The organism is Enterobacter sp. Bisph1 (assembly GCF_000814905.1).
GTDB lineage: Bacteria > Pseudomonadota > Gammaproteobacteria > Enterobacterales > Enterobacteriaceae > Kosakonia.
In genome coordinates this window covers 173,015-229,358 of record NZ_JXAG01000035.1, presented here as the reverse complement: position 1 = coordinate 229,358, position 56,344 = coordinate 173,015, and the positions used below count along the sequence as shown (strand labels likewise).

General features: G+C 53.7%; 58 protein-coding genes, 1 pseudogene and 1 riboswitch (2 of these 60 cut by a window edge). Of the genes and pseudogenes, 34 read left to right on the top strand and 25 right to left on the bottom strand.

All coding sequences use genetic code 11. The annotated features are described in order from the left end of the window. From nudB to ruvC, 3 genes are all read left to right on the top strand, one after another. On the top strand, positions 1–161 hold the 3' end of the coding sequence (nudB, locus tag RW65_RS10335) for a dihydroneopterin triphosphate diphosphatase (RefSeq protein ID WP_039056642.1). Its footprint begins 283 nt before the window's first position; only the last 161 of its 444 coding nucleotides appear in the window; its start codon lies off the left edge, out of view; the stop codon is at positions 159–161. A 138-nt stretch (positions 162–299) separates the two neighbouring features. Then, the gene (locus RW65_RS10330; protein WP_039056641.1) at positions 300–1,040 is read left to right on the top strand and encodes a YebC/PmpR family DNA-binding transcriptional regulator; all 741 of its coding nucleotides are present in this window, start codon (positions 300–302) and stop codon (positions 1,038–1,040) included. A 37-nt stretch (positions 1,041–1,077) separates the two neighbouring features. Then, positions 1,078–1,599, top strand: coding sequence for a crossover junction endodeoxyribonuclease RuvC (ruvC, locus tag RW65_RS10325; RefSeq protein WP_039056640.1), 522 nt, complete (start codon positions 1,078–1,080; stop codon positions 1,597–1,599). Positions 1,600–1,609: 10 nt separating this feature from the next. Here ruvC and RW65_RS10320 read toward each other — a convergent pair whose 3' ends face one another. Then, the gene (locus RW65_RS10320; protein ID WP_039056639.1) at positions 1,610–2,443 is read right to left on the bottom strand and encodes a helix-turn-helix transcriptional regulator; all 834 of its coding nucleotides are present in this window, start codon (positions 2,441–2,443) and stop codon (positions 1,610–1,612) included. Between the two features lie 95 nt (positions 2,444–2,538). Here RW65_RS10320 and RW65_RS10315 point away from each other — a divergent pair, with 95 nt between their 5' ends. The 3 genes from RW65_RS10315 (at position 2,539) to ruvB (ending at position 5,149) form a co-directional block, all read left to right on the top strand. Beyond that, the gene (locus RW65_RS10315) at positions 2,539–3,408 is read left to right on the top strand and encodes an SDR family oxidoreductase (protein WP_039056638.1); all 870 of its coding nucleotides are present in this window, start codon (positions 2,539–2,541) and stop codon (positions 3,406–3,408) included. Between the two features lie 110 nt (positions 3,409–3,518). Continuing rightward, on the top strand, positions 3,519–4,130 hold the full coding sequence (gene ruvA, locus RW65_RS10310) for a Holliday junction branch migration protein RuvA (protein ID WP_039056725.1): 612 nt from the start codon (positions 3,519–3,521) through the stop codon (positions 4,128–4,130). Between the two features lie 8 nt (positions 4,131–4,138). After that, positions 4,139–5,149 carry a Holliday junction branch migration DNA helicase RuvB gene (gene ruvB, locus RW65_RS10305; RefSeq protein WP_039056636.1) on the top strand — a complete coding sequence of 337 codons (1,011 nt, stop codon included), beginning with the start codon at positions 4,139–4,141 and terminating at the stop codon, positions 5,147–5,149. Positions 5,150–5,187: 38 nt separating this feature from the next. Here the strand turns inward: ruvB and znuB are convergent, their stop codons facing one another. After that, a complete protein-coding gene (gene znuB / locus RW65_RS10300) occupies positions 5,188–5,973 on the bottom strand; it encodes a zinc ABC transporter permease subunit ZnuB (protein WP_039056635.1) in 786 nt (261 codons plus the stop codon). Then, a complete protein-coding gene (gene znuC, locus RW65_RS10295) occupies positions 5,970–6,725 on the bottom strand; it encodes a zinc ABC transporter ATP-binding protein ZnuC (protein WP_039056634.1) in 756 nt (251 codons plus the stop codon). The genes znuB and znuC overlap by 4 nt, the downstream gene beginning before the upstream one ends. Before the next feature lie 78 nt (positions 6,726–6,803). Here znuC and znuA point away from each other — a divergent pair, with 78 nt between their 5' ends. The 3 genes from znuA to lpxM all read left to right on the top strand — a co-directional run bounded on the left by znuA (position 6,804) and on the right by lpxM (position 10,192). Continuing rightward, positions 6,804–7,748 (top strand): zinc ABC transporter substrate-binding protein ZnuA, encoded by a 945-nt coding sequence (znuA, locus tag RW65_RS10290; protein WP_039056632.1) that lies wholly within the window; start codon positions 6,804–6,806, stop codon positions 7,746–7,748. Between the two features lie 15 nt (positions 7,749–7,763). Further along, positions 7,764–9,092, top strand: coding sequence for a murein DD-endopeptidase MepM (gene mepM / locus RW65_RS10285; protein WP_039056631.1), 1,329 nt, complete (start codon positions 7,764–7,766; stop codon positions 9,090–9,092). A gap of 128 nt (positions 9,093–9,220) precedes the next feature. Then, positions 9,221–10,192, top strand: coding sequence for a lauroyl-Kdo(2)-lipid IV(A) myristoyltransferase (gene lpxM, locus RW65_RS10280; protein WP_039056630.1), 972 nt, complete (start codon positions 9,221–9,223; stop codon positions 10,190–10,192). 52 nt (positions 10,193–10,244) lie between these two features. Here the strand turns inward: lpxM and pyk are convergent, their stop codons facing one another. Both pyk and RW65_RS10270 read right to left on the bottom strand, forming a co-directional pair. Then, entirely contained in the window at positions 10,245–11,687 is a 1,443-nt protein-coding gene (gene pyk / locus RW65_RS10275; protein WP_039056629.1) for a pyruvate kinase, read from the bottom strand. 124 nt (positions 11,688–11,811) lie between these two features. After that, positions 11,812–12,681, bottom strand: coding sequence for a MurR/RpiR family transcriptional regulator (locus RW65_RS10270; protein WP_039056628.1), 870 nt, complete (start codon positions 12,679–12,681; stop codon positions 11,812–11,814). 344 nt (positions 12,682–13,025) lie between these two features. On the opposite strand from RW65_RS10270, the gene zwf reads away from it, so the two are divergent. The 3 genes from zwf (at position 13,026) to kdgA (ending at position 17,224) form a co-directional block, all read left to right on the top strand. Further along, entirely contained in the window at positions 13,026–14,501 is a 1,476-nt protein-coding gene (zwf, locus tag RW65_RS10265; protein WP_039056627.1) for a glucose-6-phosphate dehydrogenase, read from the top strand. 234 nt (positions 14,502–14,735) lie between these two features. Next, positions 14,736–16,547, top strand: a complete 1,812-nt coding sequence (edd, locus tag RW65_RS10260) for a phosphogluconate dehydratase (protein ID WP_039056626.1) — start codon at positions 14,736–14,738, stop codon at positions 16,545–16,547. A gap of 38 nt (positions 16,548–16,585) precedes the next feature. Continuing rightward, complete coding sequence (gene kdgA, locus RW65_RS10255; protein ID WP_039056625.1) at positions 16,586–17,224, top strand: bifunctional 4-hydroxy-2-oxoglutarate aldolase/2-dehydro-3-deoxy-phosphogluconate aldolase; 639 nt, start codon at positions 16,586–16,588, stop codon at positions 17,222–17,224. Positions 17,225–17,290: 66 nt separating this feature from the next. Here kdgA and purT read toward each other — a convergent pair whose 3' ends face one another. Further along, the gene (gene purT / locus RW65_RS10250) at positions 17,291–18,469 is read right to left on the bottom strand and encodes a formate-dependent phosphoribosylglycinamide formyltransferase (protein WP_039056624.1); all 1,179 of its coding nucleotides are present in this window, start codon (positions 18,467–18,469) and stop codon (positions 17,291–17,293) included. A gap of 130 nt (positions 18,470–18,599) precedes the next feature. Between purT and RW65_RS10245 the strand changes: the two genes are divergently transcribed. The 4 genes from RW65_RS10245 (at position 18,600) to ptrB (ending at position 22,258) form a co-directional block, all read left to right on the top strand. After that, entirely contained in the window at positions 18,600–18,938 is a 339-nt protein-coding gene (locus RW65_RS10245) for a YebG family protein (RefSeq protein ID WP_039056623.1), read from the top strand. A gap of 58 nt (positions 18,939–18,996) precedes the next feature. Further along, positions 18,997–19,347, top strand: coding sequence for a protein YebF (yebF, locus tag RW65_RS10240; protein ID WP_039056622.1), 351 nt, complete (start codon positions 18,997–18,999; stop codon positions 19,345–19,347). A 96-nt stretch (positions 19,348–19,443) separates the two neighbouring features. Beyond that, positions 19,444–20,103 (top strand): tellurite resistance TerB family protein, encoded by a 660-nt coding sequence (locus RW65_RS10235; protein ID WP_039056621.1) that lies wholly within the window; start codon positions 19,444–19,446, stop codon positions 20,101–20,103. Positions 20,104–20,182: 79 nt separating this feature from the next. After that, a complete protein-coding gene (gene ptrB, locus RW65_RS10230) occupies positions 20,183–22,258 on the top strand; it encodes an oligopeptidase B (RefSeq protein WP_039056620.1) in 2,076 nt (691 codons plus the stop codon). Here ptrB and exoX read toward each other — a convergent pair. Then, positions 22,240–22,902, bottom strand: coding sequence for an exodeoxyribonuclease X (gene exoX, locus RW65_RS10225; protein ID WP_039056618.1), 663 nt, complete (start codon positions 22,900–22,902; stop codon positions 22,240–22,242). The genes ptrB and exoX overlap by 19 nt on opposite strands. Before the next feature lie 11 nt (positions 22,903–22,913). Beyond that, a complete protein-coding gene (locus RW65_RS10220; RefSeq protein WP_039056617.1) occupies positions 22,914–23,144 on the bottom strand; it encodes a DNA polymerase III subunit theta in 231 nt (76 codons plus the stop codon). 135 nt (positions 23,145–23,279) lie between these two features. Between RW65_RS10220 and yobA the strand changes: the two genes are divergently transcribed. From yobA to RW65_RS10205, 3 genes are read left to right on the top strand one after another with little or no spacing between them, the layout of a single operon-like run. Then, entirely contained in the window at positions 23,280–23,654 is a 375-nt protein-coding gene (gene yobA / locus RW65_RS10215; protein ID WP_039056616.1) for a CopC domain-containing protein YobA, read from the top strand. 3 nt (positions 23,655–23,657) lie between these two features. Then, positions 23,658–24,527, top strand: a complete 870-nt coding sequence (gene copD / locus RW65_RS10210) for a copper homeostasis membrane protein CopD (RefSeq protein WP_039056615.1) — start codon at positions 23,658–23,660, stop codon at positions 24,525–24,527. Positions 24,528–24,545: 18 nt separating this feature from the next. Next, positions 24,546–24,884 carry a YebY family protein gene (locus RW65_RS10205; protein WP_039056724.1) on the top strand — a complete coding sequence of 113 codons (339 nt, stop codon included), beginning with the start codon at positions 24,546–24,548 and terminating at the stop codon, positions 24,882–24,884. A 534-nt stretch (positions 24,885–25,418) separates the two neighbouring features. Here the strand turns inward: RW65_RS10205 and RW65_RS10200 are convergent. After that, the gene (locus RW65_RS10200; protein ID WP_039056614.1) at positions 25,419–26,366 is read right to left on the bottom strand and encodes a VirK/YbjX family protein; all 948 of its coding nucleotides are present in this window, start codon (positions 26,364–26,366) and stop codon (positions 25,419–25,421) included. Between the two features lie 171 nt (positions 26,367–26,537). On the opposite strand from RW65_RS10200, the gene pphA reads away from it, so the two are divergent. Continuing rightward, positions 26,538–27,182 carry a protein-serine/threonine phosphatase gene (gene pphA, locus RW65_RS10195; protein WP_039056613.1) on the top strand — a complete coding sequence of 215 codons (645 nt, stop codon included), beginning with the start codon at positions 26,538–26,540 and terminating at the stop codon, positions 27,180–27,182. Here pphA and RW65_RS10190 read toward each other — a convergent pair whose 3' ends face one another. The 5 genes from RW65_RS10190 to yebS all read right to left on the bottom strand — a co-directional run bounded on the left by RW65_RS10190 (position 27,183) and on the right by yebS (position 33,240). Further along, positions 27,183–27,374, bottom strand: coding sequence for a YdfD/YebW family protein (locus RW65_RS10190; RefSeq protein WP_039056612.1), 192 nt, complete (start codon positions 27,372–27,374; stop codon positions 27,183–27,185). 105 nt (positions 27,375–27,479) lie between these two features. Further along, positions 27,480–27,719 (bottom strand): YebV family protein, encoded by a 240-nt coding sequence (locus RW65_RS10185; RefSeq protein WP_039056611.1) that lies wholly within the window; start codon positions 27,717–27,719, stop codon positions 27,480–27,482. Positions 27,720–27,836: 117 nt separating this feature from the next. Then, positions 27,837–29,276 carry a 16S rRNA (cytosine(1407)-C(5))-methyltransferase RsmF gene (rsmF, locus tag RW65_RS10180; protein WP_197058884.1) on the bottom strand — a complete coding sequence of 480 codons (1,440 nt, stop codon included), beginning with the start codon at positions 29,274–29,276 and terminating at the stop codon, positions 27,837–27,839. 78 nt (positions 29,277–29,354) lie between these two features. Next, positions 29,355–31,988: a PqiB family protein gene (locus tag RW65_RS10175; protein ID WP_039056609.1), complete on the bottom strand. Its 2,634-nt coding sequence runs from the start codon at positions 31,986–31,988 to the stop codon at positions 29,355–29,357. Then, entirely contained in the window at positions 31,957–33,240 is a 1,284-nt protein-coding gene (gene yebS, locus RW65_RS10170) for a membrane integrity lipid transport subunit YebS (RefSeq protein WP_039056722.1), read from the bottom strand. The genes RW65_RS10175 and yebS overlap by 32 nt, the downstream gene beginning before the upstream one ends. A gap of 132 nt (positions 33,241–33,372) precedes the next feature. On the opposite strand from yebS, the gene msrC reads away from it, so the two are divergent. From msrC to kdgR, 5 genes are all read left to right on the top strand, one after another. Then, complete coding sequence (msrC, locus tag RW65_RS10165; RefSeq protein ID WP_039056608.1) at positions 33,373–33,870, top strand: free L-methionine (R)-S-oxide reductase MsrC; 498 nt, start codon at positions 33,373–33,375, stop codon at positions 33,868–33,870. A 96-nt stretch (positions 33,871–33,966) separates the two neighbouring features. Then, positions 33,967–34,656 (top strand): RNA chaperone ProQ, encoded by a 690-nt coding sequence (gene proQ, locus RW65_RS10160; protein WP_039056607.1) that lies wholly within the window; start codon positions 33,967–33,969, stop codon positions 34,654–34,656. 19 nt (positions 34,657–34,675) lie between these two features. After that, complete coding sequence (gene prc, locus RW65_RS10155; RefSeq protein ID WP_039056606.1) at positions 34,676–36,724, top strand: carboxy terminal-processing peptidase; 2,049 nt, start codon at positions 34,676–34,678, stop codon at positions 36,722–36,724. 190 nt (positions 36,725–36,914) lie between these two features. Further along, on the top strand, positions 36,915–37,796 hold the full coding sequence (gene htpX, locus RW65_RS10150; protein ID WP_039056605.1) for a protease HtpX: 882 nt from the start codon (positions 36,915–36,917) through the stop codon (positions 37,794–37,796). A 381-nt stretch (positions 37,797–38,177) separates the two neighbouring features. Next, positions 38,178–38,969: a DNA-binding transcriptional regulator KdgR gene (gene kdgR, locus RW65_RS10145; protein ID WP_039056604.1), complete on the top strand. Its 792-nt coding sequence runs from the start codon at positions 38,178–38,180 to the stop codon at positions 38,967–38,969. A 48-nt stretch (positions 38,970–39,017) separates the two neighbouring features. On the opposite strand, the gene RW65_RS10140 is transcribed toward kdgR, so the two are convergent. Next, complete coding sequence (locus RW65_RS10140; protein WP_039056603.1) at positions 39,018–39,257, bottom strand: YobH family protein; 240 nt, start codon at positions 39,255–39,257, stop codon at positions 39,018–39,020. 159 nt (positions 39,258–39,416) lie between these two features. Between RW65_RS10140 and mgrB the strand changes: the two genes are divergently transcribed. The 6 genes and pseudogenes from mgrB to rlmA all read left to right on the top strand — a co-directional run bounded on the left by mgrB (position 39,417) and on the right by rlmA (position 42,762). Beyond that, positions 39,417–39,560: a PhoP/PhoQ regulatory lipoprotein MgrB gene (gene mgrB, locus RW65_RS21860; protein WP_072037740.1), complete on the top strand. Its 144-nt coding sequence runs from the start codon at positions 39,417–39,419 to the stop codon at positions 39,558–39,560. 74 nt (positions 39,561–39,634) lie between these two features. Further along, positions 39,635–39,922 carry a YebO family protein gene (locus tag RW65_RS10135; protein ID WP_039056602.1) on the top strand — a complete coding sequence of 96 codons (288 nt, stop codon included), beginning with the start codon at positions 39,635–39,637 and terminating at the stop codon, positions 39,920–39,922. 18 nt (positions 39,923–39,940) lie between these two features. After that, positions 39,941–40,930 (top strand): MBL fold metallo-hydrolase, encoded by a 990-nt coding sequence (locus RW65_RS10130; RefSeq protein WP_039056601.1) that lies wholly within the window; start codon positions 39,941–39,943, stop codon positions 40,928–40,930. A gap of 512 nt (positions 40,931–41,442) precedes the next feature. Next, a pseudogene (locus RW65_RS22650) lies at positions 41,443–41,584 on the top strand (DUF2627 domain-containing protein). Positions 41,585–41,596: 12 nt separating this feature from the next. After that, positions 41,597–41,806, top strand: a complete 210-nt coding sequence (gene cspE, locus RW65_RS10125) for a transcription antiterminator/RNA stability regulator CspE (protein WP_001062678.1) — start codon at positions 41,597–41,599, stop codon at positions 41,804–41,806. A gap of 140 nt (positions 41,807–41,946) precedes the next feature. Further along, a complete protein-coding gene (rlmA, locus tag RW65_RS10120; RefSeq protein WP_039056600.1) occupies positions 41,947–42,762 on the top strand; it encodes a 23S rRNA (guanine(745)-N(1))-methyltransferase in 816 nt (271 codons plus the stop codon). On the opposite strand, the gene mntP is transcribed toward rlmA, so the two are convergent. The 5 genes from mntP to manX form a co-directional block, all read right to left on the bottom strand. Further along, entirely contained in the window at positions 42,759–43,325 is a 567-nt protein-coding gene (mntP, locus tag RW65_RS10115) for a manganese efflux pump MntP (protein WP_039056599.1), read from the bottom strand. The two genes, rlmA and mntP, sit on opposite strands and share 4 nt — an antisense overlap. Before the next feature lie 6 nt (positions 43,326–43,331). After that, positions 43,332–43,505: riboswitch (yybP-ykoY riboswitch) on the bottom strand. Between the two features lie 194 nt (positions 43,506–43,699). Next, on the bottom strand, positions 43,700–44,158 hold the full coding sequence (locus tag RW65_RS10110) for a DUF986 family protein (protein ID WP_039056597.1): 459 nt from the start codon (positions 44,156–44,158) through the stop codon (positions 43,700–43,702). A gap of 55 nt (positions 44,159–44,213) precedes the next feature. After that, positions 44,214–45,065, bottom strand: coding sequence for a PTS mannose transporter subunit IID (locus RW65_RS10105; protein ID WP_039056596.1), 852 nt, complete (start codon positions 45,063–45,065; stop codon positions 44,214–44,216). A 12-nt stretch (positions 45,066–45,077) separates the two neighbouring features. Beyond that, on the bottom strand, positions 45,078–45,875 hold the full coding sequence (locus RW65_RS10100) for a PTS mannose/fructose/sorbose transporter subunit IIC (protein WP_039056595.1): 798 nt from the start codon (positions 45,873–45,875) through the stop codon (positions 45,078–45,080). A 63-nt stretch (positions 45,876–45,938) separates the two neighbouring features. After that, the gene (gene manX, locus RW65_RS10095; RefSeq protein WP_039056594.1) at positions 45,939–46,901 is read right to left on the bottom strand and encodes a PTS mannose transporter subunit IIAB; all 963 of its coding nucleotides are present in this window, start codon (positions 46,899–46,901) and stop codon (positions 45,939–45,941) included. Between the two features lie 464 nt (positions 46,902–47,365). Between manX and yoaE the strand changes: the two genes are divergently transcribed. Beyond that, positions 47,366–48,925 carry a CNNM family cation transport protein YoaE gene (gene yoaE / locus RW65_RS10090; protein ID WP_039056593.1) on the top strand — a complete coding sequence of 520 codons (1,560 nt, stop codon included), beginning with the start codon at positions 47,366–47,368 and terminating at the stop codon, positions 48,923–48,925. Positions 48,926–48,931: 6 nt separating this feature from the next. Here yoaE and pdeD read toward each other — a convergent pair whose 3' ends face one another. The 4 genes from pdeD to pabB form a co-directional block, all read right to left on the bottom strand. Continuing rightward, a complete protein-coding gene (pdeD, locus tag RW65_RS10085; protein ID WP_039056592.1) occupies positions 48,932–50,527 on the bottom strand; it encodes a cyclic di-3',5'-guanosine monophosphate phosphodiesterase PdeD in 1,596 nt (531 codons plus the stop codon). Positions 50,528–50,682: 155 nt separating this feature from the next. Continuing rightward, positions 50,683–52,047 (bottom strand): L-serine ammonia-lyase, encoded by a 1,365-nt coding sequence (gene sdaA, locus RW65_RS10080; RefSeq protein WP_039056591.1) that lies wholly within the window; start codon positions 52,045–52,047, stop codon positions 50,683–50,685. 174 nt (positions 52,048–52,221) lie between these two features. Then, positions 52,222–52,800 carry a CoA pyrophosphatase gene (locus tag RW65_RS10075; RefSeq protein WP_039056590.1) on the bottom strand — a complete coding sequence of 193 codons (579 nt, stop codon included), beginning with the start codon at positions 52,798–52,800 and terminating at the stop codon, positions 52,222–52,224. Between the two features lie 3 nt (positions 52,801–52,803). Then, on the bottom strand, positions 52,804–54,156 hold the full coding sequence (gene pabB / locus RW65_RS10070; protein ID WP_039056589.1) for an aminodeoxychorismate synthase component 1: 1,353 nt from the start codon (positions 54,154–54,156) through the stop codon (positions 52,804–52,806). 81 nt (positions 54,157–54,237) lie between these two features. Here pabB and RW65_RS10065 point away from each other — a divergent pair, with 81 nt between their 5' ends. Then, positions 54,238–54,423 (top strand): YoaH family protein, encoded by a 186-nt coding sequence (locus RW65_RS10065; RefSeq protein ID WP_039056587.1) that lies wholly within the window; start codon positions 54,238–54,240, stop codon positions 54,421–54,423. Here the strand turns inward: RW65_RS10065 and RW65_RS10060 are convergent, their stop codons facing one another. Next, positions 54,424–54,768 (bottom strand): RidA family protein, encoded by a 345-nt coding sequence (locus tag RW65_RS10060; RefSeq protein ID WP_039056586.1) that lies wholly within the window; start codon positions 54,766–54,768, stop codon positions 54,424–54,426. Between the two features lie 108 nt (positions 54,769–54,876). Between RW65_RS10060 and yoaA the strand changes: the two genes are divergently transcribed. Further along, a protein-coding gene (yoaA, locus tag RW65_RS10055; RefSeq protein WP_039056585.1) for a DNA repair helicase YoaA crosses the window boundary here: on the top strand, positions 54,877–56,344 show its 5' portion. The gene runs 443 nt beyond the window's last position; 1,468 of the gene's 1,911 nt are visible here — the first part of the coding sequence; it begins with the start codon at positions 54,877–54,879; the stop codon falls past the right edge of the window.

Below are 56,344 nucleotides of genomic sequence, written 5' to 3'. Positions count from 1 at the left end.
ACACCGAATCGTGGTTTTGTCTTGCGCTGCCCCATGAGCGCCAGATCGTTTTCTCTGAACATCTGGCCTACCGCTGGCTTGATGCCCCTGCAGCGGCGGCATTAACCAAGTCGTGGAGCAACCGGCAGGCGATTGAAGAATTTGTTATTAACGCCGACTGATTTTCCGCAAAATTTCAGTGCCCAGGCGGTGGCAATCCCGGACATCATCCGCGCTTATATTCTAAGCGGCGGGTGTGCAAGGGAGCCCCGAACGGATGCTGGAAGGCTGCAGAAAAAGGCTTTATTGGAGAGTTTTTTATGGCAGGTCATAGTAAATGGGCCAACACCAAACACCGCAAAGCGGCACAGGATGCCAAACGCGGTAAGATCTTTACCAAAATTATTCGCGAACTGGTGACGGCAGCCCGTCTCGGCGGCGGCGACATCGCGTCCAACCCGCGTCTGCGCGCAGCGGTGGATAAAGCGCTGTCCAACAACATGACCCGCGACACCTTAAACCGTGCTATCGCGCGTGGTGTCGGCGGCGATGATGACGCGAACATGGAAACCATCATTTATGAAGGTTACGGCCCTGGCGGCACGGCGGTAATGGTGGAGTGTCTGAGTGACAACCGCAACCGTACCGTAGCGGAAGTACGTCATGCATTCAGCAAATGCGGCGGTAACCTCGGCACCGACGGTTCTGTAGCCTATCTGTTCAGCAAAAAAGGCGTCATCTCCTTTGAAGCGGGTGATGAAGACACCATTATGGAAGCCGCGCTGGAAGCGGGTGCGGAAGATGTGGTGACCTTCGATGACGGCGCAATCGACGTTTATACTGCGTGGGAAGAGATGGGCACGGTGCGTGACGCGCTCGAAGCCGCCGGTCTGAAAGCCGACAATGCCGAAGTCTCCATGATCCCGTCCACCAAAGCGGACATGGATGCAGAAACGGCACCTAAATTGCTGCGTCTGATCGATATGCTGGAAGATTGCGACGACGTGCAAGAGGTTTATCACAACGGCGAGATCTCTGATGAGGTTGCGGCGACGCTGTAATGTCGTTGCCTGAGCCGTTTTTAACCGGAGACGCATAATGGCGATTATTCTCGGTATCGATCCGGGTTCGCGCGTGACCGGTTACGGCGTGATCCGCCAGACGGGACGGCTGCTGACCTATCTGGGCAGCGGCTGTATCCGTACCAAAGTGGAGGATTTACCGTCGCGTCTGAAGCTGATTTACGCAGGCGTGACGGAGATCATCACCCAGTTTCAGCCGGATTTTTTCGCCATTGAGCAGGTCTTTATGGCGAAAAATGCCGATTCAGCGTTGAAGCTGGGGCAGGCGCGCGGCGTGGCGATTGTCGCTGCCGTCAATCAGGACTTACCGGTGTTTGAATATGCTGCACGGCAGGTCAAACAGACGGTGGTCGGGATTGGTAGCGCGGAAAAAGCGCAGGTGCAGCATATGGTGCGAACCTTGCTGAAACTGCCGGCGAATCCGCAGGCGGATGCCGCCGATGCGCTGGCTATCGCCATTACCCATTGCCATGTCAGTCAGAATGCCCTGCAGGTGAGCAGCTCGCGGCTCAACCTGGCGCGCGGGCGATTACGCTAAAAAGCGCCGGTTAACCGGCGCTTTTTTCTAATAACGAGCCGATTTTACCCGCATCTTCTTGCGTCGAAGGGTTATAAACCACCATCGTCAGATCCGGCTGGCCCTCCACGCAAAAACTTGAATACTCCAGCGACAGTCGACCCACTGCGCCATGCAGCAGAATTTTGGTGCCTTCTCCCATTACCTCAACATCGTTATTGCCCCACAGCTCGGCAAACTCAGGCGAAGCCGCGCTGAGTTCCTCCACCAGCGGGCGAATCTCAGCGCTTGCGCCCGCACGGGTAGCATCGGCGCGAAAGGCGGCGACCAGAAAACGGGCCAGCGCATGCCAGTCGGCCTGCGCGGCGCGCGCCTGCGGATGGAGAAAAATACGCCGCAAAATATTCCGCTCGCGGGCGGGCTGATTGGGGTAATCAGACAGCACGACCGTTGCGGCTTTGTTCCATGCCAGCACATCCCAGGTGGCGTTACGGATCATCGCCGGGCTCAACGGCATACAGTCCAGCACCTTTTGCAGCCGTTCCGTCACCGTACCTTTTGCCAGCGGCTGCACACCAGGCGCACGGCCTAAGGCCAGGTGAAAGAGATGTTCGCGTTCGTGCCCCGTCAGGCGTAGCGCCTGACAAATTCTCTCCAGCACCGGTGCCGAAGGTGTACCGCCGCGACCTTGTTCAAGCCAGGTGTACCAGGTTGCGCTAATGCAGGCCAGATGCGCGACCTCTTCACGACGCAGCCCCGGCGTGCGGCGCCGCGCGGTATGAAAACCCAGCGCGCCGGGATCAAGCTGCGCCCGGCGTGATTTCAGGTAACTGCCCAGATCGTTTGACTGCGTTGCGCTCTGCATCCTGTTAGTCCTTATACCCCGATAACGTCACTACTTTTCACCTCAACGGATATTTATCAGGATAACAGCGCGAGTCAACTTCAGGAGGCACACGCATGCAGGTTTTTCTGACGGGCGCGACCGGATGGGTCGGCGCAAAGGTAGCGGCGGATCTTATCGCCGCCGGGCATAAAGTCACGGGCCTGGCACGCGATGCGCATAAAGCGCAGGCGCTGATCGCCGCCGGGGGAGAGGTAGTTAGCGGAACGCTGGACGACCATCACCTGTTATTCGACGCGGCCTCACGGGCAGACGCGGTGATCCATACCGCTTTCAACCACGATTTTTCCCGCTTCGCAGACAGTTGTCTGCAAGATAGCCGCGCGATAGAAGTGATGGGCGAAGCGCTGGCGGGTAGCCAGCGTCCGCTGCTGGTCACTTCAGGCCTCGCACGAATTGCCGAGGGGCGCCTGGCGACGGAGCGGGATAAACCCGCCAGCAGGGCCGATTTCCTGCGCCGTTCGGAACAGACGGCACAGGCGCTGGTAGCCAGGGGTGTACGCGCCGCCAGCGTGCGTCTGCCACCGACGGTGCATGGTGTAGGCGACCACGGTTTTATCCCGTTTTTAATCGCTCTGGCGAAAGAGACCGGCGTTTCGGCCTGGCCGGGAGAGGGAAACAACCGTTGGGCAGCGGTGCACCGCCTCGATGCGGCGAAGGTTTACCGGCTGGCGCTGGAAAGTGGTGTCACACAAGCGGTCTATCATGCGGTAGCGGAAGAGGGGATCGCCATGCGCGAAATTGCCATTGCTATCGGTAACAAGCTGGGTTTGCCCGCCGAAAGCCGTGATGTGGACCATTTTGGCTGGTTCGCCACCTTTGCAGCGGCAGACATGGCGGCGTCAAGCAAGCAAACGCAGGAGATTTTAGGCTGGCAACCTGTCGAGCGGGATTTACTGACGGATCTGGCGGATGCGGCCTGGTAGTAGAATTCCTGAACCGCCCTCGAGTTTTGCTGTATATTCGGCTGGATATCTATCCAGCCTTTTTTTATCATACGGCATTACCGTTTAAGCCCTTAGCGCAGGAGCGTCACGTGATAGGCAGACTCAGAGGCATTATTGTAGAAAAACAACCCCCGTTGGTGCTGCTGGAAGTGGGGGGCGTGGGATATGAAGTGCATATGCCGATGACCTGCTTTTATGAACTCCCGGAAGCGGGTAAAGAAGCGGTTGTGTTTACGCAGTTTGTCGTTCGCGAAGACGCGCAGCTGTTATACGGTTTTAATAACAAGCAGGAGCGCACGCTGTTTCGTGAGCTAATCAAAACCAATGGCGTTGGGCCAAAACTGGCGCTGGCGATTTTGTCTGGCATGTCGGCAGCGCAATTTGTTAACGCCGTTGAGCGTGAAGATCCCGCTGCGCTGATCAAACTGCCGGGTATCGGTAAAAAAACCGCCGAGCGTTTAATTGTCGAGATGAAAGACCGCTTTAAAGGTTTGCATGGCGATCTGTTTACGCCGGCGGCGGATTTGGTGCTGACGTCTCCGGCAAGTCCGGCGGCGGATGATGCAGAACAAGAAGCTGTTGCCGCGCTGGTGGCGCTGGGCTATAAACCTCAGGAAGCCAGCCGGATGATAAGTAAACTCGCGCGTCCGGATGCCAGTAGTGAAACCCTGATCCGTGAAGCGCTACGCGCGGCGTTGTGAGGTAGAGGATGATAGAAGCAGACCGTCTGGTGGCGCCCGCCAGTGTCAATATGGAAGAGGCTGCAGACCGCGCTATCCGGCCAAAAATGCTCGCAGAGTATATTGGTCAGCCGCAGGTTCGCTCGCAAATGGAGATCTTTATCCAGGCGGCAAAGTTACGCGGTGACGCGCTGGACCATCTGCTGATTTTTGGCCCGCCGGGCTTAGGTAAAACGACGCTGGCGAACATTGTCGCCAATGAGATGGGCGTGAACTTGCGCACCACCTCCGGGCCGGTGCTGGAAAAGGCGGGCGATCTTGCCGCGATGCTTACCAATCTCGAGCCCCACGATGTGCTGTTTATCGATGAAATTCACCGCCTCTCGCCGGTGGTTGAAGAGGTGCTGTATCCGGCGATGGAAGATTATCAGTTGGATATTATGATTGGCGAAGGGCCCGCTGCGCGCTCGATTAAAATCGACCTGCCGCCGTTTACGCTGATCGGTGCCACCACCCGCGCCGGTTCGCTGACATCGCCCCTGCGCGATCGTTTCGGTATTGTGCAGCGTCTTGAGTTTTATCAGGTCGCTGATTTGCAGCATATCGTCGGGCGCAGCGCGCGCCATATGGGGTTGGTGCTGAGTGAAGAAGGCGCGCTGGAAGTGGCGCGTCGCGCGCGGGGTACGCCGCGTATCGCCAATCGTCTGCTGCGCCGCGTACGTGATTTTGCCGAAGTGAAGCACGATGGCGATATTACGGCCGATATCGCCGCCCAGGCGCTGGACATGCTGAATGTCGATGCCGAAGGTTTTGACTATATGGACCGCAAATTACTGCTGGCGGTGATAGATAAGTTCTTCGGCGGTCCGGTTGGCCTGGACAACCTGGCGGCCGCGATTGGCGAAGAGCGTGAAACTATTGAGGACGTGCTGGAGCCTTATCTGATTCAGCAAGGGTTTTTGCAACGTACGCCGCGCGGAAGAATGGCGACGGTGAGAGCGTGGAGCCACTTTGGTATTACGCCACCGGAAATGCCTTGAATTAACGGGCCGGAAGCATCTGCTTCCGGCCTTTCGCATTAGCTGGCGGGTTTTTTCAACATACTGAAGATAAACAGCAGCGCCGCGCACAGCACCACGGATGGACCTGCAGGCGTGTCATAAAACGCTGAAAACGTCAGCCCGCCGGTGACGGCAATCATCCCAATCCCTACCGCAATAGCCGCCATCTGCTCAGGCGTGCGCGCAAAGCGTCGCGCTGTTGCCGCAGGAATAATCAGCAGTGAAGTAATGATTAAGGCTCCGACAAATTTCATCGCCACGCCAATGGTCAGCGCCGTCACCAGCATCAGCAGTAATTTCACGCGTTGCAGTTTTACGCCGTCGACAAAGGCCAATTCCGGGCTGACGGTCATCGACAACAGATTGCGCCATTGCCAGAACAAGATCCCCATTACGACGATAACGCCCAGGGCAATCGCCACTAAATCGTCTGGCGTCACGGCCAGTAAATCGCCAAATAAATACGCCATTAAATCGACACGAATATTCGACATCAGGCTGACCACGACCAGGCCAAGTGAGAGTGCGCTGTGCGCCATAATACCCAGCAAGGTGTCTATCGCCAGGTGCGGACGTTTTTCCAGCCAAACCAGGCCTGTGGCCAGCAGTAGCGTAACGGCGATCACCGCATAAAACGGATTGACGTCGAGCAGTAAACCAAAGGCGACGCCCAACAGGGAAGCGTGCGCAAGGGTATCGCCGAAATAGGACATGCGCCGCCAGACAACAAACGAACCTAACGGACCCGCCGCGCAGGCGAGCATCACCCCGGCTAACCAGCCGGGAAATAACAATTCAATCATGAGTTTCCATTACCCTGGCGCAGCACGATACGACCCTGTAAGTCGTGGCGGTGGTTGTGATTATGGCGATAAATCCCCAGCTGCTCCGCCCCGCGTTGGCCGAACATTGAGATAAATTCGGGATGCATAGAGACCACTTCCGGCGTGCCGGAGCAGCAAATATGATGGTTAAGGCACAGCACCTCATCGGTTTTGGCCATCACCAGATGCAGATCGTGGGAAACCATCAGTACTGCGCAGTCCAGCTCTTTACGCAACTGATCTATCAAATTATAGAGTGCGACCTGACCGTTAACATCAACGCCTTGAGTAGGTTCGTCCAGCACCAGCAACTGTGGCTTATTGAGCAGCGCGCGCGCCAGCAATACGCGCTGGGTTTCGCCACCGGAAAGCTTTTGCAACGGCGCATCTACCAGATGCGCGGCCTGAACACGTTTCAACGCGGGAATAATATCAGCTTTACGGGTGCCTGGACGCAAGCGCATAAAGCGTCCTACCGTTAGCGGCAGCGTAGCGTCGAGATGAAGTTTTTGCGGGACGTAACCGATACGCAGCCCGTGGTCACGCTTGATAACACCGGTGTCGGGTGCTACTAACCCAAGTACCACACGCACCAGCGTCGATTTCCCGGCACCATTAGGGCCTAACAGCGTTAAAATTTTACCGGTGCGTAAATTTAACGAAATGTCAGACAAGACGCGCCTTTGACCAAACGTGACGGTAATATTTTCGAGCGATACAAGATTAGTCATAACATTTAGAGGGTTGCACAAGTTGTAGAATGTTATAATATCACACCAAACTCACTCCTGACGAACAATAGTTGCATTATGTTACATAAAAATACGCTTCTTTGCGCAGCGTTATCCGCTGAGCTTTTAAGTAGCGCAGCACAAACTGCTAACGCTGCTGTCGTGACATCATTAAAGCCGCTGGGGTTTATCGCCTCCGCAATTGCCGACGGGGTAACATCTACTGAAGTGTTACTTCCTGACGGTGCTTCCGAGCATGATTATTCACTGCGTCCCTCCGATGTAAAACGTTTACAGAACGCGGACTTAGTATTTTGGGTCGGACCCGAAATGGAATCCTTTATGTCACGATCTGCCGGACAACTCCCGCCGCAAAAATTGGTGACGATGGCTGAAATCGATGGCGTGAAGGCGTTGCTCATGAAAGGGGCAGATGAGGACGAGGAAGAGCACGATGGCGGGCATCATCATGACGAAAAAGGTGACGCCGATCACCATCACGGTGAGTACAACATGCATCTGTGGCTGTCGCCAGAAATTGCACTGTTGTCAGCTGTTGCAATCCATAAAAAATTAGTGGAAGTTATGCCGCAAAGTCGAGCCAAGCTTGACGCCAATCTGCAGGCTTTTGAAGCATCCTTAGCTCAGGCCGATAAGCAGGTGGGTAATGAGCTGGCACCGCTGAAAGGGAAAGGGTATTTCGTTTTTCATGACGCCTATGGCTACTTTGAAAAACACTACGGGCTGACTCCATTGGGTCACTTTACCGTTAACCCCGAAATTCAGCCTGGTGCGCAGCGTTTACATCAAATCAGAACACAGTTGGTTGAGCAAAAAGCAGTCTGCGTTTTTGCTGAGCCACAGTTCAGGCCAGCGGTCGTAGAAGCCGTCGCCAGAGGGACATCCGTTCGAATGGGAACGTTGGATCCACTCGGTATCGGTATCAAGCCAGGCAAAGAGAGCTATTCGCAGTTCCTTGCCCAGCTTTCTCATCAGTATGCGAGCTGCCTGAAAGGAGAATAACGAGGAAGTGAACACGTGCAACAGATAGCCCGCTCTGTCGCCCTGGCATTCAGTAATTTGCCCCGACCCCATCGCGTTATGCTGGGGTCGCTTACGGTGTTGACACTCACCGTCGCCGTCTGGCGACCCTATGTTTACCATCCTGAATCTACCCCGCCCATCGTAAAATCGATTGAACTGCCGAGGAATGAGATTCGTTCTTTGCTGCCGGAAGCCAGTGAGCCTATCGATCAGACCACCTCCGATGACGACGTAGACGCAATCCCGCAGGATGAACTGGACGATAAAACCGCCAATGAAGCTGGCGTTCATGAATATGTGGTCTCCACCGGCGATACCCTAAGCAGTATTCTTAATCAGTACGGCATCGATATGGGCGATATCAGTCAGCTCGCCGCAGCCGATAAAGAGCTGCGTAACCTGAAAATCGGCCAACAAATTTCCTGGACGCTGACCGACGATGGCGATTTACAGCGCCTGACCTGGGAGATGTCCCGTCGTGAAACCCGCACCTACGACCGCATTGATGGCGGTTTCAAAATGACCAGCGAGTTGCAAAAGGGCGATTGGGTCAACGCGGTGATGAAAGGCACCGTCGGCGGTAGCTTTGTCAGTAGCGCCCGTGATGCCGGCCTCTCTAGTGGTGAAGTCAGCGCGGTGATTAAAGCCATGCAGTGGCAAATGGATTTTCGCAAGCTGAAAAAAGGCGATCAGTTCTCCGTATTAATGTCGCGCGAAATGCTCGATGGCAAGCAAGAACAGAGCCAGCTGCTCGGCGTGCGCTTGCGTTCCGACGGGAAAGATTATTATGCGTTTCGTGCCGAAGACGGCAAATTCTACGATCGTAACGGTACTGGCCTGGCCAAAGGCTTCTTGCGTTTCCCGACGTCTAAACAGTTCCGTATCTCATCAAACTTCGATCCGCGCCGTCTGAACCCGGTAACCGGTCGTATTGCGCCGCATAAAGGGGTGGATTTTGCCTTACCGCAGGGTACGCCAGTGCTGGCGGTAGGCGATGGCGAAGTGGTGGTAGCGAAACGCAGCGGCGCTGCCGGTAACTATGTGGCAATCCGTCATGGACGCACCTATACCACCCGCTATATGCATCTGCGTAAGCTGCTGGTGAAACCGGGGCAGAAAGTCAAACGTGGCGATCGTATTGCGCTTTCCGGCAACACCGGACGCTCTACGGGCCCACATCTGCACTATGAAGTATGGATCAACCAGCAGGCGGTCAACCCGTTAACAGCGAAACTGCCGCGTACAGAAGGGCTGGCCGGTTCGGATCGTAAAGATTATCTGGCGCAGGTGAAAGAGTATTTACCGCAGCTGAGCGTCGACTGATTCGTTTAACAAATGCGCGTCCGAAGCCGATGCCTTAACCGCATCGGCTTTTTCTTTTGTGCGATGGATGGCGTCTCGCTACACTGTCTCATAATTTTACCCAATGATTTCTGGCCTGCGGAAGATGCATGGAAACGACAAAAAATACCGCTGAGTATATCCCCGAGTTTGAAAGTGAATTTCGTCATCCGCGCAACTGGGGCGCGTGGCTTGGGGTGCTGGCTTTTGCTGGCGTTGCATTAATCCCGCCGTCGGTACGCGATCCTGTGCTTGGCAAACTGGGGCGGATGGCCGGCAAGTTAGGCAAAGGCGCGCGACGGCGTGCGCAGATTAACCTCCTTTACTGCTTCCCGGAAAAAAGCGAAGCGGAAAGGGAGGCGATTATTGATGAGATGTTTGCCACTGCGCCGCAGGCGATGGTGATGATGGCGGAACTGGCCATCCGCGGGCCGCAAAAGATCCAGTCGCGCGTGGAGTGGCAGGGCGGTGAGATTATCGATGAGATGCGTCGCAACGATGAGAAGGTCATTTTTCTGGTTCCCCACGGCTGGGGCATCGATATTCCAGCGATGCTGATGGCCTCGCAGGGGCAAAAAATAGCTGCCATGTTTCATAACCAGGGCAATAAGGTTTTCGATTATGTGTGGAATACCGTGCGCCGTCGTTTTGGCGGGCGTCTGCATGCGCGCAATAACGGTATTAAACCCTTTATCCAGTCGATACGACAGGGCTACTGGGGCTACTATCTGCCGGACCAGGATCACGGCGCGGAGCACAGCGAATTTGTTGATTTCTTTGCCACTTATAAAGCGACCCTGCCGGCTATTGGCCGCCTGATGAAAGTGTGCCGCGCGCGCGTGGTGCCCCTGTTCCCTCTGTATGATGCCAAAACGCATCGCTTGATTATTCAGGTTCGACCGCCAATGGATGACCTGCTGACCGCCGATGATATAACGATTGCCAGGCGTATGAACGAAGAGGTGGAAATCTTCGTTGGCCCGCGTCCTGAACAATACACCTGGATCCTTAAGCTGTTAAAAACGCGCAAACCAGGTGAAACCGAGCCTTACCAGCGTCAAGAGCTGTTCCCTAAAAAATGACAACAAAAAGGCCTCGTAAGAGGCCTTAAACTTTTGTGCCCTTCAGCAGCGCTTATTCGACGGTGAGAATACGCGTGGTGTTGGTGGTGCCGATGGTGCTCATCACATCGCCCTGGGTCACGATAACCAGGTCGCCTGACAGCAGGTAACCTTTATCGCGCAGCAGGTTCACGGCATCATTCGCTGCCGCCACGCCGTCGGTGGCGCTGTCAAAGTGCACCGGGGTAACGCCGCGGTACAGCGCCGTCAGATTAAGGGTTCTTTCATGACGCGAGAGAGCGAAAATCGGTAAACCCGAACTAATGCGCGACGTCATCAGCGCCGTGCGGCCAGATTCAGTCATGGTGATGATAGCGGTTACACCTTTAAGGTGGTTTGCGGCATACATCGCCGACATCGCAATCGCTTCTTCTACGTTGTCGAACTGAATATCCAGGCGGTGCTTGGAAACGTTGATGCTGGGGATTTTTTCCGCGCCGAGGCAGACGCGCGCCATTGCGGCAACGGTTTCAGACGGATACTGACCGGCGGCGGTTTCAGCCGATAGCATCACCGCATCGGTGCCGTCCAGCACGGCGTTCGCCACATCCATCACTTCCGCGCGGGTCGGCATCGGGTTGGTAATCATCGATTCCATCATCTGCGTGGCGGTGATCACCGCACGGTTCAACTGACGCGCACGACGAATAAGCGCTTTCTGAATCCCCACCAGTTCCGGGTCGCCAATTTCAACGCCGAGATCGCCGCGAGCCACCATCACCACATCGGAGGCGAGGATAACATCATCCATCGCATCCTGACTGCAGACCGCTTCTGCGCGCTCGACTTTGGCGACAATTTTGGCGTCACAGCCAGCATCGCGCGCCAGACGGCGAGCGTAGTTAAGATCTTCACCACAGCGCGGGAAAGAGACCGCCAGATAGTCAACGCCGATCAGCGCAGCCGTCACGATATCCGCTTTGTCTTTGTCCGTCAGCGCTTCGGCAGAGAGACCGCCGCCCAGCTTGTTAATGCCTTTGTTATTCGACAGCGGGCCGCCTACGGTGACTTCGGTAAACACTTTCATGCCCTGAACTTCCAGCACCTTCAGCTGGACGCGACCGTCGTCAAGCAGCAGGATATCGCCCGGCACCACGTCAGCGGGCAATCCTTTATAGTCGATACCCACTTGCTCTTTGTCGCCTTCGCCTTTGCCAAGGTTGGCGTCAAGCAGGAATTTATCACCGATATTGAGGAAGACTTTGCCTTCCTTAAACGTTGAGACACGGATTTTTGGCCCTTGTAAATCGCCAAGGATAGCCACGTGACGTCCCAGTTTTGCCGCAATTTCACGTACTTTATCTGCACGTAGTTTATGATCTTCAGCTGTACCGTGAGAGAAGTTCATACGCACCACGTTAGCGCCTGCTGCGATCACCTTTTCAAGGTTATTATCGCGATCGGTAGCCGGGCCTAAGGTGGTTACGATTTTGGTTCTGCGAAGCCTTCTGGACATGTAATACTCCGTTGACTAAAAACATGGTGTTGCGTGAACATAAATCCGGTCAGTTAGCGCCCCGCTGTGAAGGGCGATGCGTGAGATCGGACAGCGTAAGAGGTTACCGCTTTTTTATTAACGATTAGTGGTTATCGCTTTTAATAAACAGCTCTTTATCAAAGCGCGATTCTTTCAGTGCTTCTTTGACTCGCTTCAAGTTATCTCTGAATTTCGCCCCACGACGCAAGGTAAAACCTGTTGCCAGCACATCAATCACCGTCAGTTGCGCAAGCCGGGAGACCATCGGCATATAAATATCGGTATCTTCCGGCACATCGAGGGTAATCGCCAGCGTCGCTTCCCGTGCCAGCGGCGTGCCTGCGGAAGTCAGCGCGATGACCATGGCATCGTTTTCACGGGCCAGCTGCGCCAGTTCAACTAAATTCTTGGTTCTTCCTGTATGGGAGATCAACACTACCACATCATCGTCGCTACAATTCATACAGCTCATCCGTTGCAGCACAATATCGTCTGAGTAAACCACCGGGACGTTAAAGCGGAAAAATTTATTCATCGCATCGTGGGCAACCGCAGCGGACGATCCAAGGCCAAAGAAGGCGATTCTCTTCGCCTGGGTCAGCAGATCCACCGCGCGGTTTACGGCGGCCATATCCAGCGATTGACGCACGTGGTCGAGGCTTGCCATAGCGGATTCGAAGATTTTGCCAGTGTAAGCTTCAACACTGTCATCTTCATCGACATTTCGATTAACATAGGGCGTGCCGTTGGCGAGGCTTTGCGCCAGATGCAGTTTGAAATCAGGGAAGCCGCGGGTATCAAGGCTGCGGCAGAAACGGTTTACGGTCGGTTCGCTCACGTCAGCGTCTTGCGCAAGCGCGGCGATGCTTGAGTGAATGGCCTGATCCGGCGCGGCGAGGATCACTTCCGCCACTTTTCGCTCAGATTTGCTAAGGTGTTCCAGCCGTGACTGGATTTTTTCCAGCATATTCATGGGTAATAAGGCACTCATGGTAAAACGATTACACTTTGAGATGAAATCGCGATGCGGTTTAGCCCGATATTACCCTTGCGGCGCACCGAATAGTAAGTAGTGCCAGGAAATGTTGTTGTTTTTTTTCAATACATGATCAGAGTCGGATTTTATTAGCGCCCCGTGCGGCGCATATCCCGCGCGATTCAGGCGGAAAAGGCCTTTATTCATCACAACAAAATAACGCACATCCTGACAAGGCGTAACAGTTTCGGGAATGACGTAAAAGCAGTACAGTGCACTGTAATAAAATTACAACTGAGGCCTGGCTGAAAACTCCAGGATAGCCAACTGAGGAGAAAGACATGGCGGTAATACAAACAGCCCAGGCGTGTGACCTGGTCATTTTCGGTGCCAAGGGCGATCTTGCCCGCCGGAAATTGCTGCCTTCCCTGTACCAACTGGAAAAAGCGGGTCAGATTCACCCGGATACCCGTATCCTGGGCGTCGGCCGCGCTGACTGGGACAAGGAAGCCTATACCAAGGTTGTGCGTGAAGCGCTTGAAACCTTTATGAAGGAAAAGATCGACGAGAGCCTGTGGGACAAATTGTGTAGCCGTCTGGATTTTTGCAATCTTGATGTGAATGACACCGCTGCGTTCAAACGTCTCGGCGAGATGCTGGATCAGAAAAACCGCACCACCATCAACTATTTTGCCATGCCGCCGAGCACCTTTGGCGCAATCTGTAAAGGGCTGGGCGAAGCGAAGCTGAATGCGAAACCTGCGCGCGTGGTGATGGAAAAGCCCCTTGGCACTTCCCTTGCGACATCGCGAGAGATTAATGACCAGGTAGGCGAGTTTTTCGAAGAGTGCCAGGTATACCGTATCGACCATTATCTTGGTAAAGAGACGGTGCTCAACCTGTTGGCGCTGCGTTTTGCCAACGCTCTGTTTGTCAATAACTGGGACAATCGCACTATCGACCACGTGGAGATTACCGTGGCGGAAGAAGTGGGCATTGAAGGGCGCTGGGGCTATTTCGACCAGGCCGGCCAGATGCGCGACATGATCCAGAACCACTTATTGCAAATTTTGTGCATGATTGCCATGTCGCCGCCGTCGGATCTGAGCGCCGACAGCATTCGCGACGAGAAGGTAAAAGTCCTCAAGTCCCTGCGCCGTATCGATCGCACCAACGTGCGCGAAAAAACCGTCCGTGGTCAATACACGGCAGGTTTTGCACAGGGTAAAAAAGTGCCGGGCTATCTGGAAGAAGAGGGCGCGAATAAAAGCAGTAATACCGAAACCTTCGTCGCTATTCGTGTCGATATTGATAACTGGCGTTGGGCGGGCGTGCCATTCTACTTGCGCACCGGTAAACGTTTACCGACGAAGTGCTCCGAAGTGGTGGTCTACTTTAAGACCCCGGAACTGAACCTGTTCAAAGAGTCCTGGCAGGATCTGCCGCAGAATAAACTGACCATTCGCCTGCAGCCGGACGAAGGGGTCGATATTCAGGTGTTGAATAAAGTGCCGGGTCTGGATCACAAGCACAACCTGCAAATCACTAAGCTTGATCTGAGCTACTCCGAAACCTTTAACCAGACCCATCTGGCGGACGCTTATGAGCGCCTTCTGCTGGAAACTATGCGCGGTATCCAGGCGCTGTTTGTGCGTCGTGACGAAGTGGAAGAGGCATGGAAATGGGTCGACTCCATTACCGAAGCCTGGGCGGCAGATAATGACTCGCCGAAGCCTTATCAGGCGGGTACCTGGGGACCGGTTGCCTCGGTGGCGATGATCACCCGCGACGGCCGTTCCTGGAACGAGTTTGAGTAATTAATCCCTGTTATAGGCTGTGTTATTTTACCGGTAACATGATCTAGCACAGCTCTGCGAACATTTTTTCATCTTTCAGGCCCCGACTGGATTCACCAGCGGGGCTTTTTTTATTACACTAGCTGAAGCGATTTTGCCCTTGGGGTGCGGTGCTCAGGTGTTTTTTCCTTGCTAAGGAAAGCTTCTTACACCCTTAATGCCGCTACCCCGGACAGATAAATTTCAGGAGCCTCTATGAACCCTACAATGTTACGCGTAACAAATCGCATTATTGAACGTTCGCGCGAAACCCGCTCAGCATATCTGGCGCGTATTGAACAAGCGAAAAGCGACACCGTGCAACGTTCTACCCTGGCCTGCGGTAACCTTGCACACGGCTTTGCCGCTTGTCAGCCTGACGATAAAGCCGCCCTTAAAAGCATGCTGCGCAACAATATCGCCATCATCACCTCCTATAACGACATGCTCTCCGCACACCAGCCGTATGAAGTCTACCCGGACATTATTCGTAAAGCCCTGCATTCGGTGAATGCGGTCGGGCAGGTTGCGGGCGGCGTTCCGGCGATGTGCGATGGCGTCACGCAGGGCCAGGATGGGATGGAGCTATCCCTGCTGAGCCGCGAAGTAATTGCCATGTCTGCCGCTGTCGGTCTGTCGCACAATATGTTTGATGGCGCGTTGTACCTCGGCGTATGTGACAAAATCGTCCCCGGTCTGGCGATGGCGGCGCTGTCGTTTGGCCATTTGCCCGCGCTGTTTGTGCCGTCAGGTCCGATGGCGAGCGGCCTGGCTAATAAAGAAAAAGTGCGTATCCGTCAGCTTTATGCCGAGGGCAAGGTCGATCGTCAGGCGCTGCTGGAATCAGAAGCGGCCTCCTATCACGCGCCTGGCACTTGTACGTTCTACGGCACCGCCAACACCAACCAGATGGTGATTGAATTTATGGGCATGCAGCTGCCGGGCTCCTCGTTTGTGCATCCGGATGCGCCGCTGCGCAGGGCGCTGACGGAAGCCGCCGCACGCCAGGTTACACGTCTAACGGGCAACGGCAATGAGTGGATGCCCCTTGGCAAGATGATCGATGAAAAAGTAGTCGTGAACGGTATCGTTTCGCTGCTGGCAACCGGCGGCTCAACCAACCACACCATGCACCTGGTGGCGATGGCGCGGGCGGCGGGCATCATTATCAATTGGGATGATTTCTCCGATCTCTCCGATGTCGTGCCGTTGCTGGCGCGCCTCTACCCGAATGGCCCGGCGGACATTAACCACTTCCAGGCCGCGGGCGGCGTACCGGTATTACTGCGTGAGCTGCTCAAAGGCGGTCTGCTGCATGAAGATGTTAATACCGTGGCGGGCTTTGGTCTGACGCGTTATACCCATGAGCCATGGCTGAATAATGGTGAGCTGGACTGGCGCGAAGGGGCGGCGGTTTCTTTAGATGACAGCGTGATTGCCAGCATCGATAAACCTTTCTCGCAGCATGGCGGCACCAAAGTGCTGAGCGGCAACCTTGGGCGCGCGGTTATGAAAACCTCCGCTGTACCGCATGACAATCAGGTAATCGAAGCGCCGGCGGTGGTGTTTGAAAGCCAGCATGACGTATTACCGGCCTTTGAAGCGGGCCTGCTGGACCGTGATTGCGTGGTAGTTGTCCGTCATCAAGGGCCAAAAGCGAACGGGATGCCAGAATTACATAAACTCATGCCGCCACTTGGTGTATTATTGGACCGCCGTTTCAAAATTGCATTAGTTACTGATGGACGGCTGTCAGGTGCATCAGGTAAAGTGCCGTCGGCAATTCACGTTACACCAGAAGCGTATGATGGTGGATTGTTGGCGAAAGTACGTGATGGCGACATTATTCGAGTGAACGGGCAGACCGGCGAATTAACCCTGCTGGTGGATGACAACGAACTTGCCGCACGTCAGCCACATATTCCTGACCTGAGCGCAATGCGCGTGGGCACAGGGCGCGAAATGTTTAGTGCGCTGCGGGAGAAACTTTCCGGTGCGGAGCAGGGCGCGACCTGTATCACTTTTTAAGACGACAAGATTTTAGTTCTGGCGAGAGAAAAACACTGATGAAAAACTGGAAAACGAGTGCGGAAGCAATCCTGAAAACGGGTCCGGTAGTGCCGGTGATCGTAGTGAACAAACTGGAGCACGCCGTACCGATGGCGAAAGCACTGGTTGCAGGCGGTGTTCGCGTTCTGGAAGTGACGCTGCGTACGGCTTGTGCGATGGACGCTATTCGCGCTATCGCCAAAGAAGTGCCTGATGCGATTATTGGCGCAGGTACCGTGCTCAACCCGCAGCAGCTGGCGGAAGTCACCGCCGCTGGCGCGCAGTTTGCGATTAGCCCGGGTCTGACCGAGCCGCTGCTGAAAGCGGCGGTTGAAGGTTCTATCCCGCTTATTCCGGGTATCAGCACCGTGTCAGAATTGATGCTGGGTATGGACTACGGCCTGAAAGAGTTCAAATTCTTCCCGGCGGAAGCGAACGGCGGCACCAAAGCGCTGCAGGCGATTGCTGGCCCGTTCTCGCAGGTGCGTTTCTGCCCGACCGGCGGTATCTCTCCGGCTAACTACCGTGATTACCTGGCGCTGAAAAGCGTGCTGTGTATCGGTGGCTCCTGGCTGGTACCGGCCGACGCGCTGGAAGCGGGCGATTACGATCGCATCACCCGTCTGGCTCGCGAAGCCGTTGAAGGCGCAAAATAATCTTGCGGGCGGGGTTTAAACCCGCCTGATACAAGGCCCGGCCAGTGAAAGCTGACCGGGCTTTTTTTATCCGCCGACGTTTACCGCTGATGCTGCGGCAACTGCGCGTTGTACCGCTTCTTCAACGTTTTTGCCCACCGCTAAAGCCACACCCATGCGCCGTGAACCTTCGATTTCCGGTTTGCCAAACAAACGCAATTGAACGCCCGCGCCAACGGCATTGTGCACATTACCAAAGGTGACATTCTGGCTGGTCAGGCGAGGCAGGATAACGGCAGATGCGGATGGACCATACTGGTGAATGGCGCCTACCGGCAGGCCGAGAAAAGCGCGCACATGCAGGGCGAACTCGGAGAGATCTTGTGAAATCAAGGTCACCATGCCGGTATCGTGCGGGCGAGGGGAAACTTCGCTGAAGATAACCTCGTCACCGCAGACAAACAGCTCAACGCCAAACAGGCCATAGCCGCCTAGCGCCAGCACCACTTTGCTGGCAATGGCTTGCGCGCGTTCCAGCGCCAGGGCTGACATCTGCTGCGGCTGCCAGGATTCACGATAATCGCCATCTTCCTGACGATGGCCCACCGGGGCGCAAAAATGGATGCCATCGGCGGCGTTGATGGTCAGCAGCGTAATTTCAAAATCAAAATTAACCACCCCTTCAACGATCACCCGACCGGCACCCGCGCGGCCACCTTGCTGGGCATATTCCCAGGCCTGCGCCAGCTTCCCGGCGCTGCTAATAAAGCTCTGGCCTTTACCGGAAGAACTCATCACCGGTTTTACAATGCAGGGTAAACCGATCTCGGCGACAGCTTGCTGAAAAGCGGCTTCACTGTCGGCAAAGCGATAACGGGAGGTCGGTAATTGAAGCTCTTCTGCCGCTAAACGACGAATGCCTTCGCGGTTCATCGTCAATTGTGTTGCGCGAGCGCAGGGCACCACTTTTTGCCCCTGCGCTTCCAGTTCAATCAGCGTATCGGTGGCGATAGCTTCAATCTCGGGCACGATAAAGTGCGGCTTTTCCTGCGCCACCAGCGCTTTTAACGCCGCTCCATCAAGCATATTAATCACATGAGAGCGATGGGCGACATGCATCGCGGGCGCGTCGGGATAGCGATCCACCGCAATAACTTCAATTCCCAGGCGCTGGCACTCTATAGCCACTTCCTTACCCAGTTCGCCAGAGCCTAATAACATTACGCGTGTTGCTGCAGGGCGCAGCGCCGTTCCTAAAAGAGTCATAGCATCATACCGTTGAAAAAAACTGCGCGCAGTATAAACGAAAACGTTTGCGTATGTCTTTTATCACTTGCGGCGCTTTTTTCATCGCGCTATTATACTGTATAAATACACAGTTGAATGAGGCTGCATCATGGCGGTAGAAGTTAAATACGTAGTCATTCGTGAAGGTGAGGAAAAAATGTCTTTTGCCAGTAAAAAGGAAGCCGACGCTTACGACAAAATGCTCGATCTGGCCGAAGTCCTGGGTGACTGGCTGGCTACTGGTCCGGTCACGCTGGAAGATGAAGCGCGTGACAAAATGGCGCTGTGGCTTGCCGAACAAAAAGACGCCCTTGGCGGCATTCTGAAATCGGGCAGGCTGCCGGGTGCGGAAGGCGAAGAAGCGGCTGTTGCTACCGCATCCGCTGAGTCAGAAAGCGCCGACGCTGTCGATATCAAGAGCGCAGCGAAGCGCGCCAAAGTCGCCTGATCTTGCACTGCCAGCAATTTGTACCATGCTTTGAAAGGGTAAAAACCAGGAGATAAGCATGAAAATAGCGGGAGTCTTTACCGGTCTGCTTTTGCTGGCAGGCAGCATGGCGGCGCATGCCGCCAACGACAAATCAGTTAAATTTCCCTCCTGTGAGGGGCTTACGGCCGAAGGTATTGCCGCCAGCGTTAAGCGCGATTATCTGCAAAATCGCATTGTGCGCTGGGCGGACGATCAGAAGAAACTGGGTCAGGCCGATCCGGTTGCCTGGATCAACCCGAAAGAGGTGACAGGTAAAGAGGGTAAATGGACGGTGCCGCTAACGGTTCGCGGAAAAAACACCGATATTCACTATCGGGTCGCCATCGACTGTAAAAAAGGCACCGCGCACTATCAGCCGCAGCCGTAAAGCCTAAATTTTCCCATTCTTTCCAGATATCGACACTTCCTGACAACCTCCTCGCTTACTCTTTGCATTCATATACAACGGTAAGCGAGGATCTCCATGAACTGGTTAAATCAATTACAGTCGTTACTCGGTCAAAAAACTAACGCGCAAGCGCCGACCTCCGGCGGGCAAAGCCTGAACGCTATGTTAATGCCGGGCGCACTGGGCGGTCTGGCGGGCCTGCTGGTCGCCAGCAAATCATCGCGCAAGCTGCTGGCGAAATATGGCACCGGCGCGCTATTGGTAGGCGGGGGTGCGGTGGCGGGTAGCGTGTTATGGAATAAATATAAAGATCGCATTCGTGAGGCTCATCAGAGCGAGCCCCAGTTTGGTCAGCAAGCGACGCCGCTTGATGTCCGCACCGAACGGTTAATCCTGGCACTGGTATTTGCCGCTAAAAGCGACGGCCATATCGATGAAAAAGAACGCGCGGCAATTGAGCAGCAGCTACGTGATGCCGGAATAGAAGCGCAGGGGCAGCAGCTGGTGACATGCGCAATTGAACAGCCCCTCGATCCGGCACGCCTGGCGCAAGGGATTCAAAACGAGGAAGAGGCCCTTGAGCTCTATTTTCTCAGCTGCGCCGTTATCGATATTGATCACTTTATGGAACGCAGCTACCTGCACGCCCTCGGTGAGGCGTTGAAGATCCCGCAGGATGTACGTGAGGAGATAGAAGCGGATCTGAAAAAGCAGAAATTAGCACTTAGTTCATGATCTCACATACGTTTCGCTTGCAACGCGCGCGGGTTTTGCCACCCTTATAGGTATGTAAAACCAAAAAAAGAATGCTGCTATGTTGCCAAAAGCAAAACAGATCCCGCATACCATGACGCATCATGGCGATACGCGTACTGATAACTACTACTGGCTGCGTGACGATACGCGCTCGCGAACGGATGTACTTGATTATCTTCATCAGGAGAATGATTACGGGCGTGAAGTGATGGCCTCCCAGCAGGCGTTACAGGATCGGCTGCTGGAGGAGATCATTTCGCGTATTCCACAACGTGAAGTCTCTGCGCCCTATATCAAAAACGGCTATCGCTACCGGCACATCTACGAGCCGGGGTGCGAGTATGCCATCTATCAGCGCCAGTCGGTGCTCAGTGCAGAATGGGACGAATGGACCGTATTGCTGGACGCCAATCAGCGCGCATCCCACAGCGAGTTCTATACGCTGGGCGGCATGGAGGTTTCGCCGGACAATACCATCATGGCGATTGCAGAAGATTACCTCTCCCGCAGGCAGTACGGGCTGCGCTTTCGTAACCTTGAAACCGGAAACTGGTATCCGGAGATGCTGGATAACGTCTCGCCAGAATTCGTTTGGGTTAATGATTCTGAAACGCTCTATTATGTGCGCAAACATGCCACGACGCTGTTGCCGTACCAGGTCTGGCGACACACCATTGGCACGCCTTCCACACAAGATGAACTGGTCTATGAAGAGCAGGATGACACGTTTTATGTCGGCCTGAGTAAAACCACCTCCCATCACTACATCACGATTCATCTTGCCAGCGCCACCACCAGCGAAGTGCTGCTTCTGGATGCGGAATTGCCGGATGCGCAGCCGCTGCGTTTTCTGCCGCGGCGTAAAGATCATGAATATAGCCTCGATCACTATCAACACACCTTTTATCTGCGCTCCAACCGTGACGGCAAAAACTTTGGTTTATATCGTACTAAAGTGCGCGATGAGCGGCGCTGGGAAGTGCTGATCCCGGCACGCGAACAGATCATGCTGGAAGGTTTTACCCTGTTTACCGACTGGCTGGTGGTCGAAGAGCGGCAGCGAGGATTGACCAGTCTGCGCCAAATCAACCGTAAAACCCGCGAAGTGATTGGTATCGCCTTTGACGATCCGGCGTATGTCACCTGGCTGGCTTACAACCCGGAGGCGGAGACGTCACGCCTGCGTTATGGCTACTCGTCAATGACCACCCCCGATACCCTGTTTGAACTGGATATGGATACCGGCGAGCGGCGTGTTTTAAAACAGATGGAGGTCGCAGGGTTTGATGCCAGCGATTATCGCAGCGAGCACGTCTGGATCCCCGCCAGAGACGGCATCGAAGTGCCGGTATCACTCGTCTATAACCATAAGCTTTTCCGCCAGGGTGAAAATCCGTTGCTGGTGTATGGCTACGGCTCTTACGGCGCGAGCATGGATGCTGATTTCAGCAGTAGCCGCTTAAGCTTACTGGATCGCGGGTTTGTCTGCGCTATTGCGCATATACGCGGCGGCGGTGAACTGGGGCATGCGTGGTACGAAGACGGTAAATTCCTCAACAAGAAAAACACCTTTAACGATTTTATCGATGTCACTGACGGCCTGCTAGCGCAGGGCTACGGCTCGCCGCAATATTGCTACGGTATGGGGGGCAGCGCCGGAGGATTACTCATAGGGGCAGCCATCAACCTGCGGCCTTCGCTGTTTCACGGAGTCATTGCCCAGGTGCCGTTTGTTGATGCCCTGACAACGATGCTTGATGAATCCATCCCGTTAACCACCGGTGAATTTGAGGAGTGGGGCAACCCGCAGGACGAAACCTATTATCACTACATTAAAAGCTACAGTCCGTACGACAATATTTCCGCCCATCCTTACCCGCATATGCTGGTAACGACCGGGCTGCACGACTCACAGGTACAGTATTGGGAGCCGGCTAAATGGGTGGCGAAACTGCGTGAGTTTAAAACGGATGATAATTTGCTGCTGCTGTGTACGGATATGGACTCCGGTCACGGCGGGAAATCCGGGCGCTTTAAATCCTACGAGGGCGTAGCGCTGGAGTATGCCTTCCTGATTGCTCTGGCGCAGGGAACCCTGCCCGGACAGGAGGCAAATCACTCCTCGTCAAGATAGTGTTTAAGGGTTAATCGCAGCTCCGGGCTCATCCGATCAAGGTTGTTAAACAGCCAGCGCAGGTAGCCCGGATCGCGATCGGCGATATCAGAAACGGCCTTGCCACGGTATTTACCAAAGGTAAAGGTCGTTAACAGCGCAGGGCGGCCGGTCAACGTCGCCATCTGATCGGGCGTCCAGCCGGAAACCTGCATAATATCAATCAGCAGCGCAGCGGTGATGTAACAATCATATAGGGCGCGGTGATGATGTAACCCGGCAGGGGTCTGCACGCTAAGTTTGCGGGACTTATACAGCGCCATATTACTGTATTTAATGCCGGGCCAAAGGCGGCGCGCCAGCTTCATGGTACAAATCCATTCGCCGGGCATGGCAGGCAGCACGCGACGGTCAAAACTCGCGTTGTGGGCAACATACCACTCGCTGCCGTAGTAATGGGGCACGACTTCTTCGATCCACGGTTGGTTAGCGACCATGGATTCGGTAATACGGTGGATCGCCATCGCCTGCGGTGTGATTGGCCGGTCCGGGCGCACCAGATGGCTCATGGGATTGACTATCTGTCCGTCGACAACATCGACGGAGGCGATTTCAACAATCCCGCCCTGCAGGCCGCAGGTTTCAGTATCGATAACGCGTAACATGCCTGGCTCCATTATTTGACTTTCGGCTCATAAGGCAGGCGGGAGAGCGACACAGACGCCAGTCGGTGTGCTATCAGACGCTGGCGAAACCAATCGCGCAAATGCGCCGGCTGCTCGCGCTCAACGGCCTCGGCAATCACCGGCATATTGTAGCGTTCTTTGAACGCGACGCCGGCGGCCGCCAAATCAACGTTGACCTTATCCATCTCTTCTTGTTCAAGCTGCGCAAGATTGGTAATCATGATTTTCTCCTGGATTTATGCGGCGAAAGTTACTAAACCTGTTGCAGAAAGACAACCCGACCGACATTGATACTCGACGCGTCTCAGGTACAGCGTTATCCTCGCTAACATAGATATCTAAAAGGAATGAACGATATGCTTACTGCTTCTCATCGCCGCTGGCGGACTATCGCGCTGCTTGCCACGCTGTTTACCGCGCCCGCTGTGCTGGCGCATGCCCATCTAAAAGGGCAATATCCGGCAGCCGATGCCAATGTCACAGCCTCACCGCAAGCCCTGACCCTTAACTTTTCCGAAGGCATTGAGCCTCAATTCAGCGGTATCACCGTAAGCAACAGCCAGCAGCAAATTATCAAGACTGGCGCGGTAAAGCGCAATGAGAAAGACAACACCCAGATGATTGTGCCGCTAGAGGAACCGTTAACGCCGGGTAAGTATACCGTTAAGTGGCATGTGGTTTCGGTTGATGGCCACAAAACCCAGGGTGATTACGTGTTTTCCGTGAAGTAATCGATGCTGGTGGCGGCATTTGTCGGGCTGCGTTTTATCCATTTCGCAACCCTGATGGTAATTTTTGGCTGCGCGCTCTTTAGTGCGTGGCTTGCCCCGCCCAGCCTGCAACCCCTCCTGCGCCAATACTTTCATCGTTTACAGCGTTGCTGTTTGTGGCTGGCTGCCCTCAGCGCCGCGCTGATGTTCGCCGTACAGAGCGGCATGATGGGCGAGGGGTGGCAGGATGCAGTGCGCCCGGCAATCTGGCAGGCGGCCCTCACGACGCAAACAGGGGTTGTACTGGCAGGGCAAATAGCCCTTGCCGGGTTAGCGTTAGGAGTGGCGCTACTGCAGCCGCGACAGCAAGGCAAAGTGCTGCTGCTGGTGGTTCTGCAGTTTGTACTGGCGGCGGGAATAGGCCATGCCGCGATGCGCGAAGGCGTGCCGGGCGTTTTGCAGCGCGGTAACCAAACCGTGCATTTACTGTGCGCCGCGCTGTGGCTGGGCGGGCTGCTGCCGGTACTATTTTGTATGCATCTGGCGCGTGGACCGTCGCGGGCTGCGGCGATTGCCGCGATGATGCGCTTTTCGTGGTTCGGCCATTTCGCCGTTGCGGGCGTCATCCTGACGGGCCTCTTTAACACGCTTTTTATCCATGGATTCGCCGTACCCTGGGACAGCCGGTGGGGACAATGGCTGGTGATGAAATGTGCGTTTGTGGCTCTGATGGTGGTAATTGCCCTGACGAATCGGTATGTTCTGGTGCCGCGCCTGAGCCTGAAAAACGATGCCGCGCAGCAACGTTTTATCGCGCTAACCTGGGCAGAGATTGGGTTTGGCGCGCTGGTGCTGGCGGCGGTCAGTCTGTTTGCAACATGGGAACCTTTTTGAATGAACCTGGCGAGAAAGATGAAGAAGAGTGTAATGGTACTAGCAATGTTGGCATGTTCAGGCGCGGCTCTGGCCTCACCGCAGGTCATCACCGTTAGCCGCTTTGAAATGGGCAAAGATAATTGGGCTTTTAACAGGGAAGAAGTGATGCTGACCTGTCGACCAGGTCATGCGCTGTATGCCATTAACCCCAGCACGCTGATGCAGTACCCCCTAAACGACGTGGCGGAAAAAGAAGTCGCCAGCGGTAAAACTATCGCGCAACCCATTAGCATCATCCAGGCCGATAATCCTGCTAAAGCTGGCGAAAAGATGAGTCTGGCACCGTTTATCGCTCGGGCGGAAACCCTTTGTTAAAATCCAGGCTTAATCTTTTGATTAAAAATAAAAAACCGCAAGACTATATGCTTAAGTCCTGCGGTTTTTTTAATTTATAAGCGTGACGGTTAGCTAATTTTTCTGACCACTTTTGTCGCGGACTGGAAAACCTGACGCCGTCATCTATTCTTAAAGTGCAAGGCGACTAAGCCTGCATTAATGCCAACTTTTAGCGCACGGCTCTCTCCCAAGAGCCATTTCCCTGGACCGAATACAGGAATCGTGTTCGGTCTTTTTTTATCCTTTTGTTACGTAAGTCTTTCTTAATTTCGTCCTGAAATTTCCGCAAGCCTTACGCATGGACAAAACATAACATATTCCGTACGGCTTGCGTCCAGGTATTTTTCATCCTGACGATGACTTTTTTAATCCAGCAATGATTCTTTAAAAGCAGGCAGTGTCGTTATTCTATTGATAAGTAAGTCATTGCCAGACACACGGCACGCATTTATGCATACCGTGGCGGATAGTGTAAACATTAATTGCTGGCTCAGACTATTCTTTGCCGGGCTATTAGTTCGCAATGAGGTGGTTAATTTTGCCGATCACATCATCCAACAACTCGAAACGGCGGCGATATTCGGCGCGTTTTTTACTGGCGATGCTCTCCAGCGTCTTACGCGGGAATTCAGTGGGTAAACGCCAGCGGTATGCGCTCTCTTTTTCACCCTCAATCGAGGCCCAAAATTCATCATAGCTGGCGTGGAAATGGCGACCTTTACTCAAACGATAACGCAGCGCGCGAAAAACATGGCCGTTATCACTAACGCCATAAAGTGCCGAAACGCCGGTCTGGCGGGCTATCTGGCTGATGATCTCCAGCAGCATCTTTTTGGGAAAAATACCGTGGCAGGCGCGGGTAGCAACCTTAATCACTTCGTGGTTGACGTCGCGGCGCGGGCCTTGCAAACCGCCGATGACCAGGGCGCGCGCACCCTCTTTGCCGGTGACGCTGAAGGTGACGCTTGCCAGCAGGGTTTGTTCACCGTCGCACATCCATAAGGTGGTTTCGCCTTCACGCTCGGCTTTACTGGCGCACGAAGCGAACACACTAAAGCGCGCATTATCTTTGCCGTAAAATTCGAGTATCTGCTCAGACGTCGGGGTGCTCAGGGCAGTAGCCAGTTTTTGTGGTACGTTTTCATCAAGCCAGCTGTAATGGCTGATGATGGCATCCGCACGTTGGGATGCGTTCAAATCGCGGGTTAAATATTGACGATGGGATTTGCTCGGTAGCGTTATTTGCGCATCCAGTAACCGATGAAAATCCGCACGGCGCGCAAGATGCCTCAGCATTCTATTTGTCGATGACCAGAACAGCAGTGAGCGCAACAAAAACTTGAGGCGATAATTACGCTTTTTCCAAATTGGCCCCGGTACCAGACGGCCGGCTACCAGGTCAGCAATAATATGTGCATCATGATTTGCATTAAGTTCTTTTTGCAGTGTGGTATTCGACACGGATAAAAACCTCTTAAAATATCAGTGACTATTTTAGAGGTACGCAAAATGCAATTTAAGCGTTCTTCGGGGTTTATTCCCGATCCGTTTAGACTCTATTTAGAAATAACGCAATGAATGATTTCAGTTGCTTCCGACGATGTTTTCTATAATCAAGTGAAGGGGGTAAATATGTATCAGCGTATCGATGGCATTCACTGGCGGCATATCTGGATTGTGGGCGATCTGCACGGTTGTCATCAGCGTTTAATGCAGGCTTTACGGCTGCGTCATTTTGACCCCTGGCAAGATTTACTTATCTGCGTCGGTGATTTAATCGATCGCGGCCCGCAGAGCCTCGAATGTCTGGTGTTACTCAAACAGTCCTGGTTTCGCAGCGTACGCGGCAATCACGAGCAGATGGCGATTGACGCTTTACGCTACGGCGATATGGCGATGTGGCAACTCAATGGCGGGAGTTGGTTCAGTTCTCTTGATAAGCCCCAACAACAACAGGCTCTGGAGGCGCTGCAAAGCTGCGCGGAATTACCGTACGTTTTAGAGCTACGCTGCGACGGCACGCTGAATGTGATTGCCCATGCAGATTATCCGGCGTCGGAGTACCAATGGGAAAAAGAGCTGGATGGCGAATCGGTTTTATGGCGACGGGACAGATTGAATCAGTTGCTGGCGGGGAAAGGCGAGCGTATTGCGGGGGCGGATCATTTCTGGTTTGGCCATACCCCGCTACGGCAGCGATTTGATGGGCAAAATCAGCACTATATCGATACCGGCGCGGTCTTTGGCGGTGAACTTACGCTGGTACAGCTTCAGTAATCAGAAGTCGCTAAATTCGCTGGCGGGATGCCAGAAGCCATCAATAAATTCTTCTACGGGAAAACAGCCGCCGTGACGCATTCGCTGATCGTTCATAGCGGAAAGACATTGGCGTTGCGTATTGTAGACATCGACCACGATGTCATCACAGCCACCATCCAGGTAACAAACAAATAAAACCAGAGCGTACATTCCATCCTCGCAACCTTACAGCGTAACGATAAGTGTAGGGGATGAATGGGGGCAGGGGAAATTGGGCGAGTAAATAACCCGTCTCATGGACGGGTTTCCATTGGGTCAGGCAAGGCGCATAACCCAGGTATCAGACTGCTGATCGTAATGTTCGCGATAAAGGACCGAATGTTCGCCGTTAAGGATTGCGGGAATGCTGGTGTCCGCGTCCCAGGCGTCAAGCTGCATACATAAATCCGGGTCAGAACTGCATGGAATACGCAACGTTCGCTCGCCCTGATTATCTCCTTGCAACTCAGCATCGTCGATCTCAAATGTGCCAATACGCACGCTGGTTTTCGTCATAATGCTCTCCATTAATGGTCAAAAAATGTGGTACGACCAGTAAAGCCGCCCATCATTGAGCCTGGTACAACAAAGAGCAAGATGCCAGTCAAAAAATGCGCTTTTTTTTGCAAAGCGTCATGCGTTACCGGCGAACAGACGTCCGTCGCGCACCAGTTCACGGGGATAACTGTTCTTTAAACGCGATCCGATCTTCTTCGCCAGACCCAGCGGCTGCCCCTGGAAAGTGACAATCACTTCATCACCCAGTGGAGGGTTTTGTGGATAGACATCGCGTCCGCGATACCACTCTTCCGCCTCCTCCAGGGTCAAGGCAAACGCCAGTGGGTTATCATGCCCGGCCAGCGCAATCACCGCTTCATGCTGCCAGCGATAGCCTTTGTTATAGCTCTCCGCGAGACGAAGACCGATACGTGAAAACCGGATTTTGCCGATCAGCGGCTCAATCTCTGCCGGGAACAGCCAAATCTCTTTGTCGCGCTGCCATAAATGCAGTTCGTCATGCCACTGTAGCCCCACTTCCCGGGCGGCAGCGGCCACCTGGGCGGCCTCTTTGGGTTTCATCGGGGTAAAGGGAAATTGACCGACTTTGTAGGTCGGGGCCGGCAACGGATCGACCGCCGCGGTTTTGCGCAGGCGGGCAACAAAAAAGCCTTCACAGTCGTAAATCTGCGGGAAGACATGCAAAAAACCGTCTGCCGTCAGCGCCCGTTGCGCGTCAGGGAACAGATCGCCGAGGGGCAAAAATTCCACCGCGTTCGGGTACTGCTGCTGCAACCAGAGGCAAATCGCTTCGTTTTCATCACGATTCAACGTGCAGGTCGAATAAACCAACGTGCCGCCGGGTTTTAAGGCATGAAAGGCGCTATCGATAAGTTCACGCTGGGTGGCGGCTATCTCCAGATTACTGGCGATCGACCAGTTCTTTAGCGCATCGGCATCTTTACGGACCACACCTTCGCCGGAGCAGGGGGCATCCAGCAGGATCGCGTCGAACATCTCGGGTAAAGCCGGGCCGAAAACGCGCCCATCAAAATGGGTGAGGGCGACATTGCTAATGCCGTTACGGCTGATATTGGCATGCAGCACTTTGACGCGGCTGGCAGAAAATTCGTTAGCGAGAATGGCACCGTTATTGCCCATCTTCGCGGCAATTTGGGTGGTTTTAGAACCCGGTGCCGCGGCGACATCCATGACCCGCTGCGGTATTTCACCGTCGGCAAACAGCGCTGCGACGGGCAGCATAGAACTCGCTTCCTGAATATAGAACAGGCCGCTGAGGTGCTCGGCGGTGCTGCCCAGCGGTAACGCATCTTCATCTTCACGCTCAATCCAGAAACCTTCCGCGCACCAGGGTACGGGCGTTAATTGCCAGCCGTAAGGCGCAACCAGCTGCAGAAAGTCGTTTACAGCGATTTTTAGCGTATTAATGCGAATGCTGCGGCGCAGCGGACGCTGACAGGCAGCGATAAACTCATCGAAGGAGAGATGTTCCGGCATCGCCTGGCGCATCTGCGCCAGAAATTCATCGGGAAGGTAGACAGCGTTTTGAGCCACAGAGCGCACCACAGGAGTAAAAACAGGCGCGCAGTGTAACATAAAGGCTCCGGCGCAGGCACGCCGGAGCCCGCAGGCTTAACGGGGCAGGGCGGTGCCCCATTGACGCCACTCTTTAGGTTCGCTCTCCAGCAGCAAGAAGTGTTTACCCGGTTGTGCTTTCGGCGCCAGCGGCGTTTCCGGCGGTGTGGCAAAGGCAATACCGCCGCGAATAAACTGGTTAAAGGTCCCGGTTTTCACTACCCCGCCTACCAGACCAAAGTCCAGCGAGTAGCCTGAGGCAAGCCAGAACACCGAATTATTACGCACCAGATGTTGATAACGTTTACTGATGCGCATCCCAATCATCACCCGATCCGAGAGCGAGCCAAGCATCAGACCCGTTACGGTACCCACTTCGATACCGCGGAACAGCACCGGCGTACCGATATTGATCGAACCCCCTTCCGGCGCTTCAACCACAATATTCAACCCGTCGAGGTAACGCGAATCCGTAATGGTCGCTTCTGAAATCTCAAAATCTCGTCGCGCTTCGCCACGGCCTGGCTCAACGTTGATATAGGCCTGCAGCAGGGTATCGAGATGTTCCACGCCGGCGGCGGAGATTTGCGGGGTGATCACCGAAAAGCGAGTACCTGCGCGGGCAAACGTCTGTACATACTCCGGATAGAGCACCGCGCTGGCCTGCACTTCGTTCTTGCTGGTGATCAGTTGCAGATCCTGAATCTGCCCGATATCAATACCTAAATAGCGGATAGGCATTCCTGCTGCCAGTTTACCGGCATCAAAGGCATGCAGCGTGATTTGACCGCCGACCGCGCGCGCGGAGGTTTCCGAGGCGTAAAGGACGCGTTTATCCCCTTTGCGTACGCGCCCGCTGGCCCCGCTCAGGTTATCGAAACTGATCGCCCCTTTAATAGCCCGCGAGAGCGGGGCGGCCTGCACGGTCAGACCGCTGCCGTTAAGCTGCACTTTTGCGCCGCCTTCAGCCCAGAAAACACTGTTGCTGGTCAGCAAGTTACGGTATTCCGGTTTGATATGCAGATCGATATCAAAAGCGTTAGCCCGTGGGCGTACGGTAATTACTTCACCCACTTCAAATTTACGATACAGCACCACCGAACCGGCCTGCACATCCGGCAAGGTGTCCGCCGTCAGGGTTAAGGTGGTGGTGGGCAGGTCGCTGAGGCTGTTTTCCAGCGCTTTATCGAGATTGGCAAACAGCGGATAACTGCTTTTCATCTCGCCTTTGTCACCGGGCAGAATACGAATGCCGCCGCTAATCCACTCGTTAGCGCTGGCGGCGAGGAACTCAACGCCATCCAGCCCTACTTTGACATCCACCCGGCTGTTTACCACGAACTTACTGTCACCGTGGACCAGATCGCGATACTGCGGATCGATGGCGATAGCAAAGCTGACGCCTTTGCTGGTCAGTTTACGCTCCAGCACCTGACCCACCTGTACCCCATGCAGCACCAGCGGTTGCCCGGCGTCAATGCCGTAACTCTCCGGCGCGGTAAGGGTCAGGGTAATGACGCCCGGATCCTGCAGCAGGGTTTTATCCGCCGGCAGAACGGTAAAATGGTTACGCGGCTGGCCTTCACCGGGAACCAGTTCCAGCGTGCTACCGGTCAATAACGCGCTGAGATTGGCGTTGCTGAGGGAAATTTTGGGATTGTGCATTTCGATACGCGTGTTATCGCGTAGCAAATTAACGACGCTCGGATCCACCGTTAGCTCGCCGCTTACCGCACCGCCGGGATTAAGATCTATTTTGGTCAATTGACCGACTTCCAGCCCCTGATACATCAGCGGCGTTGATCCCGCTTTCAGCCCCTGGCCGCCGGGTAAATCCAGTTTCACCAGTACGCCGCGCTGGCTGTGGGCCAGGTCTTCATACAAGCCAAACTCATCTTCCTGCGCCGCCGGTTGCGAATCCTCGGGCGAGTCAAAGGCAATCGCGCCGTTAACCAGCGAGGCCATGCTTTCGAGCTCGATTTTGGCACCGCTTAACCCCACGTCAGCTTTCAGACCGGAAACATTCCAGAAGCGGCTACCTTTTTTTACCAGGTTGGTGAAACGGCGTTCAATCAGCACATCAATGGTCACGCCCTGCTTATTGGCGTTAATGGCGTAATCGTAAACACGGCCCACCGGGATTTTGCGGAAATAGACCAGCGAACCGCTGTTCAACGCCCCTAAGTCGGGCGCATGCAGATGAATCATTAGCTCGCCATTATTGAGGCGGTATTTGGGCTGCGTATCCAGCGCGCTGAAGTGTTCTTGCGGTTCGCCTTTGCCCGGCATCATGCCAATATAGTTCCCGCCAACCAGCGCATCGAGGCCGGAAATGCCGGCCAGAGAGGCTTTAGGCGTCACCAGCCAGAACTGTGTTTCACTGCGCAGGGCATCTTTCATATCCGCTTTGATACTGGCGCGCACTTCGATTTTCTTCAGATCTTCACTCAGGCGAATATCTTGCACGGTGCCCACTTCAACGCCCTGATAGCGCACCGGCGTACGTCCTGCAACGATGCCATCGGCGGACATAAAATCAATGGTGATAGTATTGCCGCGATCTTCATAACTGCTCCAGATAAGCCAGCCTGCAATCAGCAGAGCAATCACCGGGAGCAACCAGAACGGCGAAATGCGACGTTTTGTTTTAATGCGCGCTTCAGTCGGCGAAGCGGGGGTTTCCTGACTCATGTGCATCCCAAAGTAAGCGGCTGTCCAGCCATTCCACAGCAAGAATAGTCAAAATCACCGCCGCACCGAAATAAAACGCAGCGGGTCCCATAGTAAAAGCAAGTAGCTGGTCGCGGTTAATCAGTGACATCATTAGGGAAATGACAAACAGATCGAGCATCGACCAACGCCCAATCCAGGTCACAAAGCGCAAAAGCAAAATGCGGGTGCGTAGTCCCTGTTCAAATTTAAAATGGATGCTGATAAGCAGTGTAAACAGCACAATCACTTTGGTAAATGGCACCAGAATACTGGCGATAAATACCACACCGGCAACGGCAATATTGCTGTCCGCCAGTGAGATGATTCCCGACATAATAGTATCTTCCTGCCGCGCCCCATTCACATAAATAATTGAAATCGGCAGCAGATTCGCCGGGAACAGGAATATCAAGGAAGCGATCAGCGATGCCCAGCATTTCTGCAGACTGTGTTTACGCCGGTGCGGTAGCGGAATATGGCAGCGCGTGCAGCGCCCGCGGGCGTCGGCAAAACCGGTAAAGTGACAGCCGAGGCAGACCTGCATTAGGGGATCGGGCCGGCTGGCCGGACGCTGTGGATAGAAACGATCCCATAGCTGTTCCACATTGAGATGGATAAGCGTCATCACGCTTAAAATCACCAGCGCGCCGAAAGCGAACAAGCCAATCCCCGGCTGCAGATAAGCGTAATCCTGCACCTTAATCGAGGCCACACCAATACCGACCAGATAGATATCCAGCATCACCCACTCTTTGAGCTTTTCCAGCATCAACAATACCGGGCGCAGGTTCATGCCGAGAATATTCCCCAGCCATAAGTATGCAATGGCGGTCACCAGTACCAGCGGCGCGCCGACGGTACAGAACAGCACCATCGCACCGGTGAGCGGCGAGCCTTGCGCGGTCATTTGCCAGATCCCCTGCAGCAGGTTGGCGTCAATACGCACGCCAAGCAAATAGAGGTGCAACAACGGCTCTCCCCAGGCGAAGGGCATTAACAAAATCATGGTTATCGCCATGGCGCCAAGGCGGGTTAATGACCAGTCGCGTCCGTCCCGGACTTTCGCATCGCAGCAGGGACAAAATGCACTTTGGTGCGATTTCATAACCGGTAACGCAAAAAACGTATCGCACTGGGGGCAGCGCTGATAATGTGCGCGTGGCAATGCTTCGCCCATGCGATGAATGGCGATTTTTTTGCCCGGCGAAATTTGTTGTATCTTTAGTGCCATTGCGTGCATCAGAAAATGTTTAGGTGGATCTATCTTAACTCATGTAGTGAACATCTTGAGCATCAACGCATTTAATGCTTATTTTAATAGGCTAAGCCGTTTTTCGAAGTAAGACATCAAAGTGATTGGATAATGGACAAAATAGATTTTTACGCGGATTTAAACCGCGATTTTCAGGCGTTAATGGCCGGTGAGACCAGTTTTTTAGCGACGCTGGCGAATACCAGCGCACTGCTGTATGAACGCCTTGATGGGGTAAACTGGGCTGGTTTTTATCTGCTGGAAGGCGAGACGCTGGTATTAGGACCGTTCCAGGGCAAGATTGCCTGTGTGCGTATCCCTGTTGGTCGCGGCGTTTGCGGTACGGCCGTGGCGCAAAACCAGGTGCAGCGTGTTGAAGATGTGCATCAGTTCGATGGTCATATTGCCTGCGATGCCGCAAGCAATTCTGAAATCGTACTGCCGATAACGGTGAATAATCATATTATTGGCGTCCTGGATATCGACAGCATTGTCTTTTCCCGTTTCACCGCCGAAGATGAGCAGGGGCTGCGCGAACTGGTTTCGCATCTTGAAAATGTTCTTGCGGCGACCGATTATCAAAAAATCTTTGCTCCCGTCGCAGGATAATCAACGGATAACGTAGCATTTACCGATAGCGTCATTATAATGACGCCTGTTCATGCCTGCGCTTGTTGGCAACGTCCGTTGTAATCAGGAAATTTCATGGAAAATCAACCTAAGTTGAATAGCAGTAAAGAAGTTATCGCTTTTTTGGCCGAACGTTTCCCTCACTGTTTCAGTGCTGAAGGCGAAGCACGCCCCCTGAAAATCGGTATTTTTCAGGATTTAGTCGCGCGTGTTGAGGGTGAGATGAATCTCAGCAAAACTCAGCTTCGTTCCGCTTTACGTCTTTACACTTCGAGCTGGCGCTACCTTTACGGTATTAAAGCCGGTGCGGCGCGTGTTGACCTCGATGGCAACGCCTGCGGCGTGCTTGATGAGCAGCACGTAGAACACGCCCGTAAACAGCTTGAAGAAGCCAAAGCTCGCGTTCAGGCACAGCGTGCTGAACAGCAGGCTAAAAAACGCGAAGCCGCCGCTGCTGCAGGGACCGAAGAGGCACCGCGCCGCGAGCGTAAAGCCCGCCCGGCTGCTCCGCGTCGCAAAGAGGATGCTGAACGCAAACCTCGTGCTGACAAACCTGTCGCAAAAGCCCCGCGCGCACCGAAGCCAGAAGAGCGCCATACGCCAGTTTCGGATTTATCTGTACTGAGCGTTGGCCAGAACCTGAAGGTGAAGGCAGGGAACAATGCGATGGACGCTACGGTGCTGGAAATCACGAAAGATGGCGTTCGCGTACAGCTTAGCTCGGGTATGTCGATGATTGTACGCGCAGAACATTTGATGTTCTGAAACGGAGGCCTGGCCTGGCATGAACACTTTGTTTAAGCGCACAGCTTTGGCGGGTCTGTTATTCGTAACAGGCCACGCGCTGGCTGTTGAAGAGATTACCCGTGCCGATCAAATTCCCGTATTAAAGGAAGAGACTCAGCACGCGACGGTGAGCGAACGCGTTACGTCGCGTTTCACCCGCTCTCACTACCGTCAATTTGATTTGGATGCCGCCTTTTCGGCAAAGATTTTCAACCGTTATCTCAATTTGCTCGATTACAGCCATAACGTGCTGTTGGCGAGCGATGTCGAACAGTTTTCGCAGAAAAAAGGCCAGATTGGCGATGAACTGCGCAGCGGTAAGCTGGACGTCTTTTACGATCTGTATAACCTGGCGCAGAAGCGCCGTTTTGAGCGTTATCAATATGCGTTGAAAGTGCTGGAACGTCCGATGGATTTTTCCGGTAACGAGACGTTTAATCTTGACCGCAGCAAAGCGCCATGGCCCAAAGACGAAGCAGAGCTGAACGCGCTGTGGGACAGCAAAGTCAAATATGACGAGCTGAGCCTGAAGCTGACGGGGAAAGATGAGAAAGAGATCCGTGAAACCCTGACGCGGCGCTATAAATTTGCCATTCGTCGCCTTGCGCAGACCAACAGCGAAGATGTGTTCTCGCTGGCAATGACCTCTTTTGCCCGCGAAATTGACCCGCATACCAATTACCTCTCACCGCGTAACACCGAGCAGTTCAATACCGAAATGAGCCTTTCACTTGAAGGGATCGGTGCGGTATTGCAGGGTGATGACGATTACACTGTGATCAATTCCATGGTGGCAGGCGGTCCGGCGGCGAAAAGTAAAGCCATCAGCGTGGGCGATCGTATCGTTGGCGTCGGGCAAACGGGTCAAAGTATGGTGGACGTCATTGGCTGGCGTCTGGATGACGTGGTCGCGCTGATTAAAGGGCCGAAAGGCAGTAAAGTGCGCCTCGAAATTCTGCCGGCAGGCAAGGGCACCAAAACGCGCATCGTTACGCTGACGCGTGAGCGAATTCGTCTGGAAGATCGGGCAGTGAAAATGTCCGTGAAAACCGTTGGCAAAGAGAAAGTGGGCGTGCTGGACATTCCGGGCTTCTACGTTGGTCTGACTGACGATGTGAAAGTTCAGCTGCAGAAACTCGAGAAACAAAATGTCAGCAGCGTCGTTATCGATCTGCGCACTAACGGCGGTGGCGCTCTGACGGAAGCGGTCTCGCTCTCTGGTCTGTTTATTCCGTCCGGCCCGGTGGTTCAGGTACGTGACAATAACGGCAAAGTGCGTGAGGACAGCGATACCGATGGCGTGGTCTATTACAAAGGTCCGCTGGTGGTGCTGGTCGATCGCTTCAGTGCCTCAGCCTCGGAAATCTTTGCTGCGGCAATGCAGGACTATGGCCGCGCGCTGATTGTCGGCGAACCGACTTTCGGTAAAGGTACCGTTCAGCAGTACCGTTCTCTGAACCGTATTTACGATCAGATGCTGCGCCCGGAATGGCCTGCGCTGGGTTCGGTGCAGTACACCATTCAGAAATTCTATCGCGTCAATGGCGGCAGTACGCAACGTAAAGGCGTAACGCCGGATATCCTGATGCCGACGGGCACGCAGGTGACGGAGACCGGCGAGAAATTTGAAGATAACGCATTGCCATGGGACAGCATCAACGCGGCAACGTTTGTGAAGTCGGGCGACTTAAAACCCTTCGGCGCAGAGTTGCTAAAAGATCATGACGAGCGTATCGCCAAAGATCCTGAATTCCAGTACATCATGAAGGACATTGCCCGCTTCGATGCTCTGAAAGATAAGCGCAATATCGTTTCGCTGAATCTTGCCCAGCGCGAGAAGGAGAATGCGGAAGACGATGCTATTCGTCTCTCCCGTCTTAACGACCGCTTCAAACGCGAAGGCAAGCCGTTGCTGAAAAAACTGGATGATTTGCCAAAAGATTATCATGAGCCCGATCCGTATCTCGATGAAACGGTTCATATTGCTCTTGACCTGGCGCATCTGCAAAAAGATCAGCCGGCGGCACAGCCCGCTCCCGCGAAGTAAAAAAAATCAGGCACAAGAAATTGTGCCTGATTTTTTAACAACTCCCCTCCGGCGTAAGCAAGGCACGACAAAATGTAAAGTTGTGTCTTTCTCGTGACTTACGCGGCTTTGATGCTTGAAAATAGTCGGTACGCCCATACGATGTGGGTAATCGCATAGTGCGTTTTGTTAAATTGAGGTTAAAGAAATTATGATGCGAATCGCGCTCTTCCTATTAACCAACCTTGCCGTCATGATGGTGTTCGGTCTGGTGTTGAGCTTAACGGGCATTCAGTCGAGCAGCGTTCAGGGCTTGTTAATTATGGCGCTGCTGTTTGGTTTTGGCGGCTCGTTCGTTTCGCTTCTAATGTCGAAATGGATGGCCCTGAAATCCGTAGGTGGTGAAGTTATTGAGCAACCGCGTAACGATATGGAACGCTGGCTGATGGACACCGTTGCCCGTCAGTCTCGCCAGGCGGGCATTGCGATGCCGCAGGTTGCCATTTATCATGCGCCGGATATCAATGCGTTTGCCACGGGCGCGCGTCGTGACGCGTCGCTGGTTGCCGTCAGCACCGGCCTGTTGCAAAACATGAGCCGCGATGAGGCGGAAGCAGTTATCGCCCATGAAATAAGCCATATCGCCAATGGTGACATGGTGACCATGACGCTGATTCAGGGCGTGGTGAACACCTTTGTTATCTTTATTTCACGCATCATCGCGCAAATCGCTTCTGGTTTCCTCAGCGGCAACCGTGATGAGGGCGAAGAGAGTAACGGCAACCCGCTGATCTATTTTGCGGTGGCAACGGTTCTGGAACTGGTGTTTGGTATCCTTGCGAGCATCATCACCATGTGGTTCTCCCGTTACCGCGAATTCCATGCTGATGCCGGATCGGCAAAACTGGTGGGTCGTGAAAAAATGATCGCTGCGCTTCAGCGTCTGAAAACCAGCTATGAGCCGCAGGAAGCGAGCAGCATGATGGCGTTCTGCATCAACGGGAAGTCAAAATCCCTGAGCGAACTGTTTATGACGCACCCGCCGCTGGATAAACGCATTGAAGCGTTGCGCTCCGGCCAGTATCTCAAGTAACGGTATCGCATAAAAAACGCGTCGAATGACGCGTTTTTTTTGCTCACGCGGGTTCGCTGGCATATTAAGACAGCGGTAAGGCCGCTTTGTAACGGCGAGCTCTGCGTATCAGAAACATTAAACCTTTACACAGCTTATCCCTTTGCCATTCCGTTCTTTCCACGCCCACGGTAACCTGCCAGGCGTTGCGCCATTATTTATCCATGTAAAATTTAGGGCTAATCTCACAATGTCATTTGTCTAATGCTTCTATCATTGGCATTCCGGTTTTATGTCGCAGATTTGTAACGAAGTTGCGAAACGCGCATTGCGGCGGCGTGATGAGGAATTTATAATAAAAACCGATTCTGAATTTTCTAAAACAAGGCGATGAGGTAATTAATGGCAATCGCAGAGTTGGACAAGCAGCCAGATTCTGTCTCTTCAGTATTGAAGGTATTTGGCATTCTGCAGGCGCTGGGCGAAGAGCGTGAGATAGGCATTACCGAGCTCTCGCAGCGTGTCATGATGTCGAAAAGCACCGTTTATCGCTTTTTGCAAACCATGAAGTCGTTAGGTTATGTCGCACAGGAAGGGGAATCCGAGAAGTACTCCCTGACGCTAAAGCTGTTTGAGCTTGGCGCGCGCGCATTACAAAATGTTGATTTGATTCGCAGCGCGGATATCCAGATGCGTGAGCTTTCTCGTTTGACGAAAGAGACCATCCATCTGGGTGCGCTGGATGAAGACAGCATTGTCTACATCCATAAAATTGATTCCATGTATAACCTGCGCATGTATTCGCGTATTGGCCGTCGCAACCCGCTGTACAGTACCGCAATTGGTAAAGTGCTGTTAGCGTGGCGCGATCGTGAGGAAGTGAAGCAAATCCTCGAAGGCGTAGAATATAAACGCAGCACCGAGCGCACCATTACCAGTACCGAAGATCTATTGCCGATGCTGGATATTGTTCGCCAGCAGGGCTATGGCGAAGACAATGAAGAGCAGGAAGAGGGCTTACGCTGCATCGGCGTACCGGTTTTCGACCGTTTCGGCGTGGTGATAGCGGGATTGAGCATCTCTTTCCCGACGCTGCGTTTCTCTGAAGAGCGTCTTCACGAGTACGTAGAAATGTTGCACCAGGCGGCGCGTAAGATTTCTGAGCAGATGGGTTATAACGACTATCCGTTCTGAATAAAGTGATAAAGCCGCCTGAAAAGGCGGCTTTTTTGTAGATGAAGGTTAGCCGTTATCGATGACGGTATCGCTTTTACGTAACAGCGGGCAATTTGCCAGCCCCAAAAAGCCGTTACTGGTATGCAGATACTGTGCGGTACTGGTGCCTCGCGCGGTTGCATATGTACACTTTAAGCCCAGACCCGCTGCGTTCTCCGCACTCTTCACCAGTACGCCGTAACCACTCAGCAAGAGCCCAACCCACGCCAGTGCCAGAAAGATAAGGCATCGAAAGAGTGTACGCATATCCGCTCCTTGCTTATCGGTAGACGGTTATTAACACTATGGTATTCATCCCGTGAAAAAGTCGATCATTCCTAAAATTACCGAAAGGAGATACAGTTAGTCGCGGTTTAAGCAAGCCATGCTAACCTGGTTACACCCTGCAACCTATCGGAGAGTGGAGTGAGAAAATATAGATGGCTGCTGCTGGCTGCCGTATTGGTAGTTTGCCTGCTGCTCTGGACTCAAATGGTTAACGTAATGTGTGATCAAGATGTAAAATTCTACAGCGGCATCTGCATTATCAATAAATTCATCCCCTGGTAACGGCATTTTTTCAGTGAAAGATATCCTTCTGTGATACCAGTGGTAAAATGCCGCGTCTATCTAGAGGTGGTAAAATGAATGAAGTAATGAATTCCGGCGTAATGACTTTTGCGCCGCTGATGATCTCTTTGGTGGTTCTGCTTGTTGGTCTGGTATTGTGGTTCTTTATCAATCGTGCCAGTTCCCGCACCAATCAACAGATTGCGCTACTGGAAGCGCTGCTGGATCAGCAAAAGCGTCAAACGGCTTTGCTGCGTCGTCTTTGCGAGTCTAATGAACCCGAAAAAAACGTAGTGCCTGAGCAGGTCAACACGCAAGACAAGGCCGATGATGATTTCATCCGGCTGGTGGCAGAACGCTAACCTGAAGAGGAGGGCGAGATGGCATGGAAAAACCCTTGGTATAATCCCAGCATCTCGCACCACACCCCGGAAGGTTTTTGCAACACAACACCGACGGTCTATCAGCCCGGAGACGTCAAGCGCTGGCGCAACGAGCGAAAGGCAGCCCGGCTCCCCCGACCACCCTCCAGCGGTTACGCGGGCTTTATTGAACAGTGGTGGCAACAAGCAACCCTTTCTGGTGATGATGACGGTCTGTGGTGGCTGGGCCATGCCAGTATGCTGGTGCGCATAGAAGGGCAGTATCTCCTCACCGATCCGGTATTTTCCCGCCGCGCCTCGCCGGTCAGTTTTGCCGGCCCGCAACGTCAAACACCGCTCGCCCTCTCTATTGCCGACATCCCGCAACTGGACGCGATTGTTATTTCTCATAATCATTACGATCATCTGGATGCCTGGACGCTGCGTGCACTCCTGCGTCGTTTTCCTGATGTGCGCTTTTTGGTGCCGCTGGGGTTGGGCCACTGGATGCGCCGGCGCGGTGCGCAACACGTTAGCGAGTTGGACTGGTGGCAGAGCGTTAACTTTCAGGGCTTAAGCTATACCGCCGTGCCTGCACAACACTGGAGCATGCGCACCTTTTGGGATCGTAATCGTTCCTTGTGGTGCGGCTGGGTTATCGCCTCATCAACGCAGCGTTTCTGGTTTGCCGGTGATACGGGTTATACACCTGAGCTGCTGACCATCCCCGAACGGTTAGGAAAACTCGATACCGTCGCGCTGCCCATTGGCGCTTATGCGCCACGCTGGTTTATGGCGATGAACCATATGGATCCGCAAAGCGCTGTTGCCCTTTGGCAGCAGTTAGGCGCTCCGCTGGCTTTCCCCATCCATTGGGGCGTATTTGAGCTGGCGGATGAATCCCTTGACGAACCGGTACGAGAGTTGCGTAAGGCATTAAGCGAAGCGGCAAAAGATATTGATAACTTCAGGATCTTAAAAATCGGCCAGTATTTACCTCTGCGTTAATTCTTCCAGTAGTGTAAAAAGCGCAGATTGATTTATAAATAGCCTGTTTTATATTTATCGAAACGTTTTCTTTGCCTTTTTATGAGGCAGTGTCATCATAATTTCATTATTTTGGTGCACAACTGTGCTTATTTGCACCGCAGCTATCCTTAGTACAGTGCAGTAATAGTTACCCTGGCGGGTATATTTGTTTAAGAATCTTCCTGGGTGACAAAAAAGGTATAAGTATTCGCAAAAAGTTCTTACGATATACGCTATATGCTAACGCTACCTTTAGCCGCGTGGAAGAACGGAAGCCGTTGAGCTGTAGTGAGAAATCCGCCGTTGCAGGTTGTAATAATCCTCTTTGCAGCGTCTGTTATAACGTTCATTGTAATGCATAATCGTGCAGGCGCTGGTGTGATAACCTTAGGATTTGTGCGGCGGATCCAGACACGTTTAAAAATGGCTTGCCATAATTTACGTATTATGTGATAACTCATTTGTGGGTCAATCGAGGTACAGTTCTGTTTATGTGTGGCATTATCAGTAAAGAAGTCCTGAGTAAACACGTTTCGTTGAATACAGCTTCTCTGCCGAACCTTATATTAGTGCCTCAAGCAGTAATGTCTCAGTTTTCTCAGTCAATGCCTGCGGGCGAAGTATATACATTAAGGAATTTTGCAAATGGCAAAGATTAAAGGTCAAGTTAAGTGGTTCAACGAGTCTAAAGGTTTTGGTTTCATTACTCCGGCTGACGGCAGCAAAGATGTATTCGTACACTTCTCTGCAATCCAGGGTAACGGCTTCAAAACTCTGGCCGAAGGCCAGAACGTTGAGTTTGAAATTCAGGACGGCCAGAAAGGCCCAGCTGCAGTTAACGTAACTGCTATCTGATTTCGATACCCTTGAACTTGAAGCGCCTATAGCGCATCAATGTCAGACATAAAGCCTCGCCATCGTGCGGGGCTTTTTAATTTCCACGGTGTAACAAATAGCGGTAAACTCTCGCCCTTTAAGAACGCCCCGGAGTCTTTATGCCTTTCAGTTGTCCGCTCTGCCACGCGCCATTGCACCGTCGCGATAATGCCTTTTTCTGTACGCAGCGGCATCAATTTGATATTGCGAAAGAGGGCTATGTGAACCTTTTACCGGTGCAGCATAAGCGCTCAAAAGATCCAGGCGACAGCGCAGAGATGATGCAGGCACGCCGGGCTTTTCTCGACGCGGGTCATTATCAGCCGTTGCGCGATACTCTCGGCGATATACTGCACGCGCGCTTGCCAGCGTCAGCCGATGCCGTGCTGGATATTGGCTGCGGAGAAGGGTATTACACTGAGAAATTTGCCCGCGTCGCCCGGCTTCATGGTGCGCAAATGCTGGGGCTGGATGTGTCAAAAGCGGCGATTCGCGCGGCGGCAAAACGCTATTCGGACATTATGTTTTGCGTTGCCTCCAGCCATCGCTTGCCGTTTGAAGAGGGTTCCATTGATGGGCTGGTGCGTATTTACGCCCCCTGCAAGGCACAAGAGCTGGCACGGGTGATAAAACCTGAAGGTATCGTGATCACTGCATCGCCGGGGCCGCGCCATTTAATGGAACTAAAGGGATTAATCTACGATGAGGTGCATTTACACAGCGAGAACAGCGGCGAGATCGAGGGCTTTCGTCTGCTGGATCAACAATCACTGGCTTACGAAATGAATCTTACGGGCCACGAGGCCGTTGCGTTACTGCAGATGACGCCTTTTGCCTGGCGCGCCAAAGCGGAAGTGTGGGAGCAATTAGCCGCAATGGATCAGTTCCGTTGCCAGACGGATTTCACTCTCCACACCCTGACGCGGGAAAGCTAACCCGCAAAGTGGCTCCACAGGATCTGCGCGCCGATACCCATCAGCACCACACCGCCGAGGATTTCTGCGCGCTTGCCAAGCAGAGGGCCAATAAAGCGCCCAAGCATCATGCCGATTGTAGACATAATTAACGTCGCGCAGCCAATCGCCAGCGCGGTAGCCACTATGTTCACCTGCAGGAAGGCGAGACCTACGCCGACGGCCATAGCGTCCAGGCTGGTGGCGATCGCCGTGGTTACCAGCAGCCAGAAACCATGGCGATGAGGCGTTTGCCCTTCACTGCCATCATCGCCGCGCACCCCTTCGATAACCATACGACCGCCGAGAAAGACCAGCAGGACGAACGCAATCCAGTGATTCCACTCCAGCACAAACTGCGTCGCCAACAGCCCCAGGCCCCAGCCAATCAGCGGCGTCAACGTTTCAATCACGCCAAAGATAAGTCCGGTGCGCAGCGCTTCTGAGAATTTCGGTTTGTGTAATGTGGCTCCCTTACCGATAGAGGCGGCAAAGGCGTCCATGGACATGCCAAAAGCGAGGAGAAGGGTAGCGGATAAGTTCATTCGTACGTCCTGACCGGGAATTCCATATAACACACCGCTGCCCCCAGTAATCAGCAGTTGGTGTGTCTATGGTCTCGCCTGACTGAATGATTCAGTCCGTACGCGCCACGTTTTGCAACGAGTATGTTGACACGTACATTTCCTGCAGATGGAAATCGGCTACTCCCCAACGACCGACGCACATTAACATAATTTGAGAATATAAAACAACACGCGTTAAATATAATGCGAGGCAGCGGGTGATAACGATTAGCATTTTGATTTAACGGTAAAGATTACGTTAAGAAATATAAGGTACAAAGGCGCAAATATAGCAAAGGCTATAATTGCGCTTATTCTTTGTGCGAAAACGAACGTCTTGTAATCAGTCTAAACTACTGAGTTTTCAGTAAAACAGGATAAATCCTTTCCAGATCGTCGATATTTCGCACACGAACAAGCAGACGCCGCTGTTCTAATTGCATCACCAGCACACCATCTTCCGATAAATTCATCCCTTTAATACGCTTATATTCGATCCACACATTGGCGAAGAAAAATCCCTGTTCCTTAAAGATGATTTTGGGCGCGCGGATCCAGAAAAGATACACACCCATTAATGTCAGCGTAAATAATAACCACATGGTTAATGGTGTACCGCCGGTGGTGGTATTGTTGTAGATAAGGATTGCCAGCAGGCCGATAAAAATGGCGCCATCCGTACGGCTCCGGCGCAGCAGGGGAACCGCCAGTAACGTTTTGCCATGGCGGCGCGGCATAATGAACTCATCGTAGAGGGCAAACGCCAGCAGGGCGGCGATAAACAGTCCTAAGACGATATCTGTCATCGTCATTGTGGCTCCTTATATAAAAAAACCGGGGGCAGGCCCCCGGTTATGACAGCATTAATTAAAGACCCAGCAGACCAATCGCGTAACCAACAATGCCGATGACAAAGAAGCCAACGATAATCCACAAGGGGTTCACTTTCCTGCGCAGCAGCCACATACAGGCAAACGTAAGCAGCAGCGGCACAAGGCCTGGCATTAATTGATCGAGGATGGTTTGTACGGTGGTAACGGTGGTTTTACCGGTTTGGTCGGTAATTTCGGATACCACAAGGGGGATATTGACGTGTGTCCACTTGTTAACCAGTGCCCCCATTACAAACAGGCCGAGAATGGATGCTCCCTCGGTCAGTTTCTGCAGGAAGCCGCCGCCCATATCCTTAACAATGTCGATACCTTTACGGTAGCCGTAAGCCACGCCGTAATAGCGGGTCGCCAGACGGACCAGGTTAAACAGAACGAAGAACAGTAATGGCCCGAGCAGGCTACCGCTCATGGCGATCCCGGCACCGAGGGCCGCAAATACCGGACGCACCGTACCCCAGAAGATCGGGTCGCCGACGCCCGCAAGAGGCCCCATCAAACCGACTTTGATACCGTTAATCGCCGCATCGTCGATCTCAGCACCATTGGCGCGCTGCTCTTCCATCGCCAGCGTCACGCCCAGCACAGGCGCGGCAACATAAGGATGGGTATTAAAGAATTCCAGATGACGTTTAATCGCCTGGCGGCGTGCTTCGTTGTTTTCCGGATACAGGCGTCTAATCGCCGGCACCATCGAGAAGCAGAAACCCAACGCCTGCATACGTTCGAAGTTCCACGATCCCTGGAACAGGTTTGAACGCAGGAACACGCCACGAATGTCGCTCTGGGTGAGTTTTTTCTCAGTCGCAGTTTTAGTCATATCAACCATGTCGTTCACCTGTTAATCCAGTTCGTTATCAAGATCGTTGGCAGCAGCAGGTGCAGCGCCGCCTGCGGAACGGTTGTATTTCGGACTCAGCTGGATATAGAGGATAGCCATCACCGTACCGATAACACCCAGCGCAACGAGGTTGAAGTTGGTGAACGCTGCCGTGACGAAGCCGAGGTAGAAAAACGGCATCAGATATCCGGCGCGCATCATATTAATGACCATCGCATAACCGACCACCACGATCATGCCACCGGCGATATTCAGACCGCTGGTCACCACTTCAGGAATGGCGTTCAGCATGTTCTGTACTTCACTGGTCCCTACAGAGATGGCAACAATCACCGCCGGAATGGCGACACGCATCGCCTGCAGCAGCAGGGAAGAGACGTGGATCCAGGAGATCGCCGTCAGGTTGCCGTTTTCAGCCGCCTTATCCGCTGCGTGCTGGAAGCCCACGGTAATGGTACGCACGATAATGGTCAGCACCTGGCCTGCCGCCGCCAGCGGAATCGCCAGCGCGATACCGGCTCCGACACTTTGATGGCCGCCAACAACCAGAATGGTCGAGATAATTGACGCCAGCGCCGCATCAGGCGCAACTGCCGCACCGATGTTCATCCAGCCAAGCGCAATCATTTCCAGCGTACCACCGATAATAATACCGGTTTTCATATCACCCAGAACGATGCCCACCAGCGTACATGCCACCAACGGACGGTGGAACTGGAATTCATCGAGTATCGATCCCATACCGGCGATACACGCGACGATGAACACCAGCACAATCTGAAGAGTGGTAATCTCCATTGTACTTCTCCTATAGCTAAATCAGACGTAAGTGTGAAAACTGAGTCAATCAGGCCGCCGCGGTTATTTCGCCACTTTGCTGATTAAATCCATCATTTTCAGTCTCGGATCGTTTGAAACTTTACGCACTTCTAACTCAATATTGCGTTCGTTCAACTTTTTGAACGCGGCGATATCATTCTCATCCACCGAAACGGCATTGTTCACCTGGATTTTACCCTGACGGAAAGCCATACCGCCGACGTTGACGGAGGTGATTTTCACGCCTTCCTCAACGACGCGCAGGACATCTGTCGGATTGGTGAATAACAGCATAACGCGCTCACCGGCATATTTAGGGTTGTTATAAACCCGCACCATTTTGGCGACATCAACGACATGCGCCGTCACGCCCGGAGGCGCAACCTGGGTGAGCAGCGTTTTGCGTACGGTGTCTGCTGCCACTTCGTCGCTGACCACAATAATGCGCGTGACATTGGTCTCTTTGGTCCAGCGGGTGGCGACCTGACCATGGATCAAACGATCGTCGATACGCGCAAGGCCGATAACCATATAGTCATTTGGCCCCATCGGTTTAACGGGGGTCGCCGCTTTAGGCGCGACTGGCGCTGGAGCGGGTTTTTCAACCGGTTGCGCTTTCAGTGCTTTGACACCTTCACGTCCGGTCTCTACCGCCAGCGCCACCAGTTCGTCGAAGGTCGGGTTGTCATCCCGCGCCATCAACGTTTCCACCAACATCGGAATATTAACGCCAGCGATCACTTCATAATGCTCTTTATCGACGACAATGCGGCTGGCAGCGTTAAACGGGCTGCCGCCCCATGTATCAACGAGAAACAGCACGCCTTGACTGGTCTCCAGTTTTGCTAACTGCGCGTTGTACTTTTCGATTAACGTTTCCGCATTTTCACCAGGAACAAAGTCAATCCAACCGACGTTCTCCTGCTCGCCCAGCAGCATCTCGGCGGTTTTGAGCAACTGTTCCGCAGCCCAACCATGTGTGCCTATAACAATAGCAATGGTCACTTGCTACCTCCTTCTTCTTGTCGTTAACACACCAGTAACTGATGTATTGTGAATCTGTCCCGGTTACGGTAACGGCAAACCGAATCGATTCAGATAAGGGTTTGAAGCAAAAGCCTATAACTAGCGTGAATTATTTTAGATAGTGAAAAAATATTTTATGTGATGAACATCCGTTATTTAGGTTTCATTGCAATGAAATTTCGGAGCGCAAAATATCCTTTAAATTTGCAAATTCCGGTAAATCTTTGCAAACGCCAAACTCTCTCTGATATGTTTATCCTCCGTTTAATTAGTCAGGAGTACAGGGCAGCAGCCCACCGTATGGACCGTCACCGACGTCAATTCGCCTACTGGCCACTTCGTGCCACCTGTTTCGGCGTTACCCGCCATTTCCTAACGATGTTTACTGTCATACCTGCACGCATCAGTGCGACGAATAATCCAGCGCTGTTAAGGAGCCAGGTATGGAATTCTTAATGGATCCCTCGATTTGGGCTGGCTTATTGACCCTTATCGTTCTGGAAATCGTTCTCGGTATCGATAACCTGGTATTTATTGCCATCCTCGCCGACAAACTACCGCCTAAACAACGTGATAAAGCGCGCCTGATTGGCCTGTCGCTGGCGTTGGTTATGCGCCTGGGTCTGTTGTCGCTTATTTCGTGGATGGTCACGCTGACAAAACCGCTTTTTTCCGTCTGGGATTTAACCTTCTCCGGACGTGATTTGATCATGTTGTTTGGCGGTGTGTTTCTGCTGTTTAAAGCGACGACGGAGTTGCATGAACGGCTCGAGAACCGCGAGCATGACGGCGGGCATGGCAAAGGTTACGCCAGCTTCTGGGTGGTTGTGACGCAAATCGTGATTCTTGATGCCGTCTTCTCCCTGGATGCGGTGATCACCGCCGTCGGCATGGTTAACCATCTGCCGGTAATGATGGCGGCGGTCATTATTGCGATGGCGATGATGCTGCTGGCCTCAAAACCGTTAACGCGTTTCGTAAACATGCATCCGACGGTCGTCGTGCTCTGTCTGAGCTTCCTGCTGATGATAGGTCTAAGCCTGGTCGCGGAAGGTTTCGGCTTCCATATTCCGAAAGGCTACCTGTACGCGGCAATTGGCTTCTCTATCATCATCGAGTTTTTCAACCAGCTTGCGCGGCGAAACTTTATTCGTCATCAGTCGCATCTGCCGCTGCGTGCGCGTACCGCCGACGCCATTTTGCGTCTGATGGGCAACCGCCGTCAGTCAAACCCGCAGATAGAAGCCGACAGCCAGGCGCCGGTTCCGGTGCCGGAAGGGGCGTTTGCCGATGAAGAGCGGTATATGATCAACGGCGTATTAACCCTGGCCTCCCGCTCGTTGCGCAGCATTATGACGCCGCGCGGAGATATCAGTTGGGTGGATGCCAACCTGAGTGTAGACCAGATTCGCGCGCAGCTGTTGTCTTCACCCCACAGCTTGTTCCCCGTTTGTCGTGGTGAACTGGATGAGATTATCGGCATCGTTCGCGCTAAAGAGATCCTTGTGGCGCTGGAAGAGGGCGTCGATGTGGCGGCGATCGCATCGACCACGCCGGCGATTATCGTGCCGGAAACCCTCGACCCGATAAAACTGTTGGCCGTACTGCGCCGTGCGCGCGGAAGCTTTGTCATCGTCACTAATGAATTTGGTGTCGTACAAGGCCTGGTGACACCGCTGGATGTGCTGGAAGCGATTGCCGGCGAATTCCCGGATGCAGATGAAACGCCGGAAATCATTGCTGATGGTGACGGCTGGCTGGTCAAAGGCAACGCCGACCTGCACGCGTTGCAACACACACTGGGCCTTGATCGCCTGCTCAATGAAGATGACGATATCGCGACCGTTGCGGGTTTGGTTATCGCGGTGAAAGGGCAAATCCCGCCGGTGGGGGAAACCTTCGAAATGGCACCGTTGCATATCACCGTTGTCGAAGCCAACGATTACCGTGTCGATCTGGTGCGTATTGTTAAAGAGCAGCCTGCCTACGACGAAGAAGAGTAAGCATTGTTACGGCATTAACGGCGCAACATGTTCGTTATGTCTTTCAGACGGCGGGGAGGTCCTCCCCGCCAGCCATGCCGGGAAATCCTTCACCGGCATCGGCGCGGCGAAAAGATATCCCTGCAGCGTCTGTACCCCTTGCTGACGCAAATAGTGCGCCTGCTGGGTAGTCTCGACCCCTTCTGCTACCAGTTCAATATTTAACCGTTTCCCAAGGGCAATGATCATATCCGTTACCGTTGAGTTCACTGCATCCGTGCCAATCGCCCCGGTAAAGGATTTATCAATTTTTAAGATGTCCGGGTGCAGTTTCTCCAGCCAGGAAAGGGAACTGTTGCCGGTGCCGAAATCATCAATCGCTATTTTTGCCCCTTTGCGACGCAGCTCGTGCACCATTGCCGCCTCAACATCCTGCAGCGCATCGCGTTCCGTAAGCTCAATGGTTAACTGCTGGGTCGGATGTTTGTTAAACCACAGTTGGGTGAGATCGTTGAGCAACTCACCGTGGCGCAGATGGCTGGGTGCGGCATTCATACCAATATGAAAGTCAGGGTCATTAGGGAAGAGCGACAATTGCCGCTGGGTTTCATTCACTACATAGCGCGTTAGCGGGGCAATCAAATGTTGCTCTTCGGCGATAGGAATAAAGACCTCCGGGGAAATCCATCCCTGACGGGGATTAAACCAGCGCAATAAAATTTCTACCCCAACACATTCTCGGCTATGCGCATTCAGCAGCGGCTGGCAAAAAAGCTCAAACTCGTGTCCGTTAAGGCCAAGATTGATCTCTCTGGAGAAACTCATGCGGCTGGCGGTAGCAAACCAGGCAATCACACCGCTCAGTAACCCCAACATCAACGCTAACGGTAGCTGCGAAGGCAGGTGCTGTAACGCCAGCCGCGAAGCACCGGGTCCGGTTACACTAATGGTAAAAGGGAAGAGCGTGGAGGTACGCTGATAGCGCTTTTCATTCGCCAACGGCGGTAAACTGTCGATCACCCCTTTGCCCTCCACCAGATGTTTGCCGTGTACGCTCAGGCTGACGCTGGTGATTAATGGTACCTGGGGCTCCAGCATTAAGTTACTCAGCAATTCGATATTCACTGCAATCATTACGCCGCTTCGTCCGTCGTCCTGAGTGGGAGACCACATAATTAAAATCGGGCGATTTTTTAACAGCGACTGATCGGTGGTTAGCATCATGATGGGCACACTGACGGGCAGATCAGGATGAAGCTGGTGGATAGGCACGTCGCGCTGACCAAAAATGCTGGAGCAGTAAAGCGTACCGCTCCGAATCAGGGCGATCGATCGCACCGTTTGCAGGCTGGCCGCCAGCTCGCGCAGCTGCGGATGAATATCGTTGCAGGGGGTGCCAACCAGCGGCATCAGCTCATTACGGGCGGCTACCAGCGGCAACATTAATCGCTCGAGGGTATAAACCGCGTGGTGAGTGAATGCCGAGACGCGATGGTGATTTAAATTGCGCTCCGAAATAAAGCGAAAAATGAGGGTTAAAACAAAGACGAAAAGCGCAACCAGCGCGCAGACAATAACGCGCCGCCGTCGGTAACTTTTGATGATTCGCTGAACCGTCTGCATGCCGCTGTCGCCTGTAAAATTCCTGAGCTGAAATTCAGAGCAGAACAGACAAAGTGTAGTGGGGAATTAACGGGGCGACGAAAAAAACAGCGAAAGATCACGTATCTGTAGCGCAACGAAAAACGCCGTTCGGCTGAACGGCGTTACGGCAAGGGTTAGTCACACTGGACTTTAATGGCCAGTCCGCCACGGGATGTTTCCCGGTATTTGGCGTTCATATCTTTGCCGGTCTCATACATCGTTTCGATAACTTTATCGAGCGAAACGCGCGGTGCGCTGGTCCGGCGCATGGCCATACGTGTTGCGTTAATCGCCTTCACTGAGGCAATCGCGTTACGCTCAATGCACGGCACCTGAACCTGGCCGGCTACCGGATCGCATGTTAAGCCAAGGTTGTGCTCCATACCAATCTCCGCCGCCACACAAACCTGTTCCGGGCTTGCACCCAGCAGTTCCGCCAGACCTGCCGCCGCCATTGAGCAGGCAACGCCCACTTCGCCCTGGCAGCCCACTTCCGCGCCGGAAATAGAAGCGTTCATTTTATACAGCGCGCCAATTGCCCCAGCGGCGAGGAAATAGCGGATATAAATATCCGGCGTAACCGGTTCGATAAAGTGATCGTAATAGGCCAGCACCGCCGGAACGATCCCGCAGGCACCGTTTGTCGGCGCGGTCACCACACGACCACCGGCGGCGTTCTCTTCGTTAACCGCCAGCGCGAACATGTTCACCCAGTCAATCACGTTCATTGGATCGCTGGAGAGTTTATCGCTGGAGACCAGCATCCGGCGCAGTGCGGAGGCACGGCGCGGTACGCGCAGTGGTCCTGGCAATACGCCTTCGGTATTCATCCCGCGATCGATGCAAGCGCGCATGGTTGACCAGACATTAGCGAAATAGTCCTCAATCTCTTGTTTCGAGTGCAGCGCCAGTTCGTTTTGCATCACCATGCCGGAGAGGGACAGACCGGTTTCTTTGCAATACTCCAGCATGCGGGTCGCCGAATCGAAGGGATAGGGCACGTTTACCGCGCTGGTGCTCTCTTTACCAAAATGCTCTTCATCGACGATAAAGCCGCCGCCAATGGAGTAATAGGTTTTGCTGTAGACAACGTTTTCACCCTTCAGCGCGGTGATGCGCATACCGTTTTCATGCAACGAGAGGTTATCGCTGTGAAAACGCATCCCGTCACCCGCCGGGAAATCGACTTCATGACGGCCCTGCGCCAGCAGCAGCCGACCGCGTGCCTCGACATCACGCATAAAGGCCGGTATGGCATCAATATCGACAGTGGCAGGCTCGTTGCCCGCCAGGCCCATAATAATGGCGATATCCGTATGGTGGCCTTTCCCGGTAAGAGAGAGGGAGCCGTAGACATCAACCACCACGCGGGTGACGCTATCGAGTAAGCCTTTTTCGACCAGGTCATCGACGAACTGCTTACCGGCCTTCATCGGGCCTACAGTATGGGAAGATGAGGGACCGATCCCCACCTTAAACATGTCGAATAGACTAATCACATTAACGCTCCAGACAGAGTTACTGGCGTTTCCAGTAACGATGTAATAACTGCGCATAGTGTAAGAGGGAAGACCCGTATCAGCTTAACTATTCACATGAATTAAACTAATGGTTATCCCTGATTTTACTAATAACGCCGAAGCTGTCACAAAAGTGCTATGTGTAAAGTATAGTCAAGGTTTCAGGCCAATTTGCAGCGCCAGCGAGCGAATAATTCCGGCCGTCATGCCCCAGACAAAATAATGCTGATACCAGGATAACCACACCCGGTGCGCATTACCCTGACGGTGAATATCCAGCGGGTGATAGCGGGCAAGTCGCAGCGCTTCGGCAAGGGGCATTTCAAATACGGCGGCAACCTCCTCTTCGCTGGCGTGGTAGGGCAAATCCGGCGGGATAATACCCACCACCGGGGTGACCTGAAAACCGGTCACGCTATCGACGGGCGGCAACACACCGATCACCTCCACCGCTTCAGGCGGGATAGCGACTTCTTCATGCGCCTCGCGAAGTGCTGCGGCAATCAGTGAGGCATCCGTATTGTCTACCGCGCCGCCGGGAAAGGCGACCTGGCCGGGATGCTTGCGCATTAGCGGGGAGCGCTGCGTAAGTAATAAGCCGGGCTGCGCGCGACGCACAACGGGCACCAGTACCGCCGCCTGCCGGGTATTTCTGCCCACCGTATTAAGCTGCGGGCGTAACAGCTGAAAACGCGATAAAAAATCATCCAGGGTTAAAAGCGGTTGCTCCACGAATCATCTCTCCAGCAGCGTCAGGATACGGTTAACTTTATCAAAGGTTTCCTGATACTCCGCCTGTTCCTCGCTATCGGCGACGATGCCGCCGCCGGCGGAGCAGTAAATTTGGCTCTCAAAGGCGCTGAGGGTGCGAATGGTTATGCTGGTGTCCATATTGCCGCAAAAGCTGAGATAACCCACCGAGCCGCACCAGGCGTTACGCCGCTGGGGTTCCAGTTGATCAATAATTTGCATGGCGCGAATTTTCGGCGCGCCGGTAATCGAGCCGCCAGGAAAGGCGGCCCGCAGCACATCACTGGCGTGACGTCCGGCGGGCAGTTGAGCCGTTACGGTGCTGACTAAATGGTGAACGGCGGGAAAGGCTTCGACCACGAAAAGTTCCGGGACGCGAACCGATCCCGGTGTGGCGACGCGGCCAATATCGTTACGCATTAAATCCACGATCATCACATTCTCGGCGCGGTCTTTAACCGAGGCGGCGAGCTTGTGTGCCTGCTGTGCATCCGCTTTGGCATCGGTCAGTCGTGGCAGGGTGCCTTTAATCGGCCGGGTTTCGATTTTATCGCCCTGCAGGCGAATAAAACGCTCCGGCGACAGGCTGAGGATTGCACCTTCTTCGAGGCGTAAAAAGGCGCTAAACGGCGCACGGTTATGGGCATTGAGTTGCCTGAAGGCCTGCCACTCATCCCCGCAATAGCTCGCCGCGAAACGCTGGGCAAGATTAACCTGGTAACAGTCGCCGCTGTGCAAATAAGCCTGAACCTGGCGAAATTTCTCACCGTATTGCTGGCGTGACATATTCGCCTGCCACCCGGACGTCAGCCGGAACGGCTGGCGCTGCGGCGCGCGCTGTGCCTTAAGCCACGCCAGCCTCGCATTAACATCGCCGTGGCTCAGTAGCGTCACCCGCTGTAACCGATGATCCACGATCAGCGCCCAGTCATAAATGCCCACCGCCATATCGGGAAGGGCAATATCTTGCTCCGCCAACGACGGTAAGGTCTCGAAACGGCGACCCAAATCATAACCAAACAGCCCCAGCGCACCGCCCTGAAACGGCAAATCTGCATTGGCTTCGCTATGAAACGGGTAAGCGTCCAGCTGTTGTTGCAACAGCGCTAACGGATCGCGCGCTGATATCTCGCCATCGTTAAGGGTGGTAAGATTGCCGCGGGTGGTAAGCGTCGTCAGAGGATCGGCAACCAGAATATCAAAACGACTATGCGGATGGTCTGCGTACCCGGAATGCAACAGCATGGCCCAGGGCTGGTGACTGAGCGCAGCGAAATAGTGTTCGCCGGCGTCATCGCGCCACGGCAAAGAGAGAATGGCGGGGGATAATGTTTTCATTGATCCTGACTCATGGGCGTCGCGCCTTGCGAAGCGCCGACGTTCGAATAATTAGCGCCAACAATTTAGCAGGAGTTGACTATGTTTGCAGGTTTACCTTCCTTAAGCCACGAGCAGCAGCAAAAAGCGGTAGAGCGAATTCAGGAACTGATGGCCGCGGGCATGAGCAGCGGGCAGGCGATTAATCTGGTGGCTCAGGAGCTACGCGCCAGCCATACCGGCGAGCGGATCGTGGCGCGCTTTGAAGATGAAGACGAAGACGAGTAATTACACCGCAGCGATGATTTTAATTTCCACTTTGTAACGCGGGTTCATCAGTTTTGCCTGTACCGTACAACGTACCGGCGCATGGCCTGCAACTACCCACGCATCCCACGCTCTGTTCATGGCGGCGAAATCGTCGCCATCGGCAAGGAAAATGGTAGCGTCAAGGATGCGACGTTTATCACTGCCTTGTTTCTCCAGCACCGCATCAATTTGCGCCAGCGTATTGGCCGTCTGTTCAAACGCATCGGCATCAAGATTTTCCGGCACACCCGTATAATAAAGGGTCTGATTGTGGATCACCGCATCGGACCAGCGGGCGGCCGCATCTATACGCGTAATAGTCATTCTCTGCTCCTTTTTCCATGCATTAGCGGGCAAGAGTGCCATAAAAACCCGGCTGGCGTAAATCCGCTCACCCTGACATAATCACTGGCGATTTAACCAGGGGGTAGTGTGACGGACGATTTTGCAACAGACGGCCAGCTGGCCAAAGCCATTCCGGGGTTTAAACCGCGTGAGCCGCAGCGCCAGATGGCGCAGGCCGTCACCCAAGCGATTAACAACACCCAACCGTTGGTTGTCGAAGCGGGTACCGGCACGGGTAAAACCTACGCTTACCTCGCACCGGCGCTGCGTGCCGGGAAAAAAGTCATTATCTCCACCGGCTCGAAAGCCCTGCAGGATCAGCTCTACAGCCGCGATTTACCGACCGTAGCCAAAGCGCTGGACTATAGCGGGCGCATGGCGCTGCTGAAAGGGCGCTCCAACTATCTCTGTATCGAACGTCTGGAACAGCAGGCGCTGGCGGGCGGCGATCTGCCGGTGCAAACCCTCAGCGATGTCATTTTGCTGCGCTCCTGGTCTAATCAAACTACCGATGGCGATATCAGCACCTGCGTCAGCGTTGCCGAAGATTCCCAGGCCTGGCCGCTGGTCACCAGCACCAACGATAACTGTCTGGGCAGCGATTGCCCGATGTACAAAGATTGCTTCGTGGTGAAGGCGCGTAAAAGAGCGATGGATGCCGATGTGGTGGTGGTTAACCACCATCTTTTCCTCGCAGATATGGTGGTGAAAGAGAGCGGTTTCGGTGAACTGATTCCCGAAGCTGAAGTGATGATCTTCGACGAAGCGCACCAGCTTCCCGATATTGCCAGCCAATATTTTGGTCAGTCCCTCTCCAGCCGCCAGCTTATCGATCTGGCGAAAGATTTCACGATTGCCTATCGCACGGAATTAAAAGATACCGCGCAGCTACAGAAGTGTGCCGACCGGCTGGCGCAAAGTACGCAGGATTTTCGTCTGCAGCTGGGCGATCCGGGATATCGCGGCAACCTGCGCGAACTGTTAGCCGATGCGCATATCCAGCGCGCGCTGCTGCTGCTCGACGATGCCCTTGAGCTTTGCTACGACGTCGCGAAACTGTCGCTCGGCCGCTCGGCGCTGCTGGATGCAGCCTTTGAACGCGCAACGACTTACCGGGCAAGGCTGAAACGGCTAAAAGAGATTAACCAGCCGGGTTACAGCTACTGGTACGAATGCACCTCGCGCAACTTTACGCTGGCCCTAACGCCGCTCACCGTTTCGGACAAATTTACCGAGGTGATGGCGCAGAAAAAGGGCAGCTGGATTTTTACTTCCGCCACCCTTTCGGTTAATGACGATCTGCACCATTTTACCGCCCGCCTCGGCATAGATGAGGCGAACTCTCTGTTGCTGCCAAGCCCGTTTGATTATCAACGCCAGGCGTTACTGTGCGTACCGCGAAATCTGCCGCAGACCAATCAGCCCGGCGCTGCACGCCAGCTTGCCGCCATGCTCAGGCCGATGATCGAAGCCAACAATGGCCGCTGCTTTATGCTCTGTACCTCGCACGCCATGATGCGCGATCTTGCCGAGCAGTTCCGCGCCACCCTGAGCC

Excerpts from the sequence above, each read along its gene's own strand:
- htpX (WP_039056605.1), top strand. The coding sequence starts at position 36,915 with ATGATGCGAATCGCGCTCTTCCTATTAACCAACCTTGCCGTCATGATG.
- RW65_RS10175 (WP_039056609.1), bottom strand. The coding sequence starts at position 31,988 with ATGAGTCAGGAAACCCCCGCTTCGCCGACTGAAGCGCGCATTAAAACA.
- kdgA (WP_039056625.1), top strand. The coding sequence starts at position 16,586 with ATGAAAAACTGGAAAACGAGTGCGGAAGCAATCCTGAAAACGGGTCCG.
- znuB (WP_039056635.1), bottom strand. The coding sequence starts at position 5,973 with ATGATTGAATTGTTATTTCCCGGCTGGTTAGCCGGGGTGATGCTCGCC.
- edd (WP_039056626.1), top strand. The coding sequence starts at position 14,736 with ATGAACCCTACAATGTTACGCGTAACAAATCGCATTATTGAACGTTCG.
- znuC (WP_039056634.1), bottom strand. The coding sequence starts at position 6,725 with ATGACTAATCTTGTATCGCTCGAAAATATTACCGTCACGTTTGGTCAA.
- yobA (WP_039056616.1), top strand. The coding sequence starts at position 23,280 with ATGCTTACTGCTTCTCATCGCCGCTGGCGGACTATCGCGCTGCTTGCC.
- RW65_RS10245 (WP_039056623.1), top strand. The coding sequence starts at position 18,600 with ATGGCGGTAGAAGTTAAATACGTAGTCATTCGTGAAGGTGAGGAAAAA.
- msrC (WP_039056608.1), top strand. The coding sequence starts at position 33,373 with ATGGACAAAATAGATTTTTACGCGGATTTAAACCGCGATTTTCAGGCG.
- cspE (WP_001062678.1), top strand. The coding sequence starts at position 41,597 with ATGGCAAAGATTAAAGGTCAAGTTAAGTGGTTCAACGAGTCTAAAGGT.
- RW65_RS10220 (WP_039056617.1), bottom strand. The coding sequence starts at position 23,144 with ATGATTACCAATCTTGCGCAGCTTGAACAAGAAGAGATGGATAAGGTC.
- pyk (WP_039056629.1), bottom strand. The coding sequence starts at position 11,687 with ATGTCCAGAAGGCTTCGCAGAACCAAAATCGTAACCACCTTAGGCCCG.
- RW65_RS10135 (WP_039056602.1), top strand. The coding sequence starts at position 39,635 with ATGAATGAAGTAATGAATTCCGGCGTAATGACTTTTGCGCCGCTGATG.
- pphA (WP_039056613.1), top strand. The coding sequence starts at position 26,538 with ATGTATCAGCGTATCGATGGCATTCACTGGCGGCATATCTGGATTGTG.
- yebS (WP_039056722.1), bottom strand. The coding sequence starts at position 33,240 with ATGGCACTAAAGATACAACAAATTTCGCCGGGCAAAAAAATCGCCATT.
- ruvB (WP_039056636.1), top strand. The coding sequence starts at position 4,139 with ATGATAGAAGCAGACCGTCTGGTGGCGCCCGCCAGTGTCAATATGGAA.
- RW65_RS10270 (WP_039056628.1), bottom strand. The coding sequence starts at position 12,681 with ATGAATATGCTGGAAAAAATCCAGTCACGGCTGGAACACCTTAGCAAA.
- copD (WP_039056615.1), top strand. The coding sequence starts at position 23,658 with ATGCTGGTGGCGGCATTTGTCGGGCTGCGTTTTATCCATTTCGCAACC.
- kdgR (WP_039056604.1), top strand. The coding sequence starts at position 38,178 with ATGGCAATCGCAGAGTTGGACAAGCAGCCAGATTCTGTCTCTTCAGTA.
- RW65_RS10105 (WP_039056596.1), bottom strand. The coding sequence starts at position 45,065 with ATGGTTGATATGACTAAAACTGCGACTGAGAAAAAACTCACCCAGAGC.
- yoaE (WP_039056593.1), top strand. The coding sequence starts at position 47,366 with ATGGAATTCTTAATGGATCCCTCGATTTGGGCTGGCTTATTGACCCTT.
- rlmA (WP_039056600.1), top strand. The coding sequence starts at position 41,947 with ATGCCTTTCAGTTGTCCGCTCTGCCACGCGCCATTGCACCGTCGCGAT.
- RW65_RS10330 (WP_039056641.1), top strand. The coding sequence starts at position 300 with ATGGCAGGTCATAGTAAATGGGCCAACACCAAACACCGCAAAGCGGCA.
- yebF (WP_039056622.1), top strand. The coding sequence starts at position 18,997 with ATGAAAATAGCGGGAGTCTTTACCGGTCTGCTTTTGCTGGCAGGCAGC.
- RW65_RS10190 (WP_039056612.1), bottom strand. The coding sequence starts at position 27,374 with ATGTACGCTCTGGTTTTATTTGTTTGTTACCTGGATGGTGGCTGTGAT.
- RW65_RS10185 (WP_039056611.1), bottom strand. The coding sequence starts at position 27,719 with ATGACGAAAACCAGCGTGCGTATTGGCACATTTGAGATCGACGATGCT.
- znuA (WP_039056632.1), top strand. The coding sequence starts at position 6,804 with ATGTTACATAAAAATACGCTTCTTTGCGCAGCGTTATCCGCTGAGCTT.
- RW65_RS10100 (WP_039056595.1), bottom strand. The coding sequence starts at position 45,875 with ATGGAGATTACCACTCTTCAGATTGTGCTGGTGTTCATCGTCGCGTGT.
- zwf (WP_039056627.1), top strand. The coding sequence starts at position 13,026 with ATGGCGGTAATACAAACAGCCCAGGCGTGTGACCTGGTCATTTTCGGT.
- RW65_RS10235 (WP_039056621.1), top strand. The coding sequence starts at position 19,444 with ATGAACTGGTTAAATCAATTACAGTCGTTACTCGGTCAAAAAACTAAC.
- RW65_RS10130 (WP_039056601.1), top strand. The coding sequence starts at position 39,941 with ATGGCATGGAAAAACCCTTGGTATAATCCCAGCATCTCGCACCACACC.
- pdeD (WP_039056592.1), bottom strand. The coding sequence starts at position 50,527 with ATGCAGACGGTTCAGCGAATCATCAAAAGTTACCGACGGCGGCGCGTT.
- proQ (WP_039056607.1), top strand. The coding sequence starts at position 33,967 with ATGGAAAATCAACCTAAGTTGAATAGCAGTAAAGAAGTTATCGCTTTT.
- prc (WP_039056606.1), top strand. The coding sequence starts at position 34,676 with ATGAACACTTTGTTTAAGCGCACAGCTTTGGCGGGTCTGTTATTCGTA.
- RW65_RS10060 (WP_039056586.1), bottom strand. The coding sequence starts at position 54,768 with ATGACTATTACGCGTATAGATGCGGCCGCCCGCTGGTCCGATGCGGTG.
- ptrB (WP_039056620.1), top strand. The coding sequence starts at position 20,183 with ATGTTGCCAAAAGCAAAACAGATCCCGCATACCATGACGCATCATGGC.
- RW65_RS10315 (WP_039056638.1), top strand. The coding sequence starts at position 2,539 with ATGCAGGTTTTTCTGACGGGCGCGACCGGATGGGTCGGCGCAAAGGTA.
- RW65_RS10110 (WP_039056597.1), bottom strand. The coding sequence starts at position 44,158 with ATGACGATGACAGATATCGTCTTAGGACTGTTTATCGCCGCCCTGCTG.
- mntP (WP_039056599.1), bottom strand. The coding sequence starts at position 43,325 with ATGAACTTATCCGCTACCCTTCTCCTCGCTTTTGGCATGTCCATGGAC.
- exoX (WP_039056618.1), bottom strand. The coding sequence starts at position 22,902 with ATGTTACGCGTTATCGATACTGAAACCTGCGGCCTGCAGGGCGGGATT.
- RW65_RS10320 (WP_039056639.1), bottom strand. The coding sequence starts at position 2,443 with ATGCAGAGCGCAACGCAGTCAAACGATCTGGGCAGTTACCTGAAATCA.
- RW65_RS10065 (WP_039056587.1), top strand. The coding sequence starts at position 54,238 with ATGTTTGCAGGTTTACCTTCCTTAAGCCACGAGCAGCAGCAAAAAGCG.
- pabB (WP_039056589.1), bottom strand. The coding sequence starts at position 54,156 with ATGAAAACATTATCCCCCGCCATTCTCTCTTTGCCGTGGCGCGATGAC.
- RW65_RS10205 (WP_039056724.1), top strand. The coding sequence starts at position 24,546 with ATGAAGAAGAGTGTAATGGTACTAGCAATGTTGGCATGTTCAGGCGCG.
- purT (WP_039056624.1), bottom strand. The coding sequence starts at position 18,469 with ATGACTCTTTTAGGAACGGCGCTGCGCCCTGCAGCAACACGCGTAATG.
- ruvC (WP_039056640.1), top strand. The coding sequence starts at position 1,078 with ATGGCGATTATTCTCGGTATCGATCCGGGTTCGCGCGTGACCGGTTAC.
- lpxM (WP_039056630.1), top strand. The coding sequence starts at position 9,221 with ATGGAAACGACAAAAAATACCGCTGAGTATATCCCCGAGTTTGAAAGT.
- RW65_RS10140 (WP_039056603.1), bottom strand. The coding sequence starts at position 39,257 with ATGCGTACACTCTTTCGATGCCTTATCTTTCTGGCACTGGCGTGGGTT.